Origin of the sequence: Erwinia typographi (genome assembly GCF_000773975.1) — a bacterium.
Taxonomy (GTDB): Bacteria; Pseudomonadota; Gammaproteobacteria; order Enterobacterales; family Enterobacteriaceae; genus Erwinia; species Erwinia typographi.
On sequence record NZ_JRUQ01000045.1, the window covers coordinates 1 to 56104 of the forward strand.

Below are 56104 nucleotides of genomic sequence, written 5' to 3' on the forward strand. Positions count from 1 at the left end.
GATTATTCAACCACTACAATGCGAACCAGTTTGTGCTTATGAGCGGGTCAGGAACAACACAATACTCACCATTTGCGGTTGTTAATGGGCAGGTGTTCATCAGCGATGCATTCATCCAGGATGGTACCATTACAAACGCCAAAATTGGGAGCTATATCCAATCCAACAACTATGTGGCAGGCTCCACTGGTTGGAAACTGGATAAAGGCGGCACGTTTGAAAACTACGGTTCTGATGGTGATGGTGCAATGAAGCAGACCAACACAACAATCAGCGTCAGGGACTCGGCGGGCGTTCTCCGGTTCCAGGCAGGTAAAATCACGGGGGTATTCTGATGGCGTGGGGGGTACAAACGTGGGATGCGGCAGGGAAGCCGAATAACTATGGGCTGGTGCCGGTGTCTCTTCTGGGGAATATTGAACTGGCTGCTGAGCAGGTATCAGGCTCCTGGTCATTTTCAGTGCCGTCAGGTTACCGGATTGACTACATTCATGTTGCCAAAACGATAACCTATACCGCCACCCGCAGATTAATTACGATAAGCGGCTCCACAATATCAATCAGTCAGGCCGGGGCAAGCGCATATGGTTTCGGCACGGAAATGGCATATAACGCGTTTCTTTGCGTATTTATCAGGAATGACTGACTATGGCCGATTATGGTGTATATCTCACCACTACGGACGGCAGACCGTTCATCACACCAGAAACAACTCCGGTTAGCCTGCTTGGCAAATATACGGCATCCGGAGATGGTGTTGCTACCGCCGTCATAACAATAGACCCATCCGTAATAAATATTCCCTTTGTGCTTTCTGATGCTCCCGCTGTTCATTCTGTCGGATATAGCGGAACGCAAATGACAGTGCGATCAAGCCGACAGGACAGCACAGGCGGAGCAGTGAACATGCAATTATACGTGTTCTCGATTAAAGCTCCGACGCTGCCCAAGTGGGGCGTGGCAATATGGAATGCTGCCGGGAAATGCATTCTGACAAACGAAACCCGCGTGCTGAGGGATATTGTAACGATAGGAACGAAGGGTGACCCCGGAACAAGCGGGACCAGCATAAATCAGACTCGGGCGGGAAAGTGGGCAATCATGCCTGAGCTGGCGGGGAATCTGGCCGGAGTAATCAACCAGTCGCCCTTCAGCATCCCGCAGATATTCTTCTCCAGGTATGACGGGGCCAACACGCAGATAAGTTCAGTATTGGCTACAACGCCACCCACTGGCGGCCAGGGAACCACGACCAGCGCACAGAGTAGTGTAAAAGCCATTGATGCATCCTTGTACGATTAGCTGATTCGATCATTTCGATCGATTTAGTGATTTGATTGATAATCACGCAAGGCATCTAATAAGTTCATATGCTATTTATGGATGAAATCATGAAACTTATTTTCCTTCTGGCGTCAGCTATTTTGTTATCTGCCTGTCAGAAATTGCCAGCACCAGTGTGTACAGGGACTGCTCTCGTCGGCGGGCAGGAAACGTCTGTTAATATTTACGACATTCGTAAAATTGCTAATCAGACAGAATACAAAGCAGGACCTCCATTTAACTGGCAGTGGGTGAGCAAAACAAACTTCACCCATACAACCTGCGATATGTAATTTAATTTAAAACAGACAGACCCGGCCACCGCGCCGGGTTTTTTATTGTCCGGAGAAAATCATGGCAGCAGGCACTATTGCATTAACTAACAACTCAACCGCCGTTACCGGAACAGGGACCGCGTTCACTACCGATCTGGCAGCAAATGACTTTATCGTTTCAGTGGTCGGTGGGGTTACCTATACGCTGGGCATAAAATCTATCGAATCTGATACTGCGCTAACGCTCATAACTGCCTATAACGGCCCGGCAGCTTCAGGGGCGGCATGGTCGGCCGTGGCTAACCAAACCCTGGTCGGTATTACTGCTCAGGTCGCTGCGGATGTCGCTAAGGCTATTCGCGGTCTCAACCTCGACAAAGCAAACTGGCAACAGGTGTTCACCGGCAGCGGAACCATTACGGTTAACCTTCCTGATGGCACCAGTTACAGCGGACCAGCCTGGAACAGCTTTACAACAGCACTTGACGGTAAGGCTGTCAAGGGAGCAAACGGCGATATAACTGCGCTGAGTGGGCTGACAACAGCACTCTCCATAGCGCAAGGAGGCACTGGCGCTAAGACAGCGACACTGGCTCGCACTGCGCTTGGCGTTGCATATGGCAATACTGCCGGGACTGTAGCGCAGGGTAATGACAGCAGGTTCAGCACGATCGATGGCATGTCAGGGGGTAATCTATCTAGTAGCGTCAACGTAAACCAGGCCGGAGGAAACGGGTTTTATGCGGCCACAAATGCGGTGGACGGATCAGGGCCAAACAGGGTGGCTACTGGGCTTCGCATACAGTCTTCAGACAGCGCATATGACGGATATTTGCAGTACTACCTTGTGTCGGGCAGCTACCATTGTATGCGTTTTGTTCAGAACGCAGTGGCTACTCTAACTATCAGATCTGGCACCGGAGGCTGCTATGCAGCGTCGTTTAACCCGACGTCTGACGGACGATTAAAATTCAATAAGGTACAAATTGCTGACGCGCTGGAAAAAGTAGAAACGCTAACCGGGTATACGTACGATCTGTTCGGCGAGCGTAGGACCGGACTTATCGCGCAAGACATTCGTGAAGTCCTGCCGGAGGTTATCTCGGAAACATTCGTTGATCACAAGCTGGAAGATGGCACAGTGGTAGAGAATGGGCTGGCCGTCGATTATGGCGCTATGTCCGGGATTATCGTAGAAGCAATCAAAGAGCTGAGTCAAAAGGTGACCGCACAGGATGCGGTAATTCAGGAATTGCAGGCGAGACTTAAAGCGCTTGATGGGCTGGATGCCTGATAATTTATGCTCCGCTTAGGGAGTCATAAGAATAAGCAAGCCTGAACCCCCTGTAGCCGTTATGGCAACGGAAGTGGTTATTATACATCAGATCCTATCAATTATAGGCGCTGCCCTTTACAGCATTAGCAAGCTCAGACTCAGAAGAGTCCGCATCATCGTAGACGGTTTTCATTGGTGGTGGGGTAACACCTGCCACCGCATCCTTCCTGAAGTTACCCTCTGCAAAATGCAACTCCCTCATTTCCCATAAATCTAAGTTTGATTCATTCATTTCAACAACCCTCTCCTTGATACCCTGTTAAGAAAAATCTTAAGTTAATGTAAGCCTGGCTGGTTACTTCTGCAACAGATATTCACTTTTAGTTACATCGCATTTCCTCCAAAAAAATTTCCCCTTGATAGCCTGCGTCGATCAATAATACTGTATTCGTGTACAGTGTTTTATGAGGTGAGCATGGGCGGTAAAGACAGGAACTACCAGGTGGTGTACCGGGGCGAGACTCTGGAAACGTTCAAAGAAGGCGGCTTGGTGTTCTTCCAGCGTAGCAAGGAGAGCGGGGGAGGCTACTGGTTCGGCCGCACCTATCCCGATTGCTTCTGGATCGAGTTTGAACGGCCAGTGTCGCTATCAGAAGGTATACAGTATCTGGTTGGGCTGGAGCGGGTTATGGCGGCATCGGATGAGTTTGACGACGATTTCATGCTGGAGTGATATTCACTTATTGCTTGCCGTGCAATATACACTTGTGAAGTGTAAGATATCCCTCCTTCAAAAGTCTTCTTTAAACAGACACTTTTGAATATGTGTACCAGGCTGTGTACCAAATTAACAAATGTGAGTTAATTTCAAGTGCTAAGTCGTTGACGTATAACCTTAATATTACTTTTGCATGTAACCTTGCGTGTGGGTTACCACTGCAATTAAGGATGTAAAATGCCCGTTATTACCCTTCCTGATGGAAGTCAGCGTTCTTATGACCACGCCGTTAGCGTGATGGATATTGCACTGGACATCGGTCCGGGCCTCGCGAAAGCCTGTATTGCCGGCCGCGTAAATGGTGAGTTGGTCGATGCGGTCGATCCCATCGCCGAAGATGCCAACGTTGCTATCATCACCGCTAAGGATGACGCAGGTCTGGAGATTATTCGCCACTCCTGTGCTCACCTGCTGGGACACGCGATTAAGCAGCTATGGCCAGACACCAAAATGGCGATAGGCCCGGTCATCGACAACGGCTTCTACTATGACGTTGATCTTGAGCGAACCCTGACCCAGGAAGACATTGAGCTGCTGGAAAAAAGGATGCACCAGCTGGCCGAAACGAATTACGACGTCATCAAAAAGAAAGTGAGCTGGCAGGAAGCGCGCGACGCGTTTGCCGCCCGTGGCGAAACTTACAAGATGACCATTCTTGATGAGAACATCAGCCATGACGACCGTCCTGGCCTGTATCATCATCAGGAATATGTTGATATGTGCCGTGGACCGCATGTGCCGAACATGCGCTTTTGCCACCACTTCAAGCTCCAGAAAATTTCTGGCGCTTACTGGCGCGGCGACAGCAGCAACAAAATGCTACAGCGCATTTATGGCACCGCCTGGGCCGATAAAAAACAGCTGGCGGCCTATTTGCTGCGTCTGGAAGAAGCGTCAAGGCGTGACCACCGTAAAATCGGCAAGCAGCTTGACCTTTACCACATGCAGGAAGAAGCGCCGGGCATGGTGTTCTGGCACAACGATGGCTGGACTATCTTCCGTGAGCTGGAAGTTTTTGTCCGCAGCAAGCTGACTGAGTATGACTATCAGGAAGTGAAGGGCCCATTGATGATGGACCGCGTGCTGTGGGAGAAAACAGGCCACTGGGAAAACTATAAAGAAGCGATGTTCACCACCTCTTCGGAGAACCGTGAATACTGCATCAAGCCAATGAATTGCCCAGGGCATGTGCAGATTTTCAATCAGGGTCTAAAATCATACCGCGACCTGCCGCTACGGATGGCCGAGTTTGGTAGCTGCCACCGTAACGAACCGTCAGGGGCGCTGCACGGTCTGATGCGCGTTCGCGGCTTTACCCAGGATGACGCCCATATCTTCTGTACAGAAGAGCAGGTGCGCGCCGAGGTTAACAGCTGCATCCGTATGGTGTATGACATGTACAGCACCTTCGGCTTTGAGAAAATCGCGGTGAAATTATCTACTCGTCCGGTGAAACGCATCGGCAGCGAGGAGCAGTGGGACCGTGCCGAGGCCGACCTGGCTGCCGCGCTGAAAGAGAACGAAATCCCGTTCGACTATCAGCCGGGAGAGGGCGCCTTCTACGGCCCTAAAATTGAATTTACCCTGCATGATTGCCTGGATCGCGCATGGCAGTGCGGCACCGTTCAGCTCGACTTTTCACTGCCGGGTCGTCTGAGTGCTTCTTATATAGGTGAAAATAATGAGCGCCAGGTCCCGGTGATGATTCACCGGGCAATCCTCGGCTCAGTGGAGCGCTTTATCGGTATTCTGACCGAAGAGTATGCCGGGTTCTTCCCAACCTGGCTGGCTCCAGTACAAGTTGTGGTGATGAATATCACCGATGGCCAGTCCGAATATGTTGCAGAATTGACCCGAAAACTGCAGAATGCGGGCATTCGTGCAAAAGCGGACTTGAGAAACGAGAAGATTGGCTTTAAAATCCGCGAGCACACTTTACGTCGTGTCCCGTATATGTTGGTCTGTGGTGATAAAGAAGTGGAATCAGGCAAGGTTGCCGTTCGCACTCGCCGTGGTAAAGACCTGGGCAGCATGGACGTAAACGAAGTGATCGCGAAACTGCATGATGAAATTCGCAGTCGCAATCTTCATCAATTGGAGGAATAAGGTATTAAAGGCGGAAAACGAGTTCAAACGGCGCGTCCTAATCGCATTAACAGAGAAATCCGCGCCACAGAAGTACGACTGACTGGCGTCGATGGCGAGCAGATTGGTATTGTCAGTCTGAATGAGGCTTTGGAAAAAGCTGAGGAAGCAGGGGTCGATTTAGTTGAAATTAGCCCTAACGCCGAGCCGCCCGTTTGCCGAATCATGGATTACGGCAAGTTCCTCTACGAAAAAAGCAAATCTTCTAAAGAACAGAAGAAAAAGCAAAAAGTTATCCAGGTTAAGGAAATTAAGTTCCGTCCTGGTACCGATGATGGCGACTACCAGGTAAAACTACGCAACCTGGTTCGCTTTCTCGAAGAGGGCGACAAAGCCAAAATCACGCTGCGGTTCCGTGGTCGTGAGATGGCGCACCAGCAGATCGGTATGGAAGTGCTTAACCGCGTCCGTAAAGATCTGTGTGACGATCTGGATTTGGCCATTGTCGAATCCTTCCCTTCAAAAATCGAAGGTCGTCAGATGATCATGGTGCTGGCTCCGAAGAAGAAGCAGTAGGCCATAAAGTAATCGAGGTTCGGGCTTCGGTCCGGGCTTTTATTCGCCTGTCTGGTTCATTTTATTAACAATGCGAAGTGGATGTTTTAAATGCCAAAGATTAAAACTGTACGTGGCGCGGCTAAGCGCTTTAAGAAGACCGCTTCTGGCGGCTTCAAGCGTAAACACGCTAACCTGCGTCATATTCTGACCAAAAAATCGACTAAGCGTAAACGTCATCTGCGCCCTAAAGGCCTGGTGTCTAAAGGCGATCTGGGTCTGGTTATTGCCTGCCTGCCGTACGCATAAGTCATTTTTTTTAAACAGAATATAAAACAGGAGAGCTAAATGGCTCGTGTAAAACGTGGTGTAGTTGCTCGCGCACGTCACAAAAAAATCTTAAAACAAGCTAAAGGCTATTACGGTGCACGTTCGCGTGTTTACCGCGTTGCCTTCCAGGCTGTTATCAAAGCTGGTCAGTATGCTTACCGTGACCGTCGTCAGCGGAAGCGTCAGTTCCGTCAGCTGTGGATCGCGCGTATCAACGCAGCGGCACGCACTAACGGTATCTCTTACAGCCGTTTCATTAATGGCCTGAAAAAGGCTTCTATTGAGATCGACCGTAAGATTCTGGCTGACATCGCCGTCTTCGATAAAGTGACCTTTACGGCACTGGTCGAAAAAGCGAAATCGGCTCTGGCGTAAGTCAGGTGAAAGAGGGAGCTGGTCTCCCTCTTTTATTTTCACTGTTTTAACCCGTACAAGGTAACGCAAGCGTGAATGCTGCTATTTTCCGTTTCTTTTTTTACTTTAGCACCGGTACGCCGGGGGCTTGAGCGCAAAGAGAAGAAACGAAAAATCGCGCTAAAAGCCTCCCAAGTGGAGGCTTTTTTGTTTCTGGCGTCGCTGATATCGGACGAACCTTCGTCCTCATAAAAAACAGACCGGCCACGGCGGCTGGAAGAAGAGGAAAGCATGTCACATCTCGCAGAACTGGTGGCGAACGCGAAAGCGGCCATTGCTGATGCCCACGATGTTGCCGCGTTAGACGCGGTACGCGTTGAATATCTGGGGAAAAAGGGACATCTGACGCTGCAGATGACAACATTGCGCGAGCTGCCGGCGGAAGAGCGTCCGGCGGCCGGTGCGGTTATTAATGAGGCCAAGCAGCAGGTTCAGGACGTGCTGAACGAACGCAAAGCGTCGCTGGAATCCGCTGCGCTGAACGCCCGGCTGGCTGAAGAGACTATTGACGTCTCGCTGCCCGGACGCCGTATTGAAAACGGCGGGCTGCATCCGGTAACCCGTACCATCGACCGCATTGAAACGTTCTTCGGCGAGCTGGGCTTTGCCGTGGCGACCGGACCGGAGATCGAAGATGACTACCACAACTTTGACGCGCTGAATATTCCTGGCCATCACCCGGCCCGCGCCGACCATGACACTTTCTGGTTTGACGCCACTCGCCTGCTGCGCACTCAGACATCCGGCGTGCAGATCCGCACCATGAAGAACCAGCAGCCGCCGATCCGCATTATCGCTCCCGGCCGCGTTTACCGTAACGACTACGACCAGACCCACACGCCGATGTTCCATCAGATGGAAGGGCTGATCGTGGACAAGAACATCAGCTTTACCAACCTGAAAGGCACGCTGCACGACTTCCTTAACAACTTCTTCGAAGAAGATTTGCAGGTTCGTTTCCGTCCTTCCTACTTCCCGTTCACCGAACCTTCCGCAGAAGTCGACGTGATGGGGAAAAACGGCCGGTGGCTGGAGGTGCTGGGCTGCGGCATGGTGCACCCTAACGTCCTGCGCAACGTCGGTATCGATCCTGAGGTCTACTCTGGCTTTGCCTTCGGCATGGGCATGGAGCGTCTGACCATGCTGCGCTATGGCGTGACCGATTTGCGCGCCTTCTTCGAAAATGATTTACGTTTCCTCAAACAGTTTAAATAAGGGCGGGTCAGACCAATGAAATTTAGCGAACTCTGGTTACGTGAGTGGGTTAACCCGGCTATTGATAGTGCAGCGCTGTCTGAACAGATAACCATGGCCGGTCTGGAAGTGGACGGCGTGGAGGCGGTGGCCGGTGCGTTTCACGGCGTGGTGGTGGGTGAAGTGGTGGAGTGCGGCCAGCACCCTAACGCAGACAAACTGCGCGTCACCAAAATTAATGTCGGTGGCGAACGCCTGCTGGATATCGTCTGCGGCGCGCCAAACTGCCGTCAGGGACTGAAAGTGGCGGTGGCGACCGTTGGGGCGGTCCTGCCGGGTGATTTTAAAATTAAGGCGGCAAAGCTGCGCGGTGAGCCTTCAGAAGGTATGCTGTGTTCCTTCTCCGAGCTGGGGATTTCCGACGATCACCAGGGCATTATCGAGCTGCCGCTGGAGGCGACCGTTGGCACCGATCTTCGTGACTTGCTCGGACTTAATGACAGCACCATTGAAATCAGCGTCACGCCTAACCGCGCAGACTGCCTGAGCATCATTGGCGTGGCTCGCGACGTGGCGGTACTGAACAAAATGGCGCTGACCGAGCCGGATATCGCCCCGGTTGCCGCCACCATCCAGGAGACTTTGCCGATCCAGGTGGATGCGGCAGAAGCCTGCCCGCGCTATCTTGGCCGCGTAGTCAAAGGCATTAACGTGCAGGCCGCCACGCCGCTGTGGATGAAAGAGAAGCTGCGCCGCTGCGGAATTCGTTCTATCGATCCGGTTGTCGACATCACTAACTTTGTGCTGCTGGAACTGGGTCAGCCGATGCACGCCTTCGACCTCGACCGCATTGACGGGGGCATCATTGTACGCCTGGCGGAAGAGGGCGAAACCCTGACGCTGCTGGACGGTAGCGAAGCCCGACTGAGCGCTGATACGCTGGTGATTGCCGATCGCCAGAAAGCGCTGGCGATGGCCGGGATCTTTGGAGGTGAGCACTCCGGCGTCAACGAAGAAACCCGCAGCGTGCTGCTCGAGAGCGCCTTCTTCAGCCCGCTGTCAATCGTCGGACGCGCGCGTCGCCACGGTCTGCATACCGATGCCTCTCATCGCTATGAACGCGGCGTCGATCCGCAGCTGCAGTACAAAGCGATGGAGCGAGCTACGCGCCTGCTGCTTGAAATCTGCGGCGGCGAGGCCGGTCCGGTTATTGATGTCAGCAACCAGGCGACCCTGCCGGTGCGAGCCACCATCACCCTGCGCCGTGAAAAGCTGGATCGCCTGATTGGTCATGTGATTGCCGACGCAGAGGTCAGCGACATTTTGCGTCGTCTGGGCTGCGAAGTGACCGAAGGTGACGGATTCTGGCAGGCGGTAGCGCCAGGCTGGCGTTTCGACATGGAAATTGAAGAAGATCTGGTCGAAGAAGTGGCCCGTCTGTACGGCTATGACAACATTCCGGACGTGCCTGTGCAGGCCGGTCTGGTGATGACGAAACATCGCGAGGCCAATCTGTCGCTGAAGCGCGTGAAGGCGATGCTGGTTGATAAAGGCTACCAGGAGGCGATCACTTACAGCTTCGTCGATCCTAAGCTGCAGGCGCTGCTGCATCCGGGTGAAGAGAACCTGGTGCTGCCAAGCCCGATCTCCGTTGAAATGTCGGCAATGCGGCTTTCTCTGTGGAGCGGCCTGCTGTCTGCGGTGGTATATAATCAAAATCGTCAGCAAAACCGCGTGCGTTTGTTCGAAAGCGGCCTGCGCTTTGTCCCTGATACTCAGGCAAACCTTGGCATCCGCCAGGACGTTATGCTGGCGGGCGTCATCAGCGGAACCCGCTATGAAGAGCATTGGGATCTGGCACGTCAGGCAGTTGACTTCTATGATTTAAAAGGCGATTTGGAGTCTGTCCTCGACCTGACCGGTAAATTTTCTGAAATCCAGTTCCGCGCTGAAGCACATCCTGCTCTGCATCCGGGACAGAGTGCCGCAATTTATTTACACGATGAGCGCATCGGTTTTCTGGGTGTGGTGCACCCGGAACTTGAAAGGAAACTGGATCTTAACGGTCGTACCGTGGTGTTCGAACTCCAGTGGGACAGGGTGTCAGACCGCGTCCTGCCTGACGCGAGCGGGATTTCTCGTTTCCCGGCAAACCGTCGTGATATCGCCGTTGTGGTGGCTGAAAACGTGCCTGCAGCAGATATCATCGCAGAGTGTAAGAAAGTTGGCGTAAATCAGGTAGTTGGCGTAAACTTGTTTGACGTGTACCGCGGTAAGGGCGTAAATGAAGGTTTTAAGAGCCTCGCTATCAGCCTGATTTTGCAAGATACCGGCCGGACACTCGAAGAAGAGGAGATTGCCGCTACCGTTGCAAAATGCGTAGAGGCACTAAAAGAGCGATTCCAAGCATCCTTGAGGGATTGAACCTATGGCGCTTACAAAAGCTGAGATGTCTGAATACCTGTTTGAGAAGCTGGGGCTGAGCAAACGGGATGCCAAAGAGCTGGTTGAGCTGTTTTTCGAAGAGGTACGCCGCGCTTTGGAAAATGGTGAACAGGTGAAACTGTCAGGATTTGGCAACTTCGACCTTCGCGACAAAAACCAACGTCCGGGTCGAAACCCCAAGACGGGTGAAGATATTCCAATCACGGCGCGGCGGGTGGTGACTTTCCGGCCCGGGCAGAAGTTGAAAAGCCGGGTTGAGAACGCGACACCGAAAGAAGACTGATTCTGTTAGCCAAAAGGCCGCGCAAGCGGCCTTTTCCTTTTTCCTTTGATAAACGCGCTGATGACCCCGCTTCTGCAACATATTACCCGCGCACGGCGTCACGATCGGCGCTGGCTGGCTGGCCTGCTACTTTTTAGCCTGCTGATGGCGATCCTCAGCCTGTCGGCTGGCGAGCGCTGGCTGATGCCCTCCGACTGGTTCAGTCCGGAAAATTCGCTGTATGTCTGGCAGCTACGCCTGCCAAGAACGCTGGCCGTGCTGCTGGTAGGCGCCTCGCTGGCGGTTGCCGGTGCGGTGATGCAGGCGCTGTTTGAAAATCCGCTGGCCGAGCCTGGCCTGCTGGGCGTGTCAAACGGCGCTGGCGTTGGGCTGGTGCTGAGCATTTTTGCCGGGGCGGCAGGGCTGTGGCAGACTGGACTGTGCGCCATCGTTGGCGCGCTGGTGGTGACCTTAATCCTGCTGCGTTTTTCCCGACAGCATCTTTCAAACAGCCGACTGCTGCTTGCCGGCGTGGCGATGGGGATCATTTGCAGCGCGGTGATGACCTGGGCCGTTTACTTTAGCTCGAGCCTGGATCTGCGCCAGCTGATGTACTGGATGATGGGCGGCTTCAGCGGCGTGGACTGGCGCTACCGTTGGCTGATGCTGGCGCTGGTGCCGGTGCTGGTCTGGCTGTGCTCGCTGTCGACAATCCTCAACCTGATCGCGCTGGGCGAGGTGTCGGCCAGACAGCTGGGGCTGCCGCTGTTGCTATGGCGAAATCTGCTGGTGCTGGCTATCGGCTGGCTGACCGGCGTCAGCGTGGCGCTGGCGGGGGCGATTGGTTTTGTCGGGCTGGTCATCCCGCACATCCTGCGCCTTAATGGCGTCAGCGATCATCGTATGCTGTTACCCGCCTGCGCGCTGGCAGGCGGGGGGATTTTGCTGGCTGCTGATGTGCTGGCGCGGGTGGCAATGTCTTCTGCAGAATTACCGATTGGGGTGGTGACGGCAACGCTGGGCGCCCCGGTCTTTATCTGGTTACTGTTACGCCATCGGGCATAATTGTCCGACCGTTGTTCTCTCACTACTGAAACAGGAAAAACCGATGACTATTTTTGACACAAAGCTGGAAATGCTGAACGGCGAGCAGACCTCGCTGGCGCAATGGCAGGGCGACGTGCTGCTGGTGGTTAACGTGGCGTCAAAATGCGGCCTTACTCCCCAGTATGAGCAGCTTGAAGCGTTACAAAAAGCCCAGCAGGACAACGGGTTTTCAGTGTTAGGCTTTCCCTGCAATGCGTTCCTGGGGCAGGAACCGGGCAGCGCGGAAGAGATCCAGACGTTTTGCAGCACCACCTATGGCGTCACTTTCCCAATGTTCAGCAAAATTGAGGTAAACGGTCCGGACAGGCACCCGCTCTATGTCCAGCTGGTTGCGGCGCAGCCTGAGGCCACCGTGCCGGAAAACAGTGGTTTTCTGGAGCGCATGAGCAGTAAAGGCCGCGCGCCGAAGGAGCCGGGCGACATTCTGTGGAATTTCGAAAAATTCCTGATTGGCCGTGACGGGACGGTGCTACAGCGCTTCTCCCCGGATATGGAGCCTTCCGACCCGGCCATCACCAGCGCCATCCAGCAGGCGCTGGCAAAGTAAATGTTGTTGCAGTGTGAAGGCGTTGCTCTGGCGCAGCGCCTTGCGCCGTTCAGCGCGGAAGTACAACGCGGGGAGTTAATCCATCTGCTGGGACCAAACGGCAGTGGGAAAAGTTCGCTGCTGGCCTGCCTTGCTGGTTTGCTGCCCGCAGAGGGAGCCATTCGTCTTGCCGGTATCCCGCTGGCGTTGTGGACTGGCCCGGCGCTGGCGCGCACGCGCGCCTGGCTGGCGCAGCAGCAACAGCCGGCTGGCAGTATGCCCGTCTGGCACTATCTTTCCCTGCATCAAGCCGGGAAAGAAGCGCTGAATGAGGAAGCGCTTATCACGCTTTGTCAGATCTTCCAGCTGGTGGATAAGCTGGCGAGGCCGGTAAATCAGCTCTCAGGCGGAGAATGGCAGCGCGTACGCCTGGCGGCGGTACTGTTTCAAGTCGCGCAGCCGCAGGGCCGTCTTCTGCTGCTTGATGAGCCGCTAACCGGGCTGGACCTTGCGCAGCAGGCTGCTTTTGATGGCTACCTCGCCGCCTGCGTCAGTAAAGGGTTAACGGCGATCGTCAGCGGGCACGACATCAACCATAGCCTGCACCACGCGCACCGGGTCTGGCTGATGAAAAATGGCGCGCTTGTTCAGCAGGGAAGCGTGGATGAAGTCCTGCAGCCCGAAAGGCTGAGTGAGGTCTTTGCGGTGCCTTTTAGACGACTGTGCGTGGAGGATCACCAAATCCTGACGACATTCCTCTGATAAACGCAGCCATCTTGTTGAAAAACGCAGTATGCTGGTAAAGTTACTTGTCACTTTTGAAGGGGCCTGGCTATGCGCTACTGGCTGTTGCTAATCGTAGTTATTCTTGCAGGCTGTAGCAGCCATGCGCCTCCTCCCAATGCGCGTCTTGCCGATTCGATCGCCGTTATTGCCCAGTTGAATGAGCAGTTAAGCCAGTGGCGTGGTACGCCATACCGTTACGGTGGCATGAATCAAAGCGGCGTCGACTGCTCCGGTTTTGTCTATCTTACCTTTCGCGATCGCTTTGATTTACAGCTGCCTCGCACCACCGTGGCCCAAACCGATATCGGCACGCGCATCGATAAGGATGAGCTGCTGCCGGGCGACCTGGTCTTTTTCAAAACCGGTAGTGGAGAAAATGGATTACACGTTGGGATTTATGATACCGACGACGAGTTTATTCATGCTTCGACCAGTCAGGGGGTTATCCGCTCCTCACTGAATAATGTCTACTGGAAAAAAGTGTTCTGGCAGGCAAGGCGAATATAACCGATGATATATTTAGATTACTAAACATTTAAGAAAATGCTCATATATTCAGCATTTGATTTATGGGATGATATTAAAGATTAACGCAGTATGCCTGGTGACAATAAATGGATTGCCCTTAAGTCTCATTTTACCTCAGGTTATGTCAAATTTTAGTCAAGAGACGCTGAAGTTATTGTCATACAGACGTTTTAAGGGAAGGGCTGACGTTAACTGTTAAGCACCTTTCATATCAATTGTGTGATAGTTTACGATTTTACAACGGGCCTCATCCTGTTTTTGCCATCATGCGATAAGTTCACTTTTAATGGCACGGTAACTCGCCGTTAAGCGGTGAGACAGGATGCACGAATTGCCACATTATCCTGGCTGAATAAAAATGAAAATCCATCTGGAAGCGGATTATAAAAGCTACGCAGCATTTTACCCTGTCTATAGTTTTGATGGCCTGCTGATTGCCGTCGAACTGCTCACGCACTTTTCTCATACTACCGCCAACGTTGCCATACCGCAGGAGATGCTGCTGCCGCAAATGGATAGTGAGCAGCGTATTCTATTGTTACAAAGTCAGATTAGCAGTATTGAAAAAAATCATGACTTTTTCCGCCAGCAGGGGGTTAAGGTCACGTTAAAAATTGATGAAGTGACGTCACAGGCCATTCTGGAAAGTGATTTTCTGGCCCGCAAGTTAGATGCGCTGGAATGGCTTGAGCTGGAAATTAACGAAAGTTTTCCTGATTTAAAGCTGGGTAAAGATCATCCGGGTTTAATGGCGCTGAGCGAAAGGTTTGACTTAAGCCTGGAGAACTATGGGGCAGGGAAAGCGCCGTCGAAGGCCGTTTACGACGATCTTTTTTACCGCATCAAGCTGGATAAGGGTTTTATTAAGCACAATATTAATCGACTCTCTTTTAAACCCTTCATTAGTACCGTTCTCGATCATATCAGGCCCCATTGTCAGCAGGTTATCGTTCAGGGAATTGATGATTTACCCGGTCTGGAAAAAATTAGTCACTTTGAATTTGATGGTATACAGAGCGCGCTGTTCTCGCCGGTGGGAGAGGAAGGGCTTGCCACGCTGATCCACCCACCGAAAGAATTACTCGGTCATCCGCATTAATAACCCCTGAATAAGTCCGTGTTAACCCCTTGTCCGGAGGTTTACACTAGGCGCTTGAGCGCCAGACCGTGGCCCGGCTGGCAAATCGCAGGGGGATGTCATGCAGTTTACTAACACCTGGTACCAGCAGCTGGCGGGTTTTTATACTGCCCTTCAGCCGACGCCGTTAAAAAATCCGCGTTTGCTGTTTCACAGCGCCGAGCTGGCCCGCGAGCTGGGGCTGGACGAGAGCTGGTTCGCGCCGGAAAAGGCGGGGATCTGGAGCGGAGATACGCTGCTGCCCGGTATGCAGCCGCTGGCGCAGGTTTACAGCGGCCATCAGTTTGGCGTCTGGGCCGGGCAGTTGGGTGACGGCCGGGGGCTATTGCTTGGTGAACAGCAGCTGCCCGACGGCCGTAAAATGGACTGGCACCTGAAGGGCGCAGGATTGACGCCATACTCCCGCATGGGCGATGGCCGCGCCGTGCTGCGCTCTTCGCTGCGTGAGTTTCTGGCCTCAGAAGCGATGCACCATCTGGGCATTCCCACTTCCCGCGCGCTTACTGTCGTCACCAGCGATGAGCCCGTCTACCGCGAAACCACCGAGCGGGGCGCCATGCTGTTGCGGGTGGCGGAGAGCCATCTGCGCTTCGGCCATTTCGAGCATTTCTTCTACGCGCAGCAGCCGGAAAAAGTGCGTCAGCTGGCGGACTACGCTATCGAGCATCACTGGCCAGCGCTGAAAAGCGAGCCGCAGCGCTATCTGCTGTGGTTCAGCGACGTGGTGAAGCGCACCGCGCGCCTGATTGCCCACTGGCAGAGCGTAGGCTTCGCCCACGGGGTGATGAATACTGACAATATGTCGATTCTGGGGCTGACGCTGGACTACGGCCCGTTTGGTTTCCTTGATGATTACCAGCCGGACTTTATCTGCAATCATTCTGACTATCAGGGACGCTACAGCTTTGACAACCAGCCGGTGGTGGGACTGTGGAACCTGAATCGTCTGGCGCACTCTCTGTCCGGACTGATGACCGCCGATCAGCTGAAACAGGCGCTGGCTGACTATGAGCCGGAGCTGATGCGCTGCTGGGGAGAACGGATGCGGGCGAAGCTGGGGTTAATGACGAAGGATCAGCACGATAACGATATTCTGACCGGCCTGCTGGCGCTGATGACCAAAGAGGGCAGCGATTACAGCTGGACCTTCCGTCAGCTCTCGCTGACCGAGCAGCAGCAGACTACCTCCCCGCTGCGGGATGAGTTTATCGATCGTGAGGCTTTCGACAGCTGGTACAACATCTGGCGGCAGCGTCTGTTAGAAGAAGATCGCAGCGACGCCGATCGTCAGCAGCAGATGAAGCAGGCAAACCCGGCCGTCGTATTGCGTAATTACCTGGCGCAGCAGGCGATCGAGCAGGCCGAAAAAGACGATATCAGCATGTTGAGCAGGCTGCATCAGGCGCTTAGCCAGCCGTTCGACGATGTGCCAGCCTTCGCGGATCTGACGCAGCGTGCGCCGGACTGGGGGAAGAAACTGGAGGTCAGCTGTTCAAGCTGACGCCAGCAGGTGCGAGCCTGGCGTCCCAGACCAGGCTCAGGGCGCGGTTCACCACCGCGCTATTGTTGCTCAGAACCGCGCATCAACCGCCGCAGCCAGCTGCGCCAGCACCTCTTCGCTGTCTTCCCAGCCGAGGCACGGATCGGTAATGGACTGACCGTAAACCAACGGCCTGCCGGGCTCCACCTTCTGCGTGCCTTCCTGCAGGAAGCTCTCAATCATCACTCCGGCAATGCACGCTGAGCCATCGCGGATCTGCTGGGCAACCGAGCTGGCTACGTCTTTTTGTCGACGGTGCTGCTTCAGGCAGTTGCCGTGGCTGAAGTCGATCACTAACTGCTCCGGCAGCTTAAACTCGCGCAGGCTGGCTGCCGCCGCGGCGATATCCTGCGGATGATAGTTAGGCTGCTTGCCGCCGCGCATAATGACATGCCCTGACGGATTGCCGCTGGTCTGATAAATAGTCATCTGGCCCAGCTTGTCCGGCGACAGGAACATATGGCTGGCTCTGGCGGCGCGAATGGCGTCGACGGCAATCTGAATGTTGCCATCCGTCCCATTCTTGAAGCCTACCGGGCAGGAGAGGGCCGATGCCATCTCGCGGTGGATCTGGCTTTCCGTGGTGCGTGCGCCAATCGCACCCCAGCTAATCAGATCAGAAATAAACTGCCCGATCACCATATCGAGAAACTCGGTAGCGGTAGGCATACCTAACGCGTTGATATCCAACAACACCTTGCGGGCAACGGCTAAACCGTGATTAACCCTGAAGCTACCGTCGAGATCCGGGTCGGAAATCAACCCCTTCCAGCCAACCACGGTACGCGGCTTTTCAAAATAGGTGCGCATGACGATTTCAAAGCGCGACTGATACTTCTCGCGCAGGGCGTTCAGGCGGCCAGCATATTCCACCGCGGCCAGCGGATCGTGGAGCGAGCAAGGGCCGATAACCACCAGCAGGCGGGGATCTTCACCAGAAAGAATACGGGCGATGCGCCTGCGGGAGTCGGTGACGTTGGCTGCGATGGCCGGGGTGATCGGATACCTTTTTGCCAGTTCATCAGGCGTAATCAGGCTATCGATGCGCGCGGTCCGCAGTTCATCTGTTTTGTTCATAACCATCTCTAAATTTTTTTTCTTCGCAGCGGCAGAAGTACCGGGAAGTGATGGCGATCACAATAAACCAACCAGCGCTGATTTCAACCGTAAAACGCCCGCTAATCGGGCGTAACGCGATAAATATCACTTTTTAATACATACGGCGGGTCAGCCCCATGATATCGAGGATCTTGGTGGCTATCTCTTCCACGGAATAGTTGGTGCTGTTGAGGTAGCGAATTTGGTTGGTGCGGAACAGGGCCTCCACTTCGCCAACCTCAAGCCGGCACTGCCGCATCGAGGCATAGCGGGTATTTTCCGCCCGCTCCTGACGAATGGCCGCCAGCCGCTCAGGATCGATAGTCAGGCCAAACAGCTTGTTCTGGAAGGGCTTCAGCGCCGGAGGAAGTTTCAGATTGTCCATATCGTCGGCGATAAACGGATAGTTAGCGGCGCGCACGCCGAACTGCATAGCCAGATAGAGGCTGGTGGGCGTTTTGCCGCAGCGCGACACCCCAAGCAAAATAACCTGCGCCTCTTCCAGCCCGCGCAGAGAAATCCCGTCATCGTGCGCCAGCGTATAGTCGATGGCGGCGATGCGGGCATCGTACTTGCCGAGATTGTTTGCCGTCAGCCCGTGAGTACGATTAGCCACCGGCGCCGGAGGGATGCCCAACTCCTGCTGTAGCGGGGCCACCAGCGACTGTACGATATCCTGACAGAACCCGTCGCTTTGCAGAATGATTTCGCGGACTTCCGGGGTAACAATCGAAATAAACACCAGCGGACGAACCCCGCTCTTGAGGTATAACGCGTTAATCTGAGCCTTGACGGCCTGCGCCCGCTGCACGTTTTCAACAAACGGCAGCGTCACGCTGGTTATGCCAACGGGAAACTGGGACAGCACCGCGTGCCCCAACACTTCTGCGGTGATTGCCGTGCCGTCTGAGATATAAAAAACACTTCGTTCGCTGTTCACGTCCATTTTCTCTCCAACACTGTGCATCCTTGCAGACTAAATTAATCTACTGGCGGAAAGCAAATAGTGATGCTTGCTGCAAAACAAAACAGATGCTCCATAAGTTAATTATATGAATTTTTTATTTTCGTAAAAGCGTGCGGCTACGAAATAAAACCGACATTTATGAAATGACGTTTCTTTTTATTATGCGTAAAAATAGCCCTTAGTTAAAAAAACATTCTAATTATTCATCAAGAACTGTTGCGCAAACCCTTTGCTTCAATAACGGCTGAAGAGTGAGCAGGCTGCTGAAAAACAGGGAATTATCTTATTTATCCCGTTGCGCAACCCGCCGAATTCGGGCGGAGTTTTCTTAAAATCGCATTTTTAATCCGCTTGATCGATTCAACAGTTTCTTTCCAGTACCGGAATGTGCCAGGCTCAAAAAGCACTATTCTGTTTACCTATTCATCATTAAATCTCAAAAGGATTGTTTCAATGTCCAATAAAGGCGAACGGCCGCTTGTGCTCTGGTATAACCAGCTTGGCATGAACGATGTTGATCGGGTGGGAGGCAAAAACGCCTCTCTGGGTGAAATGATTACTAATTTGTCCTCGCTGGGCGTTTCCGTTCCTAACGGTTTTGCGACGACCTCAGATGCATTCAATCAGTTCCTCGATCAAAGCGGCGTCAATCAGCGTATCTACGATCTGCTGGACAAGACCGATATTGATGATGTTGATGAGCTGGCGAAGGCGGGCAAGCAAATCCGCCAGTGGATTGTTGAGACGCCTTTCCAGCCTGAGCTGGAACAGGCCATTCGTCAGGCTTATGAGCAGCTCTCCGCTGACGACAAGGAAGCTTCGTTTGCCGTGCGCTCCTCGGCCACGGCGGAAGACATGCCGGATGCCTCCTTTGCCGGTCAACAGGAAACCTTCCTGAACGTGCAGGGTTTTGAGGCGGTGCTGATCGCGGTCAAGCATGTTTATGCCTCGTTGTTTAACGATCGTGCTATCTCCTATCGTGTGCATCAGGGCTACGACCATCGCGGCGTGGCGCTGTCTGCCGGCGTTCAGCGCATGGTACGCTCCGATCTGGGATCGGCAGGGGTGATGTTTACCATTGATACCGAGTCCGGTTTTGACCAGGTGGTATTTATCACCGCAGCGCTGGGACTGGGTGAAATGGTGGTGCAGGGCGCGGTTAACCCGGATGAATTTTATGTTCATAAGCCCACGCTTGCCGCCGGGCGTCCTGCCATTGTGCGGCGGAATCTGGGATCGAAAAAAATTCGCATGGTCTACGCCGACTCCCAGGAGCACGGCGAGCAGGTGCGCATTGAAGACGTCCCGGAAGAAGAGCGCGATCGTTTCTGCCTGAGTAGCGAAGAAGTGGAAGCGCTCGCTGCCCAGGCTGTACAGATTGAAAAACACTACCAGCGTCCGATGGACATTGAGTGGGCGAAAGATGGGCACACCGGCAAGCTGTTTATCGTGCAGGCCCGTCCGGAAACCGTCCGCTCCAACGGCCAGGTGATGGAGCGCTATACGCTCCAGGGCAAAGGAAAGGTTGTAGTGGAAGGACGCGCCATCGGCCACCGTATCGGCGCTGGCGAAGTCAAAGTGATTCACGACATCAGCGAAATGAACCGTATCCAGAAGGGCGACGTGCTGGTCACCGACATGACCGACCCGGATTGGGAACCGATCATGAAAAAGGCTTCGGCCATTGTGACTAACCGTGGCGGGCGTACCTGTCATGCGGCGATCATTGCGCGCGAGCTGGGCATTCCTGCGGTGGTCGGCTGCGGTAACGCGACCGATCTTCTCAAGGATGGGCACAAGGTGACCGTCTCCTGTGCCGAAGGGGATACCGGCTACGTCTATAACGACCTGCTTGATTTTGAAATTAAAAGCTCGCAGGTGGATGAGCTGCCTTCGCTGCCGCTGAAAATCATGATGAACGTCGGCAACCCGGATCGCGCGTTCGATTTTGCCTGCCTGCCGAACGAAGGCGTTGGCCTGGCGCGGCTGGAATTTATCATCAACCGCATGATCGGCGTGCATCCTAAGGCGCTTCTTGAGTTTGACCAACAGACGCCGGAGCTGCAACAGCAAATCCGTAGCCTGATGAAAGGTTTTGACGATCCGGTTGAGTTCTACATTGCCCGCCTGACCGAAGGGATTGCGACGCTGGGCGCGGCGTTTGCACCGAAACGGGTTATCGTCCGTTTGTCAGACTTTAAAACTAACGAATACGCCAACCTGGTGGGCGGTGAACGCTACGAACCGGAAGAAGAGAACCCGATGCTGGGCTTCCGTGGCGCGGGCCGCTATGTGGCGGACAGCTTCCGCGACTGCTTTGCTCTGGAGTGTGCGGCCGTTAAGCGCGTGCGTAACGAGATGGGCCTGACCAACGTGGAGATCATGGTGCCGTTCGTCCGTACGGTTGCGCAGGCGAAAGCGGTGGTTGAGGAGCTGGAGCGTCAGGGGCTGAAGCGCGGTGAAAACGGGCTGAAGCTGATTATGATGTGCGAAATTCCTTCCAACGCGCTGCTGGCCGGGCAGTTCCTGCAATACTTTGACGGTTTCTCGATCGGCTCGAACGATATGACTCAGCTCGCGCTGGGGCTGGACAGGGATTCCGGCGTGGTTTCCGAACTGTTCGACGAGCGGAATGACGCGGTGAAAGCTCTGCTTTCAATGGCGATTCGTGCGGCGAAAAAAGAAGGAAAATACGTCGGTATCTGCGGACAGGGCCCTTCCGACCATGAAGACTTCGCCGCCTGGCTGATGGATGAGGGAATCGACAGTTTGTCTCTTAACCCGGATACGGTGGTTCAGACCTGGCTGAGCCTGGCAGAAATCCCGGCAAAATAGCAGAGTTCGCTGTCATAACGACAATAAGGCCAGTTTATCTGGCCTTATTGCTTTTTTGCAGGCAAAAAAAAGCCCATCACATGGGATGGGCAAAGACTACACACAGCAATTCTTTAGTCACTCAGGGGAAAAAGGTTGTTTAGAAATCAGCGGTTTGATCATAAACATGGCATTCATACTATTCAGCCGGGCCTGGCGAGTCATTAAGAATCCTCTTATTAGTTTAAAACCCATAACCTTTTGTGACAGATTGCGGGTCACAACGGCTTTTAAACTGTATGTAACGTAATCAATTCCACGCTGTTACTTCCGGCATGGGCGAAAAAGACCTTTTTATGGTTAAGATAGCTAATCAAAGTGAATGAAGACGTGACGAAGATTTTTTCGTTCAGGCGGCCAGACCGGCTGGCCGCAGGGGAGGGAGGTTATTTTGTTGCCTGTTCCTGTTCTCTCTCTGCCAGCTCTTCCACCACCTCTTCCGGTGACTCTTCAGGCGCGGGAGCTTCATGGACCCAGACCGACACCAGGCGGTAAGAGACGGCCAGCACCACCGGGCCGATAAACAGACCAATCATGCCAAAGGCCACCAGTCCGCCAATTACGCCGGAAAGGATCAGGATCATCGGCAGATCCGCGCCCATACGAATAAGCATCGGGCGCAGCACGTTATCCAGCGTACCGACCACGCAGCTCCAGACCAGCAGCACGGTGCCCCAGGTGGTATCGCCGCTCCAGTACAGCCAGATAATGGCCGGGACCAGCACCACCAGCGGCCCCAATTGCACCAGGCAGGAGAGGATCATCAGCACGGTCAGCACGGTAGCATAAGGAATACCGGAGATAGCCAGTCCGATGCCGCCCAGCACCCCCTGCACCAGCGCGGTAACCACCACGCCGAGCGCTACGGCGCGGATCGCCTGGCTGGCCAGCAGCACGGCTGCATCGCCACGGCGGGAAGCGAGGCGGAAAGCAAAGTGGCGAATGCCGTGACCAACCTGCTCACCGCGCCAGTAAAGCAGCACGCTGAACAGCAGCATCAGCCCAAGATGCAGCATAAAGCGGCCAAAATGGCCCACCTGCGCGAACAGGAACACGCTGGTGCGACCGATATAAGGCTGCACTTTCGCCATCATCGCGCTGCCGCCGCCCTGCACCAGCGTATGATACGCTGAGTTAAGCTTTTTCCCGACAACAGGAAGGCTGTTCAGCCACTCCATCTCCGGCAGCTTGATATGGCCGGACGAGGCCCAGGCAATCACCGGCCCGCTGTTCTCAATCAGGCTGCTGACCAGCAGCGCCACGGGGAGAATAAAGAGCAGGATCAGCAGCAATGTCATGGCGATCACCGCCAGCGAGCGCCGCCCCCACAGCAGGCTCTGCAATTTGATCATCAAAGGCCAGGTGGCAATCACTACCATGCTGGCCCAGGCGAAGCCCAGCACAAACGGCTGCACTACCCAGAAACAGGCCACGATCAGTAAAATAATAAACAGCAGGGAGAAGACGATTTGCGGCATATCCCAGATTTTGGGCTCAGTCTTTATGGTTGGCACGGTAACCTCAGTAAAAATCCAATGCGGCGGTGCCGGAAAGACCCCTGCCTCTCCGGCTAACATCCTTAGCATGATGCATTAAACGCATTTTCGACAGAAACGGCACGTTATTCTTTTCCCTCGCATTTTGAAATCGCGACAGGTTATAAAAAAATATGATAAAAACGGAGTAAGCAGGACTTACGTTTATCCAACATTCTGGTCACCCGATAATGATCCCACAGATTTCCCAGGCGCCGGGCCTTGTACAACTGGTGCTGAATTTTTTGCAGGCGCTTGAACAGCAGGGTTTTACCGGCGATACCGCCACCAGCTATGCCGATCGTCTTACCATGTCTACCGACAACAGTATTTATCAGCTCCTTCCCGACGCCGTTCTGTTTCCCCGTTCCACGGCCGACGTGACCCTGATTGCCCGCCTGGCGGGAGAAGAGCGCTTTCGCAGCCTGGTCTTCACCCCCAGAGGCGGCGGCACCGGGACTAACGGCCAGTCGCTGAATCAGGGGATCGTGGTGGATATGTCGCGCTATATGAACCGCGTGATGGAGATTAATGTTGAACAGGGCTGGGTGAAGGTGGAAGCCGGGGTGATTAAAGACCAGCTTAACGCTTACCTGAAGCCCTTCGGCTATTTCTTCTCGCCGGAGCTCTCCACCAGCAACCGCGCCACGCTGGGCGGGATGATCAATACCGATGCGTCCGGCCAGGGATCGCTGGTGTACGGTAAAACCTCCGATCATGTGCTCGGGCTTCGGGCGGTGCTGCTGGGCGGCGATATTCTTGATACGCGTGCGATTCCCGTGGGGCTGGCCGAAGAGCTGGCGCAGGAGCAGAACCCGGAAGGGCGGATCTATCGCACCGTGCTTGAGCGCTGCCGCGACCGCCGCCAGGTGATTATCGATAAATTTCCGAAGCTGAACCGTTTTCTGACCGGTTACGATCTGCGCCATGTGGTCAGCGACGACCTTCAGCAGATCGACCTGACGCGCATTCTGTGCGGCGCGGAGGGAACGCTGGCGTTTATTACCGAAGCGCGTCTGGATATCACTCCGCTTCCTAAGGTCCGACGGCTGGTCAACATCAAGTACGACTCGTTTGATTCTGCGCTGCGCAGCGCGCCCTTTATGGTCGAAGCAAAAGCGCTGTCGGTGGAAACCGTCGACTCAAAGGTGCTGAACCTTGCCCGTGAGGACATTGTCTGGCACTCGGTCAGCGAGCTGATTACCGACGTGCCCGATCGGGAAATGCTGGGGCTGAACATCGTCGAGTTTGCCGGGGATGACAAAGCGCTGATTGACCAGCAAATGCGTTCGCTTTGCCAGCGGCTGGACCAGCTGATGGCCGCCAGAGACGCAGGGGTGATTGGCTATCAGCTGTGCGACGACCTCTCCGGCATTGAGCGCATCTACGCCATGCGCAAGAAGGCCGTTGGCCTGCTGGGCAACGCCAAAGGGCGTGCCAAGCCGATCCCTTTCGTCGAGGATACCTGCGTGCCGCCGCAGCATCTGGCGGATTATATCGTGGAGTTCCGCGCGCTGCTGGATGCGCACAACCTGAGCTACGGCATGTTCGGTCACGTTGACGCGGGCGTGCTGCATGTACGGCCTGCGCTGGATATGTGCGACCCGCATCAGGAGATGCTGATGAAGCAAATCTCCGACGAAGTGGTCACGCTGACGGCTCGCTATGGCGGTCTGCTGTGGGGGGAGCACGGGAAAGGTTTCCGCGCTGAATACAGCCCGGCGTTTTTTGGCGAGGAGTTGTTTAACGATTTGCGCCATATCAAGGCGGCTTTCGATCCGGCTAACCGGCTTAACCCCGGCAAAATCTGCGCACCGTTTGGCGTTGACGAGCCGATGATGAAGGTTGATGCGGTGAAGCGCGGTAGCTGGGATCGTCAGATCCCCATCAGCGTGCGTACCGACTGGCGCGGCGCGATGGAGTGCAACGGCAACGGTCTTTGCTTCAACTTTGACGTGCGCAGCCCGATGTGTCCTTCGATGAAGATTACCGGCAACCGCATTCATTCGCCAAAAGGCCGCGCCACGCTGACCCGTGAATGGCTGCGGCTGCTGGCCGAGCAGGGAGTCGATCCGCTTGAGCTGGAGAAAAAGCTGCCGGATGCCAAAGTGTCGCTGCGCGGGCTGATCGAACGTACCCGCAACAGCTGGTACGCGCGACGCGGCGAGTATGACTTCTCGCACGAAGTGAAAGAGGCGATGTCAGGCTGCCTGGCCTGCAAAGCCTGCTCAACCCAGTGCCCGATCAAAATTGACGTGCCGGGCTTCCGCTCGCGCTTCCTGCAGCTATATCACACCCGCTATCTGCGCCCGGCCAGTGACTATCTGGTGGGCAGCGTGGAGAGCTATGCGCCGCTGATGGCGAAGGCGCCGAAATTTTTCAACTTCTTCCTGCGCCAGCCGCTGGTGCGGGAAATGAGCCGACGGCACATCGGCATGGTCGATCTGCCTTTACTCTCCTCGCCGACCCTGAAAAAGCAGCTGGCGGGCAAGCCGGTTACCGGCACCACGCTGGAGCAGCTGGAGGCGATGAGTCCGACCCAGCGCGAACGCTATGTGCTGGTGGTGCAGGACCCGTTTACCAGCTATTACGAAGCGCAGCTGGTGGCTGATTTTGTCACGCTGGTGGAAAAACTGGGCTATCAGCCGGTGGTGCTGCCGTTCTCGCCGAATGGTAAAGCGCAGCACATTAAAGGTTTCCTGCAAAGCTTTGCGCGGACGGCGCAGAAAACCGCCGACTTCCTCAACCGGGTTGCGCAGCTTGAACTGCCGCTGGTCGGCGTCGATCCGGCGCTGGTGCTCTGCTACCGGGATGAGTACAAAGAGGTTCTGGCGGAAAAACGCGGGAAGTTCCACGTTCAGCTGGTGCATGAGTGGCTCCAGCAGGCGACAGACCGTCGTGAAGCGCGCCCCGAGCAGGGGGATGCGTGGTATCTGTTTGGCCACTGTACGGAGGTGACGGCGCTGCCGGCTTCCACCAGACAGTGGGAAGGCATATTTGCCCGCTTCGGCGCGAAGCTGGAAAACGTCAGCGTGGGCTGCTGCGGCATGGCCGGCACCTACGGCCACGAAAGCAAAAATCTTGAGAATTCGCTGGGCATTTATCAGCTGTCCTGGCACCAGGCGCTGCAAAAGCTGCCGCGCCAGCGCTGCCTTGCAACCGGCTACTCCTGCCGGAGCCAGGTGAAACGCGTCGAGGGGAACGGCCTGCGCCATCCTCTACAGGCCCTGTTGGAGATACTCTGATGGCAATCTGGAAACGTGAAGTGACACTGCAACAGCTCAATCAGCGCAGCCAGGGAACGCTGGTGGCGCACCTGGGCATTGTTTTTACCGCGATGGATGACCAGACGTTGACCGCTACGCTGCCGGTTGATCAGCGTACCCGTCAGCCGTTTGGCCTGCTGCACGGCGGCGCCTCTGCCGTACTGGCTGAAACGCTTGGCTCAATGGCCGGCTATCTCTGCACCGAGGGCGAGGACGCTATTGTGGGGGTGGAAATCAATGCCAATCACCTGCGCGCGGTGCGGGAAGGCGAGGTCAGGGGAGTTTGTCGCGCGCTGCATCTGGGACGGCGTCATCAGGTCTGGCAGATTGATCTTTATGACCCGCAGCAGCGTCTGTGCTGCACCTCCAGGCTGACCACGGCGGTGATGTCAGCCCAGACAAAATAGTGATATACTTTGCGGCCTTTAAAATCGCCCGTGGACGACTCACATTATCCAGGAGGCGTGCTTAACGAATTCGCTCTGTAGCCTGGTGGCTTTGTCCCACTCACCGTTCATCGCCAACTGATGGCACAGGCGGGTAAGCGAGTGGCGAGCCAGCTGCCAGGCTTGCATACGAAACAGCCTGTCGCGCTCGGTATTCGCCAGCTCCTGAACCAGGCGGTGGTGCAGTTTGCCGAGGGCGTGAAGGTAGCTATGGTCGTCACCGTTAAGCTGGCACAGCTCGGCCATATCAAGGCAGGTATCATTAAATTTGCGCAGTTGGTCGAGGGAGCATTCCGGTCGGTTAATTTTGGCCTGTGCCATGTAGTAATCGACGGTGATATCACGGACTGAAAATTTGTATTCGTCAATCTTGTGTTGCAGCCAGGCACTTATCGACAGATTCATTTTATGACTCACTCGCTAATGATAATCATTATCATAGAGGAACTGGCATATTATTCAATGCTGCCGTAAAAAATTTTTATCCATAAATGCTGCCTCTCAGACAAATTGGTAATAACGATAAGTGGTGACGCCGAAAGAGTTAAAATGAGTATTATTCCTGTTTAGCTTTTTCGCGTCTGGATTTACTGGCCTGTTTTCAAGGTGTTACCATTTCGTTAAATCGAGGCGTGACGCAGATCGCAATCCTCCCCGCAGGGACTAAACTGAATAAAGAGGGCTAAAAAACCCCGTTTGGCTATAAACCCTGCAAAACAAGAGGTTGAAGCGATATTCATTATCACTAACATAGAGGTATTAGCCCACAGGGCTATCGACTCACGAGGTAATGTTATGCCATCAGCAACTACGGCTTCTTTTTCTCCCGACGACTTTGTCTGGAAAGGGCTGACGCTCACTGACAGCGCCGCAAAACAAATTACTGCGCTGGCCGCTAATGACCCTCAGGTTAAGGGGCTGAAGCTGGGCGTGAAGACCTCCGGCTGCGCCGGTTTTGGCTACACCATGGACATGGTGAAAGAGCCAGCCGACGACGATTTGGTCTTTACCCATCAGGGCGCGCATCTCTATGTGCCCCTGCAGGCGATGCCCTTTATCGACGGTACGCAAGTGGATTACGTTCGTGAAGGCCTGAACCAGATTTTCAAATTTAATAATCCTAAAGCTCAACACGCCTGTGGCTGTGGTGAGAGCTTTGGCGTTGAGTAAAACTTATGTCCCGAAACACTGATACATCGGATGATGTGCAGGTCTGGGAAGGGAACCATCTGAAGTACAAAGAAGGTTTCTTTACCCAACTGCAAACCGAAGAGTTTGAACACGGCATCAGCGAAGAGGTGGTGCGTGCTATCTCGGCCAAGCGCAACGAGCCAGAGTGGATGCTTGAATTCCGCCTGAAGGCGTATGCGGCCTGGCTGGAGATGGAAGAGCCGCACTGGCTGAAGGCGAACTACAAATCGCTTGATTATCAGGATTACAGTTACTATTCAGCGCCTTCCTGCGGCAATTGCGATGACAGCTGCGCCTCTGAGCCTGGCGCTCAGCAGGGCTCTGGCGCGGCGCCGGCCAACTACCTGACCGAAGAAGTGGAAAATGCCTTCAAGCAGCTGGGCGTGCCGGTTCGTGAAGGTCAGGAAGTCGCGGTTGACGCTATTTTTGACTCGGTATCGGTTTCCACCACCTACCGCGGCAAGCTGGCAGAGCAGGGGATCATCTTCTGTTCCTTCGGCGAAGCCATCCACGATCATCCAGAGCTGGTAAAACAGTATCTGGGCACCGTGGTGCCAGCTAACGATAACTTTTTTGCCGCGCTCAACTCTGCGGTAGCTTCCGACGGGACTTTTGTCTACATCCCGAAAGGCGTGCGTTGCCCGATGGAGCTGTCGACCTATTTCCGCATCAACGCGGCGAAAACCGGTCAGTTTGAACGCACGATCCTGATTGCCGATGAAGGCAGCTATGTCAGCTACATTGAGGGCTGTTCCGCCCCGGTACGCGACAGCTATCAGCTGCACGCCGCGGTGGTGGAAGTGATCATTCATAAAGATGCTGAAGTGAAGTATTCCACCGTGCAGAACTGGTTCTCCGGCGGCGAATCCGAAGGCGGCATTCTTAACTTCGTCACCAAGCGCGCGCTGTGCGAAGGCGAAAACAGCAAGATGTCCTGGACCCAGTCAGAAACCGGCTCGGCGATTACCTGGAAATACCCCAGCGTGATCCTGCGCGGCGACAACTCGGTCGGTGAATTTTTCTCGGTAGCGCTGACCAGCGGTCATCAGCAGGCCGATACCGGCACCAAGATGATCCACATCGGCAAAAACACCAAGTCGACAATCATCTCGAAGGGGATCTCAGCAGGCAAGAGTCAGAACACCTATCGTGGGCTGGTGAAAATCATGCCGACCGCGACCAATGCCCGTAACTTCACCCAGTGCGACTCGATGCTGATTGGTGCCGACTGTGGTGCGCACACTTTCCCTTATGTGGAAGCGCGCAACAATACCGCTCAGCTGGAACACGAAGCGACAACCTCACGCATAGGGGAAGACCAGATGTTCTACTGCCTGCAGCGTGGGATCAGCGAAGACGACGCGATCTCAATGATTGTGAACGGCTTTTGTAAGGACGTCTTCTCCGAACTGCCGCTGGAGTTCGCGGTGGAAGCGCAAAAACTGCTGGCGATCAGCCTTGAACACAGCGTGGGCTAATCTCCGCGCTAACGGTCATTTAGCGCAGTGCCGGAGCGTACTGCCAGGAAAACACTATGTTAAGTATCAAAGATTTACAGGTTAGCATTGAAGATAAAGAGATCCTGCGCGGGCTGGACCTCGAGGTAAAAGCGGGCGAAGTTCACGCCATCATGGGGCCGAACGGATCGGGGAAAAGTACGCTGTCAGCCACGCTGGCGGGCCGCGAAGAGTATGAAGTCACGGGTGGGTCGGTCAGCTTTAAGGGCAAAGACCTTCTGGAGCTTTCTCCCGAAGATCGCGCCGGTGAAGGTATCTTCATGGCATTTCAGTATCCGGTTGAAATTCCTGGCGTCAGCAACCAGTTCTTCCTGCAAACGGCCGTTAACTCGGTCCGTAAATACCGCGAGCAGGACGCGTTAGATCGTTTTGATTTTCAGGACTTTATCGAAGACAAAATTCAGCTGCTGAAAATGCCTGAAGATCTGCTGACCCGCTCGGTCAACGTCGGCTTCTCCGGCGGTGAGAAAAAGCGTAACGACATTCTACAGATGGCGGCGCTTGAGCCTGAGCTGTGCATTCTGGATGAGACCGACTCCGGTCTGGATATCGATGCCCTGAAAACCGTTGCCCACGGCGTGAACACGCTGCGTGACGGCAAACGCGCCTTCATTATTGTGACCCACTATCAGCGCATTCTGGACTACATCAAGCCGGACTTCGTTCACGTACTGTATCAGGGCAAAATTGTGAAATCCGGTGACTTCTCACTGGTTAAACAGTTGGAGGAGCAAGGCTATGGCTGGCTTACCGACCAGGAATAGTGACAATGCCCTGCAGCAGTGGCATCACATGTTTGAAACCCAGGGCGAAAACCGTTCCCTCCAGGCACAGCAGCACTGGCAGCAGGTGCTGCGCTTAGGGCTGCCGACTCGTAAGCAGGAAAACTGGAAATATACGCCGCTGGAAGGGCTGTTTGGACAGCAGTTCGCCGCGCCGCAGGCGCCGGTTCTGAGCGCTGAACAGGTTAAGGCGCTGGCGCTGGATATTGACGCGGTCAAACTGGTTTTCGTTGACGGACACTTCAACGCTGAGCTGAGCGACAGCTCGTTCGATCTTTTTGCTATTCAGATCACTTCTGCTTCGCAGCGTCGCGAAACCAGCGCGCCGGTTCAGCCGGAAGTCTTTCTGCATCTGACCGAAAGCCTCGCGGACGAGGCGGTCAGCATCCACCTGGCCAGGGGAAAATCGGCCGCCCGCGCCCTTTATATGCTGCACATCAGCAGCAGCGCGCAGGCAGAGATGAATACTTCGCATTACCGTCATCATTTGCAGCTGGACGAAGGCGCAGAAGCGACGGTGATCGAGCACTACGTCAGCCTGAATGAAGGCAGCCACTTTACCGGCGCCCGCTTCACGGCAAATGTCGCCAGCAACGCGCAGCTGAAGCACTACAAGCTGGCGTTTGAGCACCAAAGCAGCTATCACTTCTCGCACAACGATCTGGTGATTGAGCGCGATGCCAACGTTAAAAGCCACAGCTTCCTGCTCGGTGCCGGACTGACCCGTCACAACACCAGCGTGCAGCTTAACGGTGAAGGCACCGATCTGGGCATTAATAGCCTGATGCTGCCGGTTGAGAAAGAAGTCTGCGACAGCCGCACCTACCTTGAGCATAACAAAGGTTACTGCCAGAGCCGCCAGCTGCATAAAACCATCGTGCGTGATAAAGCCCGCGCGGTGTTTAACGGCATGATCAAAGTGGCTAAGCACGCGCTGAAAACCGACGGACAGATGACCAACAACAACCTGTTGCTGGGCCGACTGGCCGAGGTGGATACCAAGCCTCAGCTGGAAATCTATGCGGATGACGTGAAGTGCAGCCACGGCGCGACCATTGGCCGCATTGACGACGAGCAGATGTTCTACCTTCGCGCCCGCGGCATCAGCGAAGAATCGGCCCAGAGGATGATTATCTACGCCTTTGCTGCTGAACTGACTGAAGCGATCACGGATGAAGTGCTGAAGGAAGCTGTGATGCAGCGAATCGCTCAGCGTTTCCCCGGAGGCATTAAATGAGTTTTGACCTGGCACGCGTAAGGGCTGAATTCCCCGTTCTGGCGCGAGAAGTAAACGGCCAGCCGCTGGCCTATCTTGACAGCGCGGCCAGTGCCCAGAAACCGCAGGGCGTGATCGACGCGGAAAGCCATTTTTATCAGCACGGTTATGCTGCCGTACACCGGGGTATTCATACCCTGAGTGCCGAAGCGACCACCGAAATGGAAAACGTCCGCACTCAGGCGGCCGCTTTCCTTAACGCCGCCTCGCCGGAAGAAATTGTTTTCGTTAAAGGCACCACTGAGGCGATCAACCTGGTTGCCAGCAGCTGGGGCGGAAGCCAGCTTCAGGCCGGTGATAACATCATCATCACCGAGATGGAGCACCATGCCAATATTGTTCCGTGGCAAATGGTGGCTGAACGCGTCGGGGCGGAAGTGCGTTTTATCCCGCTGACCGAAACCGGCGAGCTGGACCTGTCGGCGCTGCCTGGCCTGATCGACAGCCGTACCCGTATGCTGGCGGTCACTCAGGTCTCCAACGTGTTGGGTACGGTTAACCCGGTGAAAGAGATCGTCGCGCAGGCCAAAGCGGCTGGCGTGGCGACGCTGGTTGACGGCGCGCAGGCGGTAATGCACCAGCAGGTTGACGTGCAGGATCTGGGCTGTGATTTCTACGCCTTCTCCGGGCATAAAATTTACGGTCCTTCGGGCATCGGTATTCTGTACGGGCGTAAAGCCATGTTGGATAAGATGCCGCCGTGGGAAGGGGGCGGCTCAATGATCGCCACCGTCAGCCTGACGGAAGGCACGACTTACGCGGCCGCGCCGTGGCGCTTTGAGGCGGGTTCGCCGAACACCGGCGGCATTATGGGGCTGGGCGCCGCGCTTGCGTGGGTGACAGAGCAGGGGCTGGACGTTATTCATCAGCGTGAACAGACGCTGATGCGTTATGCCCTCGACAAGCTGGCCTCGGTGCCGGACTTAACCATCTATGGCCCGCAAGCGCGCGCGGGCGTTATCGCCTTCAATCTTGGGCAGCATCACGCCTACGATGTGGGCAGCTTCCTCGATCAGTATGGGATTGCCATTCGCACCGGCCACCACTGCGCTATGCCGTTAATGCATCATTACGGCGTGCCGGCGATGTGCCGCGCCTCTTTCGTTCTGTATAATAGCGAAGAAGAGGCCGACCGCCTTGCGGCCGGTCTGACCCGTATACACCGCCTGCTGGGCTGATTTAGCCCGGCGATAACGGAGGAACGAATGGCAACCTTGCCAGAGAAAGAAAAGCTGGTTCGCAACTTTAGTCGTTGTGCGAACTGGGAAGAGAAGTACCTGTACGTGATTGAATTAGGCGCGATGCTGCCAGAATTGTCTGAATCCCTGCACCAGCCGGAAAACACTATTTCCGGCTGCCAGAGCCAGGTATGGATACTGATGGAGACGGATGAGAGCGGTCGCGTGGTGCTGCGTGGGGATAGCGATGCCGCTATCGTTAAGGGGCTGATTGCCATCGTATTTATTCTCTATCAGCGGATGACGCCCGGCGAAATTCTGGCGTTTGACGTCCGTCCCTGGTTCGGACAGCTTGCCCTGACCCAGCACCTGACGCCTTCCCGTTCTCAGGGGCTGGAAGCGATGATCCGTGCTATCCGTCACAAAGCTCAGGCCATTTCCCCGGCCTGAGTTGCTACACTTCCCGGAAGGCTTCCCGCTTCGCTGCGGGAAGTTTCTTTATCCTAACCGGGAATTCCGCATGAAATCTTTGTTTCCACCAGGCGCTCTGTTCCTTGCGCTCATCGCCATCACGCAGCACGCCAGCGCTACTGAGTACCCGCTGCCTGCTGACAACAGCCGCCTGATTGGCGAGAACACGACCTATGTGGTGCCGAACGATGGCCGTCCTCTGGAAGCTATCGCGGCGAAGTATAAAATTGGGCTGCTGGGGATGCTGGAAGCCAACCCAGGCACCGATCCCTGGCTGCCGAAGGCCAATACCCAACTGACTATTCCAGGCCAGATGCTGCTGCCGGATACCAAAAGGGAAGGCATCGTGGTTAACCTTGCTGAGCTTCGCCTCTATTACTACCCCAGGGGCGAGAACAAGGTGGTAGTGTACCCGATCGGCATCGGCCAGCTGGGCGCTAATACGCCGCCGATGGTCACCAGCATCAGTCAGAAAATCCCCAATCCTACCTGGACTCCCACCCCGAATATCCGCAAGCGCTACGCGGCGGAGGGCAAAACGCTGCCGGGCACGGTGCCCGCCGGGCCAGATAACCCGATGGGGCTGTACGCCATGCGGCTGGCCTGGGGCAAAGGCCACTATTTGATCCATGGGACTAACGCCGATTTCGGCATTGGTATGCGCGTCAGCTCCGGCTGTATCCGCCTGCGTCCCGATGATATTGAGGCGCTGTTTAGCAGCGTGCCGGTGGGAACCCGGGTGCAGATCGTCAACCAGCCGGTCAAGTATGCGGTAGAGCCGGACGGCAAACGCTATCTTGAGGTTCACCAGCCGCTTTCACACAGCGATAAGGACGATCCGCAGACCATGCCTGTTGCGCTCACCGCCAGCGGCAAAAAGTTCGTTAAAAGCGAGCACAGCGACGCTGAGATGATTAAAGAGGCGATGACGCGGCGTTCCGGCATGCCGGTGCTGGTAAACCAGGGTGAGGCGGTGACCGACGCCACGCCGATGCCTGCTATCGTCCAGCAGAGCGATGCTGACAGCCTTAGCGCGCCGCAGGCAACCGTGGACCAGGCAAAGGGAGAAAGCCCGCAGAATTGAGCCTGACGCGTTTTGCTGAGTTCTGAGAAAGCAGGGGTGAAGAGGGAAGAAGTAAGATACGGCGGGAGCGAGGAAATCAGCACAAAAAAAATGGCGCACAGTGTGCGCCATTTTCAAACCAGAACTCTTACTTACGGTAAGAGTGAGCCTGGTTGTCCAGACGCTGGTTAGCGCGAGCTGCGTCATCTTTAGCAGCCTGAACGTCAGAACGGATTGCGTTCACGTCGTTGCTCAGCTGGTCAACTTTAGCGTTCAGAGTCTGAACGTCGGTAGACAGCTGATCGATTTTAGCGTTGCTTGAGCAACCAGCCAGCATAGTTGAAGCCAGGATTACCGCGCCCAGTACCAGTTTAGTACGATTCATTATTAATACCCTCTAGATTGAGTTAATCTCCATGTAGCGTTACAAGTATTACACAAAGTTTTTTCTAATGAGAATAAATTTTTAATAAGAACACGCTTAAATTTGATCGTTCGCTCAAAGATGCACCGTCTTTCCAGTTTGGTGCAAAAAAATTAGCGAAAACAGGCCCGTTTAATCGGACTAATCATCAGTTATTCGGAAATTGAATAGTTAATTTCGATTGGAAATTTTATGAAAAGCCATTAAACAAGTTGTAAAAAAAGCGCCACTCAGGACGCTTTTTATCTTCAAGCCGTAATCTTTTATTACAGTACGTGCACTGAGGCGGTATTTGTGGTTCCGCTTGGCACTAATGCACCAGAAACCATAACAACTACGTCACCTTTTTGACCATATCCGCTGGTGAGGGCGGCTTCTTTGCCCAGGCGGTAGAAATCATCGGTAGAAGCGATCTCTTTCACCACCGACGTGATGATGCCTTTGCTCAGCAGCAGCTGACGTGCGGTCTGCTCGTTAGTGGTCAGCGCAAGGATGGTGGCGTGAGGGAAGTATTTACGCACGGACTTGGCTGATTTACCGCCTTCGGTTGCGACCACGATCAGCGGCGCTTCCAGGTTCTCTGCGGTTTCAACGGCGCCACGGCATACCGCTTCGGTAATGCGCATTTTGCGGTTGTCGTGCTGAGAGTCGATGCGGCTTTTCATCACCCGATCGGTACGCTCGCAGATGGTGGCCATAATGGTCACCGACTCCAGCGGGTATTTCCCCTTGGCGCTTTCGCCAGAGAGCATCACGGCGTCAGTGCCGTCCAGAATGGCGTTGGCGACGTCGCCAGCTTCCGCACGGGTAGGGCGCGGGTTCTTGATCATCGAGTCCAGCATCTGGGTGGCGGTGATCACCACTTTGCGCGCGCGGTTGCACTTCTTAATCATCATCTTCTGCGCGAAGATCACTTCTTCAACCGGGATCTCAACGCCGAGGTCGCCGCGAGCGACCATGATGCCGTCTGAAGCATCAAGGATTTCGTCGAAGTTGTTCAGGCCTTCCTGGTTTTCAATTTTGGAGATGATCTGGATATGTTCGCCGCCGTGCTGCTTGAGGTGCTCACGAATTTCCAGCACGTCTGAGCGCTTGCGGATAAACGAGGCCGCCACAAAGTCGACCCCTTGTTCGCAGCCGAAAATCAGATCGCGTTTGTCTTTCTCTGCCAGAGCGGGCAGCTGGATGGAAACGCCAGGCAGGTTAACGCCTTTGTTTTCGCCCAGGTCGCCGTTGTTGAGGACTTTGCAGACCACGGTATTTTCGGTGACTTCGGTCACTTCCATACCGATCAGGCCATCATCAACCAGTACGGTATTGCCGATTTTCAGGTCAGCGGTGAAGCCAGCATAGGTCACGGCGACGCGCTCGGTATTACCAATTACCGACTGATCGGTGGTGAAGGTAAAGGTCTGACCGGCTTTCAGCGACGCGTCGCTGCCGCCTTCCAGCTTCATGGTACGGATTTCAGGGCCTTTGGTATCCAGCAGGATAGCCGCCTGATGTCCGCTTTTACTCATCACGGCACGCAGATTCGAGATACGTTTACCGTGCTCTTCGTAGTCGCCGTGGGAGAAGTTAAGGCGCATTACGTTCATGCCTGCATCGAGCAGGTTGGTCAACATTTCTTCGGATTCGGTTTTTGGACCGATAGTACAAACAATCTTGGTCTTTTTCATGACGAGTTATCTATTAAGTTGTGATGGATGAGAAAAGCGAGATCCCGGTAACGAGTGAACAGCGCCGGATAAGAATTCGTGCCTGACAGGCGAACTGCGATACAGATTTAAGAATAGGTGACAGTGCTAAAGCGTGCAGAGGAAGTTGAGACGCGGTTTCAGCGCGCGCACAAGAAGGCGATGCGCAACAGGCTATCGTTTTTGCTAAAGGGTCAACCATACGCTGAAACCATTCAAGTGAAACAACGTTCCGTATTATAGTCGTTAAGCAGAGGAAAACCAATTAAAAAGCTTGAGGGCCGGGGGCAAAGCTTGCGTTAGATCAGCTTGTTGCGCAATAGGAGACGCGAGTCACTTTTAGGATTTAACGCAGGATGAATCCGCAGGAAGGGCAGGATGGTGCGTTCTAGAGGACTCGAACCTCCGACCCCCACCATGTCAAGGTGGTGCTCTAACCAACTGAGCTAAGAACGCTTTAGCTTTGGTGCGTCCGAGTGGACTCGAACCACCGACCCCCACCATGTCAAGGTGGTGCTCTAACCAACTGAGCTACGGACGCACTGTGGTGCGTTCTAGAGGACTCGAACCTCCGACCCCCACCATGTCAAGGTGGTGCTCTAACCAACTGAGCTAAGAACGCACTGACGCTGTCTTGGTAACAGCGGGGACGAATATTAACGACAGCCTCAACGCCTGGCAAGCGGAAATCCGCTTTTTTCTTTGTGACTGCTGCGCAACTGTGCGAAGCGCAGCAATTTTGAACATCGAAGCGCGAAAATCGCCGAAAAATTAATGTGCTGCGCGCGCCAGAATCACCGCTGAGGGCTGCTGCTGTAGCCGTCGCATCCGCCAGACCATCATCACCGCCGCCGAGGTCAGGCCGATAATAAACCCGGTCCAGAAGCCCGCAGGCCCCATATGCGGCACTACCCAGTCGGTTAACGCCAGGATGTAGCCGCTGGGCAGGCCCAGCAGCCAGTAGGCGACAAAGGTAATAAAGAAGATCGAGCGGGTATCTTTATAGCCGCGGAGAATGCCGCTGCCGATGACCTGCACCGAGTCAGAAAACTGGTAAATGGCGGCCAGCAGCATCAGCTGCGCGGCGAGGGCGATCACTTCCGGGTTATCGGTGTAGAGATGCGCGATATGCTCGCGGAAGGTGACCGTGAAGAGCGCGGTGATTAGCGCCAGCGAGACGCCAACCGCCTGAGCCGTCCAGGCGGAAACCCTGGCGGCCTCCGTTGAACCCTGACCGAGGCGGAAGCCGACGCGGATGGTCGTGGCCACGCCCAGCGACAGCGGCAAAACGAACATCAGTGAGCTGAAGTTCAGCGCTATCTGATGACCAGCGACCTTGACGATGCCCATCGGCGACACCAGCAGGGCAACCACGGCAAACAGCGTCACCTCAAAAAACAGCGCCAGCGCGACCGGCAGGCCGAGCTTAAACAGACGCCAGAGCACGGCGGTATCAGGGCGGCTGAAGCGTTCGGTCAGGCGAATGTCGCGCATTGAGCCGGCGCGGCCAACCCAGTATTTCATGGCGATAAACATCACCCAATAGACCGAAGCGGTGGCCACGCCGCAGCCCACGCCGCCCAGCGCAGGCATGCCGAAATGCCCATAAATAAAGACATAGTTAACCGGGATGTTGACCAGCAGGCCGATAAATCCCATCACCATACCCGGTTTGGTTTTTGACAACCCTTCGCACTGGTTACGCGCAACCTGGAAGAACAGATAGCCCGGTGCGCCCCACAGCAGCGCATGAAGGTAGCCGACGGCGATGTCAGCCATCCGGGGATCAATGTTTTTCATTGAGTGGATCAGGAATCCGGCGTTATACAGCACGATCATGATCGCCACGGACACCGTAGCCGCCAGCCAGTAAGCCTGGCGGACTTGCCAGGCCACGCGTTCGCGTCGGCCTGAGCCGTTAAGTTGCGCAACAACCGGCGTCAGTGACAGCAACAGGCCATGTCCGAAGAGGATCGTAGGCAGCCAGATCGAGGTGCCCACCGCCACGGCAGCCATATCCGTGGCGCTGACGGCGCCGGCCATAATGGTATCAACAAAACCCATAGCGGTTTGCGCAACCTGCGCAAGGATCACCGGGATTGCCAGCGCTAATAATTGACGCGCTTCTGTCAGGTACTTCTGCACACGTACACCTATTATTTTATCTGTAGGGGAGGCACTGCGAAGGCAAAAAACGCGGTTTTTGGCCAACAATCAGCAGGGCAGGCCGCACAGTGTAATGTTCGCAGAGTAAATAGCCAATCACTGGCTATCAAGAATAGCACCCGGCGTCACCTGAATCTGAGAGCGGATATTTGGTTTTCTCTTTGCGCCAGGGCAAACTAGCAGGAGAATTTACTTATTGAGGCTATAGCTATGTTTACCGGTATTGTGCAGGGCACCGCTGAGGTGTTGGCCATTGAGGAGAAACCAAATTTTCGCACGCATGTCGTCAGATTACCCGCTGAGATGCTGCCTGGTCTGGCGTTAGGCGCGTCAGTTTCCCACAACGGCTGCTGCCTGACGGTAACGGAAGTGCAGGGCGACCGGGTGAGTTTCGACCTGGTGAAAGAGACGCTGCGAATTACTAATCTTGGCGATCTTAACGTAGGCGATATTATTAACGTTGAGCGTGCGGCGAAATTCAGTGATGAAATCGGCGGCCATTTAATGTCCGGTCACATTATGACCACTGCGGAAATCAGCAAAATAGTGACCTCAGAGAATAACCGCGAAATTTGGTTCAGGCCGCAGGATGCGCTACAGATGAACTATATTCTGCATAAAGGGTTTATTGGCATTGACGGCATTAGCCTGACCGTGGGCGAAGTGACGAAAACCAAATTCTGCGTGCATCTTATTCCAGAGACGCTGGCGCGCACCACGCTGGGCACGAAGCGCATTGGCGACAGGGTGAATATTGAGATCGACCCCCATACGCAGGCGATTGTGGACACCGTGGAGCGGGTTCTGGCTCAGCGTGAAGCCGCGCTGCTGGCTGCTGCCAACGCTCAGTAACCCCCAAAAAAAAGGGCCAACAGCATTAGCCATCGGCCCTTTTTTTAAGAATACACTCTTAGTGTGGTACGCGCAGGCCGCCTTCCACTCCGTGAGTAAACACCACCTGCCACAGCTGAATATCGCGTGAGCGGAAGGCCCCCGCGCAGGCATTCAGATAGTAGACAAACATGCGCTTGAAGCGCTCGCCGTATTTCTCCGCCAGCTGAGGCCAGGCCGCCAGAAAACGTTGATGCCACGCCATCAGCGTGGTGTCATAATCCTGACCAAAATTATGCCAGTCTTCCATCACGAAGTGCGGTTCCTGGGCTTCAGCAATGTGATGAATTGAAGGCAGACGTCCGTTGGGGAAAATATACTTATTAATCCACGGATCGACGTTGTCGTTAGTGACGTTGGCGCCAATGGTGTGCAGCAGGAAAATCCCGTCAGTTTTCAGATTGCGGTTCACCACCTCGAAATAGGTGGCGTAATTTTTCGGGCCGACGTGTTCAAACATGCCGACCGAAACAATCCGGTCAAACTGCTGATTCAAATCCCGGTAATCTTGCAGCAAAATAGTCACGTCCAGGCCTTCACAGCGCTGCTGAGCCAGCTTCTGCTGTTCGGCGGAAATGGTGACGCCAAAGACGCTGACGCCGTAGTTGCGCGCGGCATATTCCGCCAGTCCGCCCCAGCCGCAGCCAATATCCAGCAGCGACATCCCCGGCGCCAGTTTCAGCTTCTCGCAGATCATCTTTAACTTAGCATTCTGTGCCTGTTCGAGCGTTTCCGCTTCTTTCCAGTAGCCACAGGAATATTGCATATGATCATCAAGCATCAGCGAGAAAAGATCGTTGCCAAGATCGTAGTGCTCTTTCCCCACAATCCAGGCGCGCTTACGGGACTGCAAGTTGGTCAGTCTGGCGGCAGCGACTCTCAGCGTATCCTTGAAGTGGTGGGGCATCTGCTGGTCCAGTTTGGCCCGCAGAATACGGTGAAATAAGATATCCAGCCGTTCGCATTCCCACCATCCATCCATATAACTTTCGCCCAGCCCCAGCGATCCTTCCTGCATCACGCGCTTGAAGAAGTCAGGGTTGTTAATATGAATATCCCAGGGACGAGTACCGTTAATTTCAATATCTGCGCTGTGTAGCATTTCCTGGAGGATTCGGTACCACTGGTTTTCTCCCAGGTTCACTTCTTCTATACACGATGAACTCATAGCTTCTCCATCACCCTACGTGATTGAAACCTGAGAAATAGAATAGACAATTTCTACAGGGTTTGAGAATACGCGCGGCAAAACCGCACGCCTGATATCCGGCGTTACAGAGGATTGATATGAACTGTGCCTGCAGAGTAGCGCAACGAGTGCCGCGCGGGATAACACCTTGACGACCCTGTCAGGACTATAAAAAAATGCTTCAAACTTGTTATTTTATGTTGCCTGAAATGAGTATATGCTCACCCCAGGCAATATTCAATTGTTTATTGTTAGGGTGCTAATCAATTGGAATCAAGATCTTAACGTCCGCGCTGAGCGTCAGCCAGAACCAGCCCGTGTGAGTTCACCCGTTGTAAAATATAGCCGATTCCCGCCAGAACAACAGTCGAGATCATTACCAGCGACGTCGTCAGCAGCGAGGTGGTAATGAACGTCGAGACAATCAGGCTCGCGGCGCAGCACAAGCCCAGCTGTAGCGTGTTTTGCAGCGCGGCTGCCTTGCCGCTAGCCTGCGGAAAAAGCATTAAGGCGTTCGCTACCACTAGCGGATAAATCGCACCGTTTGCTAAAGCCATGCCGCAGAAAGGCAGCAGCAGAGCATAAACAGACGGCGCTGCCATCTGAGCCGCAATAAAAAAGGCGACAATACTTAGCGTGTAGATCGCCAGTAGCCAGGGCAGCAGGGAGCGACTTTCGGCGCGTTTGAGCAGCGTGCGGCAGCCGTAGCCGCCAATCAAAAATGCCAGCGTCTGGGGAACGTAGCTCAGGCCTATATCTCCCGGCGACATGCCGAGGGCGCCAAGAATGAACGGCGAACCGGTCAGCCAGGCAAAGAAGCTGGCCGAACAGGCGGAGTAGATCAGCACGTTGCCGCTGTACACCGGCGATTTTAGCAGGCTGAAAAAACCTGTTTTCACAACGCCCTCTGTCGTCGGCTCTTTTTTCGCCGCGGGCAGGAACAGGGTGGCGATCAGCAACGCTAGCGCGATCGTCAGCAGCGCGATAAAAATGGCGCGCCAGCTGAAGTGGTTCAACAGCCACGCCCCCAGCAGCGGCGCCAGCGCAGGGGACAGGGCGACCAGCGGCATAATGGTGGCAAACACGCGATTCGCCTGCGCGGCCGGATAACGATCGACCACCAGCGCCTGCCAGCTAACGGCGGCGGCGCAAATTCCCACGGCCTGCAGGAAGCGCAGAATCAACAGCAGCGGCGCGGACTCAACCCACCACATAGCGCCGCAGCTGGCGGCAAACAGGCTCAGGCCAGTCAGCAGAACCGGCTTGCGGCCGATGCGGTCCGACAGCGGTCCCCAGAACAGCTGGGCGCTGGCAAAGCCGGCCAGAAACAGGCTCAGGCTGGCGCTGATGACCCCGGCACTGGTCTGCAAATCTTGCTGCATAGCGCCAAAGGCCGGCAGGTACATATCGGTAGCGAGGAAACCTGCAACGCTCAGCAGGGCAAGGTAAATAATAAATCTTTTCGACGGCATTCTTTTGCTCTTTATTAATCAGTCAGACAGGGAGGAAAACGCTGCAAAGTGTAAACGCGTGCTATCCGCCTTGTGAAACGCTAATATTTGCAGGTTGCGTTCAAAAATATTGCAGGCAGATTATGTGGTCAGAACATTCCCTCGAAGTGATTGATGCAGTGGCGCGCAGCGGGAGCTTTACCGCCGCCGCCGCCGACCTGCATCGCGTGCCTTCAGCAATCAGCTACACCGTTCGCCAGCTTGAAGAGTGGCTGGCCGTTCCGCTGTTTGAACGCCGTCATCGCGACGTAATACTGACCGATGCGGGACGGGTATTTATTCAGGAAGGGCGGAGTGTCATCAAAAAAATGCTCGCCACGCGCCGTCAGTGTCAGCAGGTGGCTAACGGCTGGCGTGGGCAGATCAGCATTGCCGTCGACCGGATAGTCAAACCTCAGCGCACCCGGCAGCTGGTGGTCGATTTTTATCGCCACTTCCCGGACATGGAGCTGCACCTGTCCCCGGAGGTTTTCAACGGCGTCTGGGATGCGCTGGCGGATGGCAGGGTAGACGTGGCGATCGGGGCTACGCAGGCCATTCCCGTCGGCGGGCGGTTCGCCTTTCGCGATATGGGGATGCTGAACTGGCGCTGCGTGGTGCGGGCCGATCATCCGCTGGCACTTGCGCGGCAGCAGACCAGCGAAGAGGCGATCCGCGAATGGCCCTCGCTGGTACTGGAGGATACCGCCAGAGCGTTGCCTAAACGAACCACCTGGACGCTGGATAATCAGCGGCGGCTGGTGGTGCCGGATTGGGAGAGCGCGTTTGATTGCCTGCTGGCCGGGCTTTGCGTCGGCATGGTGCCGGGGCATTTTGCCCAGCCGCTGTTGCAGAGTGGCGCGCTGCACGAGCTAAAGCTGGAGCGGGGATTTCCCGACAGCCCCTGCTGCGTGAGCTGGTCAGAACAGCACGCCTCCCCGGCGCTGGGTTGGCTGCTGGAGTACCTGGGCGAAAGCGACACCCTGAACAGCGAATGGCTGCGTGAGGCGCCCGAGGGCAACGTTCACTCAGGGTAGTTCCTGGCGACGGTAATCCAGGAAGGGACCGTTGCCAACCGAGCGGCGTTCAATCAGCGTCGGATGTACCTCAATGGTCTGCGGCTCTTCACGCTTGCTGGTAATACGATCCAGCAGCATCTCGAAAGCCGTTTCGCCAAGCTGCTGCTTCGGCTGGTGTACCGTGGTCAGCGCCGGGGTGAAATAGCGCGCGTTGCGCACGTTGTCATAGCCGATCACCGAAATATCCTGCGGAACGCGCAGCCCCATTTCATCAGCGGCGCAAATCGCGCCCATCGCCATCACATCGCCACCGCAAAAGACCGCTGTCGGGCGCTGCTTCTGCGCTAAAATTTGCTGCATGGCGCGGTAGCCGGATTCCGGCTCGAAGTCGCCCTGAACCAGCCACTCTTCGCGCAGCGTAATGCCAGCCTCAGACAGCGCCTTCAGGAAACCGGCGTGGCGTCCGCCGCCGGTATTGCGTTCCATCTGGCCGGGGATGACGCCGATATCGCGGTGTCCGCGATCTATCAGGTAGCGTCCGGCGAGATAGCCGCCCTCGAAAGCGTTATCCAGCACCGTATCGGTAAAGTCTCCGCGTGATTTACCCCAGTCCATCACCACCATCGGAATGTTGCGGTTCTCTTCCAGCATTTGAATCAGCGGTTCAGGGTACTCGGAACACATCACCAGCAGGCCGTCCACGCGCTTTTGCGCCATCATCGACAGGTAGGCCTGCTGTTTTTTCAGGTCGTTATGCGAGTTGCCGAGGATCAGCGTATAGCCTTTATCGAAGCAGCTATTTTCTATTGCTTCAATAATTTCCGCAAAATAGGGCGCTTCGCTGGAGGTGGCTAACAGGCCAACGGTTTTGGTGTGATTGACCTTCAGGCTACGCGCCACCGCGCTGGGAGAATAGTGCAGGGCTTTAATCGCGGCCCAGACGGCTTCCCGCGTCTCTTCTGCGACAAAGCGGGTTTTATTAATGACGTGGGATACCGTGGTGGTCGACACCCCGGCTTGTTTCGCCACATCTTTTATTGTTGCCATGAAATAGCTACTCCTGCACTTATCTTAAAGGGTTGATAAGTATCTTGTTAATCGATTGCCTGTTAAGCACAAAAGCCTGACGTCTGAGGGCGCGTTGGGTCGTTACTGTCCGGATACGTCAGGGAGGAAAAGGGCGCTGGTGACCAGCTTCATTACCGCGTTTGCTGAGGGTCGTTGCGCAACAAACGGGAATTCTAACAAGGCTGAGCAGAGAAAACGAGATTTTTACCGGCAGGTGTGGGAAAATCGATGGCATCATTAACTGTAGGGCTATTTAAGGGCGTATATGGATACCGATCTGAAGTTCTCGTTGCTGACCACGGTTGCTGCTTTACTGGTCATTATCGCTTTCAGCTTCACTGCTGCCATGCACTAAGCGTTTGCACGGCCGGTCTGACGATCGGCCGTTTACGGCGTCAGCGGATGGTTTTCGGCGTCATCATCCGCCGGGCGCCAATATAGTGACGCTGCCAGTAATCCTCGCTCAGGGCGCTAACCTGAATGTCCTTGCCGGTGCGCGGGGACTGAATAAATTTGCCGTCGCCCAGATATACGCCAACGTGGTCCGCAGCGCCGCGACCGTTGATGCGGAAGAACACCAAATCGCCTTTCTCCAGTTCACCGCGCTTGATAGACGCGGCATCGCGCAGGTGATACATCTCGTTAGCCGTGCGCGGTATTTTAAATTTCACTAAATCTTTATAGGCGTACCAGACGAGGCCGCTACAGTCGAAGCCCGTTTTGGGTGAGGTGCCGCCCCACTGATAAGGCTTGCCAAGCTGGCCCATCAGTTTGGTCATCGCGGTTTCACGCGCTTTCTGGTAACGGGCCCGGTGCGCTTTACTCTGCTTCAGCGGAGCAGAGGCTGCCTCAAAGCTCAATGCTTCATCCGTCTCTACAGATTTTCCACGATGACGCCCATAGCGTTTTTTTCCCGCGTTAAGCGCGCTTTTCTTTTTATATTTGCTGGTGGCGACGGCGGCGGTTTTTTGCGGGGCTTTCTTTTTGAGCCTGGATTTCTGTACTGAGACCAGACGGGACTTCTTCGTGGCGGACTCTTTCACTTTTTTGGTGGCGTTGGCTTTGATCGGGCGACGTTTACGCCGCTCATCCTCACGGGCAGCAGTGGTGGTGTCCGCCTTGTGATGATTTGCATTAATAGGGGCATGTGGCGATGCGTGCGCCATATTAAAAAACAGCTGGGCCAGGGCCAGCATCAAGAGCGTGATCAGTAAACGCATCGTTACCATTAAACAGTTTGTGCTTTAGCCCAGCGGGCCTCTGCGTGCCAAAACAGGGGAATCTGCTTTTCAGCAGGGTCTTTATGCAATTCTAATCTAACTCATTAGCAAAAGGTAAGGCCTTTTTTGTTTCAATGATACACAACGGGTAAATCCTGTAAAATTAGCCGAATCAGCCGCTTATCTGTACTGAGGTTGTGCTTTTCTTACGCATTAGCACCGCGTCATCATCAGGGAAACGCTATTTTTAGCTATTGACCTGCCGTCCAGCGGCTTTGCCAGGCAGTATCCTTGCTGAAAATGTCGTTTTCAACGTGGGGACAGAGTCGCTACAATAAATAGACACGAAGTCTCCGATTAAGGAAGCCATTTATGAGTACCGTTGAGAAAATTGAGCGCCAGATAGCAGAAAACCCGATTTTGCTGTACATGAAAGGTTCACCAAAACTGCCAAGCTGCGGCTTCTCCGCGCAGGCCGTGCAGGCACTTTCCGCCTGCGGCGAGCGTTTCGCCTATGTGGATATTCTGCAGAACCCGGAAATTCGTGCCGAGCTGCCGAAGTATGCTAACTGGCCAACTTTCCCGCAGCTGTGGGTTGACGGTGAGCTGGTCGGCGGCTGCGATATCATCATTCAGATGTATCAGCAGGGTGAGCTCCAGCAGCTGATCAAAGAAACCGCGCAGAAGTACCCTTCCGACGCCGCACAATAAGCTGGCCCGGTAATGAAAAAGGCAGAAGTCCCGGACTTCTGCCTTTTTTTATGCTTAAACCGGCAAGCCTTCTCAGGCTAGCTTTCTTCGGCTACCGGCAGCGGCCAGCCGCCCAGGCGTTTCCAGCGGTTCACCAGTTCGCAGAACAGGTCGGCAGTTTGTACGGTATCGTACAGGGCTGAGTGCGCCTGAGTGTTGTCGAAGGCCATACCGGCCGCGGCGCAGGCTTTAGCCAGCACCGTTTGTCCCAGCACCAGCCCGCTCAAGGCGGCAGTATCAAAGGTGACAAAAGGATGGAAAGGGTTACGCTTCAGCCCGGCCCGTTCAGCGGCGGCGTTGGTGAAATTCAGATCGAAGGTCGCATTGTGCGCCACCATAATGGCGCGATTGCAGTCGTTGTCCTTAATCCCCTTGCGCACCAGCTTGAAAATAGCATGCAGGGCGTCGTATTCACTCACCGCGCCGCGCAGCGGGTCAGACGGGTCGATACCGTTAAATGCCAATGCTTCGGGTTGCAGAACGGAACCTTCAAACGGCTCAACGTGGAAATGGAGCGTCTCGTCTTTCTCCAGCCAGCCGTGCTCATCCATTTTCAGGGTGACGGCGGCGATTTCCAGCAATGCGTTGGTCTTCGCATCAAACCCGGCGGTTTCCACATCGATAACCACCGGATAAAAACCGCGAAAACGGCTGCTGAGGGCGTTCAGTTCGTTCGATTCAGACATCAGGATCTCATTGGCGAAAAAATGCAGCGCGTATTATGGCAAATTTCACCACGAGATGCAGCAGGGGAAAGGGAAGTGAAGGGTGCCAAAGGGCACCCCGGAGCATTAATTACCCAGGCCGTGGCCCGCGTGCTTGTTCTCAATCAGCTCAATTTTATAGCCGTCGGGATCTTCAACGAAGGCAATAATAGTGGTGCCGCCCTTAACCGGGCCAGCTTCGCGAGTCACGTTGCCGCCATCCTTACGGATACGATCGCAGGTAGCCGCCACGTCATCCACGCCCAGCGCGATATGTCCGTAAGCGTCGCCGAGATTATAGCTGTCTACACCCCAGTTGTAGGTCAGCTCAATAACGGCGCCTTCGCTCTCTTCGGTGTAGCCCACGAACGCCAGGGAGTATTTATATTCGGTGTTTTCGCTGGTGCGCAGCAGGCGCATTCCCAGGACTTTAGTATAAAAATCAATGGAACGCTGTAAATCGCCAACGCGAAGCATAGTGTGAAGTAAGCGCATAACATCCTCTATATGAAAAGCGTCATCATCCGACAACGGGTAAAAATAAAGTATAGCGGCGATTTCTCCGCAGGGTAATCAGAAGGCTCTGTCTGGTGCGAGAATCGCCGCTTTGGAAACGCGAAAGCACGGGCCGAGCCGGGCGCGGCCCGTTGCCCGATCGGTTGTTAGCCCGCCAGCGTTGGGTAATCCGTGTAACCTTCAGCGCCGCCGCCGTAGAACAATTCCGGGCGCGTTTCGTTCAGCGGCGCGCCTTCACGCAGGCGCTCAACCAGATCCGGGTTAGCGATATAGACGCGGCCAAAGGCAACCGCATCGATCAGCCCTTTCTCAATCAGCTCTTCGGCCTTCTCCGCAGTATAACCGCCAGCGCCGACGATCACGCCCGGATAAGCGGCGCGAATCGCCTTGCGGAAAGCCTCGGTATACGGCTTGCCGCCTGCCCAGTCCGGCTCGGAAATGTGCAGGTAGGCGAGGTTACGCTTCGCCAGCTCAGCGATGTAATAGAGCGCGGCGGCTTCCTGATCTTCACCGTTATCCAGGCCGTTGAACGGGCCCAGCGGCGAAATACGGATGCCGATCCGATCTGCGCTCCAACCGTCAATGGCGGCATCCACCACCTCCAGCGCAAAGCGGGTGCGGTTCTCAACGCTCCCGCCATAAATATCGCTACGCTGATTAGAAGCCGGTGACAGGAACTGATGGATCAGATAGCCGTGGGCAGAGTGCAGTTCAACCAGGTCGAAATCGGCCTCGCGGGCGTTTTTTACCGCCTGGCGGAAGTCCGCTATCACTCCGGGAATTTCGTCAAGCTCCAGCGCGCGCGGCGTTGAGGTCGCTTCACGAACCGGCTGACCCTGAGCGTCGCGCAGGGAAGTGCGCGTTTCAGCGTTAATGGCGGAAGAGGATACCGGGGCCTTGCCATCAGGCTGAACGCTGGTGTGGGAGATACGGCCGGTGTGCCAGAGCTGCACGGCGCTGTGGCCGCCCTGCTGGTGGATACCGGCGTTAATGTCTTTCCACACGGCGATTTGTTCGGCGGAGTGTAGCCCCGGCGCGCCAGCATAGCCTTTAGCCTGAGCGGAAATTTGCGTGGCTTCGGTAATAATCAGCCCGGCGCTGGCGCGCTGGCGGTAGTACTGGCCCATCAGCGGCGTTGGAACATCCCCCGGCTCAATGCTGCGCAGGCGAGTCAGCGGTGCCATAAACACGCGGTTCGGAACGGTGATCGCACCCGTTTTGAGAGGGGTAAACAGTTTCTTCAATTCCATGACTTGCTCCTGGTAGACCGGTCGACTAGTGACGGTGTTTTTTTTTAACGTGGCTCTGGCAGCATCCGCGCAATCTCCTGCCATGCGTTCCTCAATGGCGAACTCTCGCGAGAGATTTTGCTTTGCAGACTGGCGCCCAGCCACAGCATATAAAGATTCTGCGCGCAGGCATCAGGGGTGTTGTTCAGCGTGACGGTACCTTGCTGCACGGCCCGTTCAAGCGCCTGTTTCAGCGTGGCGATCAGCGCTTTAGAACCGGCATCCAGCGCGATGCGCATCTGCTCTGACAAATCGCACACTTCAGCCGACAGTTTGACCGACAAACAGCCCTCGAAGGAGCTTTCCTGACAGAAACTGTCCAGCGATTGCTGGTAATAGTCAAGGATGCGCTGCCGCTGATTGCCCTGATGATCCTCAAGATATTCCCTGAGCCGCTGATGATAAACGGCAAAATAACGTTCGAGCATCGCGACGCCGAACGCTTCCTTAGAGGGGAAATAGTGATAGAACGACCCTTTCGGCACCTCGGCCACCTTCAGCAGCTCGATCAATCCCATCCCGTTGAAGCCGCGCTGTCCGCACAGCTGCTCTCCGGTAAGCAGGATATGTTCTCTGGTGTCAAATCGGGTCGTTTTCATAGGACATAGCGTAACAGACCGATCGGTCTGATTCAAATCCTTGCCTCAGGCCCGGCACGATTTGACCATGTCGAGCGTCGGCTGGTACTCCCTGGTTTGCACGTTCATCATCCCCAGCAGCGTATGGAAAATATTGTCCTGAGAGACCGCCTCGGTTTTAGCCGCCTGAAGCAGGCACTGCTGGTTGATGCCGTAGGTGCTGGCATAATCGGCTGACAGCCACAGCAGGAAGGGGATATGCGTTTGCTGAGACGGAGCAAACAGGTAAGGCGTGCCGTGCAGGTAGATGCCGTGTTCCCCTAACGATTCGCCGTGATCGGACAGATAGACCAGCGCCACGTTAAACCGGCTGCTGTAGGATTTCAGCAGGCTGATGGTGCTGTCGACCATCGAATCGGTATACAGAACCGAGTTGTCATAAGTGTTAACCAGCGCCTGACTGTCGCAGTCCTGAATCTGGTTACTGTCGCAGGTCGGGGTGAATTTGCGCATCTCAGCCGGGTAACGCAGATGGTACGCCGGACCGTGGCTCCCCATCTGATGGAGCACAATCAGCGTGTCGTCTTTTACGCTATCAATGTAGTTATTCAGCCGGTGTAACAGCACCTCATCAAGGCAGTAGTCGCGCTGGCAGAGTTCGCTAACCTGCCATTTAGTCATATCCGTATGCGGAACGCGATCGCAAGCGCCTTTACAGCCGCCGTCGTTTTCACGCCACAGAACGTTAACCCCGGCGTGAGCCATCACGTCAAGCACGCCCTCCTGATGACTGGCGAGCGTCGCGTTGTAGTGAGCGCGCGGCATGTTGGAGAACATACAGGGAACGGAGATCGCCGTTTCCGTTCCGCAGGAGCTGGCATTGGGATAGTAAATGACGTTGTCCTGCTTGAGTTTGGGATTGGTTTCGCGCCCGTAGCCACCCAGCGAGAAATTCTCCGCTCGTGCGGTTTCGCCCAGCACGAAGATCACCAGCGTCTTCTTCGTTTCTGCGGCGATCAGCGGCCCTTTTTGCGCATCCTGACCGATTTTCACCAGCGTCCGATCGCCCGCCAGCCAGCGATTATCCGCGTAATGGCCGACGCCGCTGACCACGTTGGCTGGCGTAATCATCTTCACCAGCCCTTTGTTATTGCGCACCAGAGAGGCGTAATCTTTATAAAAAAGTGCGGCAATCAGCAAAATCACCACCACAGAGGCCAGCGCTAACACCGCGCGCCAGGCAATGTTCATCCACCAGGGACGGTTGTTGCTAATCTTAACTGCGGCAACCAGCACCGCAGGAACTGCGCCAATTAACGTCATCCACAACAGGTAGCGCAGGCTAAAAAGGGCAGTGGCTTCCTGCGCATCCGTTTCGAAAACGTTCTGGATCATATTGGTGTCAATGACCGTTCCGAAGCTGTAGATAAAGTAGTTGGCTGCCGCACTGGAGAGCAACAGAATGATTAGCAGCGGTTTACGTAGCCAGGGCACGGCAACCACGCTAAACAGAAACAGGAAGGCGCTGAACAGCACCACCGGAATGGTGGCGGCAAAAATATAGTCGTGCAGAGAAGTATAGGGAATGGTTTCCCATGTCCTGCCGAGGAACACCGCGTTCAGAATAAAAGTAAAGAAAAGCGCGAGGTAGAGCGTAAAACTGTTTTCGTTACACTGTAACTTAGGCAGAGCGTTCATGACTATCCATCAGCAAATATTACTGCGCAGAGGATAGCGTTGTAACCTTAGTGAAACCTTAACCAGCGTTAAGCAATAGCTGATGACGCGGTGCTGTCCAGCTTTCGCTGGCACGCTGCCATAATAGTCTCCCGCAGCCAGCGGTGCTCAGGATTGGCGTGCAGGCGGGGATGCCAGATGGCCGAAATTTTGATCGGCGGTGTCACCACCGGCAGCTCAAAACAGGCCACCCCGGCTTGTTCCGGATTGCCGGGGAAACAGCCTGATGCCGATAAAGGGACCAGCCCGATAAGATCTGAATGGCGTACGATATTGATAGCATTGGCGAAGCCGGGGACAACCATAATGATCCGGCGCTGTAATCCCTGTCGTGCCAGTGCGGTGTCCACGGGGCCATACAGTTTATTTTTGCGCGAAACCACCACATGTGCATAGCTGACGTAGCGTTCGGCCGTTACGCCGGGATCTTGTAGCAAAGGATGATTGCTGCGGCAGATACCGACAAAGTGGTCGCTAAACAATGTTCGGGTCTTAAGCTCAGGGGCACTGGTACCGAGTACGCCAATTTCCAGGTCAATAGTCCCGTCGCGCAAAGGCTGGGCGTCCTTATCATATTTAGCCACAAAACTCAGGCGCACGCCGGGGGCCTTATTTTGCAATTCGACAGCCAGCGCCGTAGCGGTCAGATCAATGAAGCCCTCACTCGCCCGGAGGGTAAAGTTGTGCTTAAGCGTGGCAAGGTTTAACGCTTTTTGGGCGGGTTGCAGCAGGGCATAGGCGTTACGGGTAGTCTCGCGTACGCGTTCGGTCAGCTCAAGCGCATAAGGCGTCGGCACTAACTGGCGGCCAGCCTGTACCAGCAGTGGGTCATGAGTGGCCTTGCGCAGACGCGTCAGGTTACGGCTCATGGCCGATATGCTCAGACCCATGCGCTGTGCCGCCCCGGTAACGCTTCGCTCGGCCAGTAAAGCATCCAGCGCCTTGAGTAAATTCATATCGATATCAGGCATAGTCAGACAGCTCAGTGGTTTGCGTTCAGTGCAATCTATTATTGCATGTCGCGCGTCTGGTGCAATCTTATGCCTGCCTGTAAGCTCACAATTCGTACATTTTCACTGGAGTTAGCACTATGGCTGAATCAACTATAAAGTCTGCGGCACCCCGTATATTGCTGATTGGCGCATCCCGAGGTATCGGTCTGGCGATGGCTGAAGAGTTACTCAGGCGTCACTGGCAGGTTACTGCTACCGTTCGTGGCTCCGGGCACACTGCGCTACACGATTTGTCTGCAAGGTATCCGCAGGAGCTGACCATTGAGCACCTGGACATGACGGAGACGGCCCAGCTTACGGCTCTCCATCAGCGGCTTACGGGCCAGCGTTTTGATGTCCTGTTCATCAATGCCGGGACCTCCAACCGGAATCCGGATGAAACGATTGCCGAGGTCAGCACCGAAGAATTTGTCTATCTGATGATCACTAATGCGCTATCACCCATGCGAACCGTTGAGACTCTGCAAGAGCTGGTAGAGGCAGACGGTCTGATTGGCATCATGTCTTCCGGTCAGGGAAGTATTGGCAATAACACCAAAGGCGGGAAAGAGCTCTATCGCGGTACCAAAGCCGCGCTGAACCAGTACATGCGCAGCTATGCCGTCCGGGAAGCTGAAAGGCACCCCGCACGTTCTTTGCTGCTTCTTGCCCCCGGCTGGATTCGTACTGACCTGGGAGGAAGCGACGCCGCTTTTAGTTTGCAGGAGACCATTCCTGACATTATCAGTACCATAGAGGCCAGACGCGGCAAACCGGGCCTGCAATATTCAGACCGTTTTGGCAAGGTAGTCCCATGGTAAATTGCAACGTTCGTCTGCCTTTGAGTGCGTTGAAGAGCATTTACTGACGGAGGAAGTGCTACAGGTAAAGCATGATGCAAAGCGATGCCCTAAATAAAAAAAAATGTCCTGAGACTTGCGAACGGAGAATAACCGATCTTCAATAAAGGGTTATCTTATCAGCCGGTCAGGAGGGGCGGTGGCAGAGCAACTTGAGTTTTTCCCGGTTCCAAGCCCCTGTCGGGGAATATGCCAGTCCGACGACCGCGGCTACTGTCGTGGCTGCCTGCGCAGCCGCGAAGAGCGCTTCGGCTGGATGAAATTCACCGATGCGCAAAAGCGGGACGTTCTGCGGCTTTGCCGCCAGCGCTTGCTGCGCCAGCAGCGTGCGGGGAAGGTGGATGCCCCCGACCGACCGGATCAGCCGGAGCTGTTTTGAGGCGTCTACTGCCCCTGTTGTGGCGCTATGCCGACCGGGCCTCTTCGGGCAGCGCCTGCTGAAGCTGTGACAGCGAACAGTACAAACGCCAGATAATGCCCGCCAGTTCGGTTTCCCTCGCGCCGCCTGCGGCGGCCAGCGTGGTGACCATATCCTGCAACTCCTCAAGCGTAGCCGTCAGCGAACTATGATGAACCCCCCGTTCGCTAATGATGCGGTGCAAATCCCTTAACGTGGCGTCACGCATTGCCGCCAGCGTCTCAGCGTCGGTGTGCCAGTCGCGCAGCTGCCAGACAATATGCGAGCAGTTAAGCAGCACCACGCCCCAGCGCAACAGCCAGAGGCGGGCCTGATCGTCGCGGCTGCTGTTCAACTGGTCGACACGATGGTAGATCAGCGACTCAAAGCTGCTCTGGCTGAGATGAGGGCGGCGGCTGAGCTGGTCAAGAAACTCCCGCCGCAGCGCACGGATATGCCGACGGCTGCGGCGTTTGTCCGAGCTGGGGCGCAGGATCTGGAAAGCCAGCCACGCCAGCATCACGCCGATCACCTTGGCAAGATTGTCGTTCAAAAACGACTGGTAATCGTAAGTGGGTGGGTTGGTCACCGCCAGAAACGACCCGCCAAAAACGATCAGCTGGGCCCAAAGGCTGGCGCGCTTCTTCTGCTGTAGCTTAAACAGTTGCAGAGTAATCAGCAGCGGAAAAAGGAAAATCAAAAATTGCCACAGTACGGTGATCTGCACCATCAGGCCAAATTTGATAATGAAGCTGAAAACGGAGAGCAGCAGCAGCGTTTTAAGCAGCAGCGATACGCTGTTGCTGGGAGAGGGAACCGAGGAGTAGAGCACGCAGGCGATCGCCGCCAGCGTAATGGCGGCATCCCCGGCATCCCACTGCGTGGTAAGGGTAAAGGCGCAGCCCAGCATGATCACCGTGAAGGTGCGCAGGGCGCTCCAGCTGGCCTCTGCGCTGTCGGTATGGCGGGCAAGGGCCGGCACCGCAGGGGGAGAGAGGCTGCTATCCGCATCCGCCCGCTCAAACTGCCGTAGCCAGCGGCTGATGTTGAGGTACATCCAGCAGAAATAACGCAGGCGTTGCAGGAAGGCCAGATGGCGATAATCATCTTTATCCGTGGGTGCCGCGGCGCTGAGAATTTGCGCCAGTCGATATTTATTACAGTCGCTTTTCGCCAGCTCCTTCAGCAGTTCCTGTAGCGCGCTGAACAGTGCCTCCGGCGGGTCCTGCCAGTTCAGCAACATGCGCCGCAGGCTGGAGATCACGCTGGTCATTCGCAGCTGCTGGTGCAGAACATAGTTAAGCACGTTGTTTTGGCGGCGAAAGCGGTAGTGGCTCCAGAATGCCTGAATGCGCAGCAGATTCATGGTGAGGATTTGGGCGATCACGCTTTCATGTGCGCTGCGAACGTTGTCGGTAGTCTCCTTTTGTAGCAGCAGCCCGGCATGTTCAAGCAGTTTGTTGTGCATCTCTTTCAGGGAATTGATCAACGTATCGCCGTCCGAGGTGCTGGGCAGGATCATCATCATCAGGCCGCCGCACAGGATGCCGGAGATCACTTCGCAGACCCTTGCCTGGGTAATATCCCACAGATCGTTAATGTCGGTGATATTGACCGTGGTGAAAGCGATGATCGCGGCGGTATAGCCCGCAAGCGAGAAGGCGTAGGCGACGTTGTTTTGATAATGGTTGGCAACCCAGGTACAAAGCGCCAGCCAGGCGGACATGGCCAGCGCAAACAGCCAGGGTTCGTTAAGCGTATGCCCGGCAATCAGCAGCGCGGCGCCGGCGCCCAGCAGGCTGCCGGCAATACGCCCCAGGCTTTTGCTGATCGCGCCGCCGACGGTGGGGAAGCTCACCACCGCCGCCGAGGTCATCGCCCAGTAGGGTTCGTCCAGCTGGAGCCCATAGGCGATGCTCAGGGCAAGGCACATGGCGATAGCGTTGCGCAGGGCATAGCGCCACTGGCCCGCCGTGGCCTTTATCCACGGCAGATTCTGCCACTCAAGCCAGCTCAGGTTCATGGCTGGACGGAGACGGTGCAGGTTGTGCCAGCGATCAGCGGCAGATCCTCAGGGATCGCCGTCAGGCGGATGCGTACCGGCACGCGCTGGGCCAGTTGTACCCAGGGAACGTTAGGTTTGATATCCGGCAGCAGTCCGCTGTCGGTTTCCACGCTCTGATCGTAGATCGCCCGCCCGATGCTTTCGACTTCGCCCTGCAGCTCCCGACTGTCACTGTAGAGGCGGATCGAGGCTTTATAGCCCGGACGGATGTGGCGCAGCTTGGTCTCTTCAAAGTAGCCCATCACGTAGAACGAATGGCTGTCAACCAGCGCAAAGACCGGCGTGCCGCTGGTGGCATAGTTGCCGGGACGCACCGCCAGATTGCTTATCCAGCCGTCGGTTGGCGCGGTAATTTCCGTCTGCGACAGATTCCAGTTTGCCTGGTCCAGCTCGGCCTGCGCGGCTTTAGCCGCCGCGTCCATCGCTTTGGCGCTGAGGTTGGCGGCATCCAGATCTTCGGCGGATATCACATTGCGCGGCAGACTCTGGCGACGGCGCGCCTCGTGCTGAGCTTTGAGCAGGTCCGACTGCGCTTTTGCCAGCTGCGACTGGGCGTTCAGCACCGCGATACGGTAGGGTTCCTTATCGAGTACCATCAGCGTGGCGCCCTTGCTGACAAACTGATTGTCTTTAATCGGCAACTGCTCAATACGACCTGAAACCTGCGGCGTCACGTTAACCATCTCGGCTCGCACCTTGCCGTCTCTGGTCCACGGCGACTGCATATAGTAATTCCACAGCCACCAGGCGGCACACAGGGCGGCCGCAAAGAAAATCACCGTAGTGAAATATTTTAAGGTACTGAATTTCATCTAATCACCAGGAA

57 protein-coding genes, 3 tRNA genes, 1 other RNA gene and 1 other annotated feature (1 of these 62 cut by a window edge) are annotated in these 56104 nt (G+C 55.2%); of the genes, 35 read left to right on the plus strand and 26 right to left on the minus strand.

Annotation, left to right across the window (positions count from 1 at the left end; all coding sequences use genetic code 11):
• Together NG99_RS16010 and NG99_RS16015 are read left to right on the plus strand one after the other, a co-directional pair.
• Nucleotides 1-335, plus strand: a 335-nt coding sequence (locus NG99_RS16010; protein WP_034895103.1) for a phage tail tip fiber protein, incomplete at its 5' end; no start/stop codon positions are given.
• Nucleotides 335-646: a hypothetical protein gene (locus NG99_RS16015; RefSeq protein WP_034895106.1), complete on the plus strand. Its 312-nt coding sequence runs from the start codon at nucleotides 335-337 to the stop codon at nucleotides 644-646. The genes NG99_RS16010 and NG99_RS16015, both read left to right, overlap by 1 nt.
• A gap of 427 nt (nucleotides 647-1073) precedes the next feature.
• Here the strand turns inward: NG99_RS16015 and NG99_RS29285 are convergent, their stop codons facing one another.
• Nucleotides 1074-1280, minus strand: a complete 207-nt coding sequence (locus NG99_RS29285) for a hypothetical protein (RefSeq protein WP_157032636.1) — start codon at nucleotides 1278-1280, stop codon at nucleotides 1074-1076.
• 111 nt (nucleotides 1281-1391) lie between these two features.
• Here NG99_RS29285 and cor point away from each other — a divergent pair, with 111 nt between their 5' ends.
• Nucleotides 1392-1616 carry a phage exclusion lipoprotein Cor gene (gene cor / locus NG99_RS16025; protein ID WP_408606411.1) on the plus strand — a complete coding sequence of 75 codons (225 nt, stop codon included), beginning with the start codon at nucleotides 1392-1394 and terminating at the stop codon, nucleotides 1614-1616.
• Nucleotides 1617-1677: 61 nt separating this feature from the next.
• Nucleotides 1678-2892, plus strand: coding sequence for a tail fiber domain-containing protein (locus NG99_RS27640; protein ID WP_052130744.1), 1215 nt, complete (start codon nucleotides 1678-1680; stop codon nucleotides 2890-2892).
• A 97-nt stretch (nucleotides 2893-2989) separates the two neighbouring features.
• On the opposite strand, the gene NG99_RS29290 is transcribed toward NG99_RS27640, so the two are convergent.
• Entirely contained in the window at nucleotides 2990-3166 is a 177-nt protein-coding gene (locus tag NG99_RS29290) for a hypothetical protein (protein ID WP_157032637.1), read from the minus strand.
• 183 nt (nucleotides 3167-3349) lie between these two features.
• Here NG99_RS29290 and NG99_RS16035 point away from each other — a divergent pair, with 183 nt between their 5' ends.
• The 15 genes from NG99_RS16035 (at nucleotide 3350) to NG99_RS16105 (ending at nucleotide 16523) form a co-directional block, all read left to right on the plus strand.
• Nucleotides 3350-3607, plus strand: coding sequence for a hypothetical protein (locus tag NG99_RS16035; protein ID WP_034895112.1), 258 nt, complete (start codon nucleotides 3350-3352; stop codon nucleotides 3605-3607).
• Between the two features lie 222 nt (nucleotides 3608-3829).
• Nucleotides 3830-5758, plus strand: coding sequence for a threonine--tRNA ligase (thrS, locus tag NG99_RS16040; RefSeq protein ID WP_034895115.1), 1929 nt, complete (start codon nucleotides 3830-3832; stop codon nucleotides 5756-5758).
• A gap of 3 nt (nucleotides 5759-5761) precedes the next feature.
• Complete coding sequence (gene infC, locus NG99_RS16045; protein ID WP_072017607.1) at nucleotides 5762-6313, plus strand: translation initiation factor IF-3; 552 nt, start codon at nucleotides 5762-5764, stop codon at nucleotides 6311-6313.
• 90 nt (nucleotides 6314-6403) lie between these two features.
• Complete coding sequence (gene rpmI / locus NG99_RS16050; RefSeq protein WP_010275699.1) at nucleotides 6404-6601, plus strand: 50S ribosomal protein L35; 198 nt, start codon at nucleotides 6404-6406, stop codon at nucleotides 6599-6601.
• 39 nt (nucleotides 6602-6640) lie between these two features.
• Nucleotides 6641-6997, plus strand: a complete 357-nt coding sequence (gene rplT, locus NG99_RS16055; RefSeq protein WP_034895128.1) for a 50S ribosomal protein L20 — start codon at nucleotides 6641-6643, stop codon at nucleotides 6995-6997.
• Nucleotides 6998-7063: 66 nt separating this feature from the next.
• Nucleotides 7064-7188, plus strand: a sequence feature (Phe leader region).
• Nucleotides 7069-7128 (plus strand): pheST operon leader peptide PheM, encoded by a 60-nt coding sequence (gene pheM, locus NG99_RS29295; RefSeq protein ID WP_157032643.1) that lies wholly within the window; start codon nucleotides 7069-7071, stop codon nucleotides 7126-7128. Its footprint overlaps the feature before it by 60 nt.
• Nucleotides 7189-7267: 79 nt before the next feature.
• Nucleotides 7268-8251: a phenylalanine--tRNA ligase subunit alpha gene (pheS, locus tag NG99_RS16065; RefSeq protein WP_034895133.1), complete on the plus strand. Its 984-nt coding sequence runs from the start codon at nucleotides 7268-7270 to the stop codon at nucleotides 8249-8251.
• A 15-nt stretch (nucleotides 8252-8266) separates the two neighbouring features.
• Nucleotides 8267-10654: a phenylalanine--tRNA ligase subunit beta gene (gene pheT, locus NG99_RS16070; RefSeq protein ID WP_034895135.1), complete on the plus strand. Its 2388-nt coding sequence runs from the start codon at nucleotides 8267-8269 to the stop codon at nucleotides 10652-10654.
• A 4-nt stretch (nucleotides 10655-10658) separates the two neighbouring features.
• Complete coding sequence (gene ihfA, locus NG99_RS16075; RefSeq protein ID WP_004157378.1) at nucleotides 10659-10958, plus strand: integration host factor subunit alpha; 300 nt, start codon at nucleotides 10659-10661, stop codon at nucleotides 10956-10958.
• Nucleotides 10959-11018: 60 nt separating this feature from the next.
• On the plus strand, nucleotides 11019-12002 hold the full coding sequence (gene btuC / locus NG99_RS16080; protein ID WP_034895413.1) for a vitamin B12 ABC transporter permease BtuC: 984 nt from the start codon (nucleotides 11019-11021) through the stop codon (nucleotides 12000-12002).
• 43 nt (nucleotides 12003-12045) lie between these two features.
• Nucleotides 12046-12591: a glutathione peroxidase gene (locus NG99_RS16085; RefSeq protein WP_034895139.1), complete on the plus strand. Its 546-nt coding sequence runs from the start codon at nucleotides 12046-12048 to the stop codon at nucleotides 12589-12591.
• Nucleotides 12592-13332, plus strand: coding sequence for a vitamin B12 ABC transporter ATP-binding protein BtuD (btuD, locus tag NG99_RS16090; RefSeq protein WP_034895142.1), 741 nt, complete (start codon nucleotides 12592-12594; stop codon nucleotides 13330-13332).
• 72 nt (nucleotides 13333-13404) lie between these two features.
• Nucleotides 13405-13863, plus strand: coding sequence for an NlpC/P60 family protein (locus NG99_RS16095; RefSeq protein ID WP_034895145.1), 459 nt, complete (start codon nucleotides 13405-13407; stop codon nucleotides 13861-13863).
• Nucleotides 13864-14242: 379 nt separating this feature from the next.
• A complete protein-coding gene (locus tag NG99_RS16100) occupies nucleotides 14243-14983 on the plus strand; it encodes an EAL domain-containing protein (RefSeq protein WP_034895148.1) in 741 nt (246 codons plus the stop codon).
• A 100-nt stretch (nucleotides 14984-15083) separates the two neighbouring features.
• Nucleotides 15084-16523, plus strand: a complete 1440-nt coding sequence (locus NG99_RS16105; protein ID WP_034895151.1) for a protein adenylyltransferase SelO — start codon at nucleotides 15084-15086, stop codon at nucleotides 16521-16523.
• Nucleotides 16524-16592: 69 nt separating this feature from the next.
• On the opposite strand, the gene NG99_RS16110 is transcribed toward NG99_RS16105, so the two are convergent.
• A complete protein-coding gene (locus NG99_RS16110) occupies nucleotides 16593-17639 on the minus strand; it encodes a 3-deoxy-7-phosphoheptulonate synthase (protein ID WP_034895415.1) in 1047 nt (348 codons plus the stop codon).
• Between the two features lie 133 nt (nucleotides 17640-17772).
• The gene (gene ppsR, locus NG99_RS16115) at nucleotides 17773-18606 is read right to left on the minus strand and encodes a posphoenolpyruvate synthetase regulatory kinase/phosphorylase PpsR (protein WP_034895153.1); all 834 of its coding nucleotides are present in this window, start codon (nucleotides 18604-18606) and stop codon (nucleotides 17773-17775) included.
• A gap of 474 nt (nucleotides 18607-19080) precedes the next feature.
• Between ppsR and ppsA the strand changes: the two genes are divergently transcribed.
• The gene (gene ppsA, locus NG99_RS16120) at nucleotides 19081-21462 is read left to right on the plus strand and encodes a phosphoenolpyruvate synthase (protein WP_034895155.1); all 2382 of its coding nucleotides are present in this window, start codon (nucleotides 19081-19083) and stop codon (nucleotides 21460-21462) included.
• Between the two features lie 61 nt (nucleotides 21463-21523).
• On the opposite strand, the gene rprA is transcribed toward ppsA, so the two are convergent.
• Both rprA and ydiK read right to left on the minus strand, forming a co-directional pair.
• An RNA gene (gene rprA / locus NG99_RS28325) (antisense sRNA RprA) lies at nucleotides 21524-21630 on the minus strand.
• 257 nt (nucleotides 21631-21887) lie between these two features.
• On the minus strand, nucleotides 21888-23015 hold the full coding sequence (gene ydiK, locus NG99_RS16125; protein WP_408606412.1) for an AI-2E family transporter YdiK: 1128 nt from the start codon (nucleotides 23013-23015) through the stop codon (nucleotides 21888-21890).
• 212 nt (nucleotides 23016-23227) lie between these two features.
• Here ydiK and ydiJ point away from each other — a divergent pair, with 212 nt between their 5' ends.
• Together ydiJ and NG99_RS16135 are read left to right on the plus strand one after the other, a co-directional pair.
• A complete protein-coding gene (gene ydiJ, locus NG99_RS16130) occupies nucleotides 23228-26281 on the plus strand; it encodes a D-2-hydroxyglutarate dehydrogenase YdiJ (protein ID WP_034895156.1) in 3054 nt (1017 codons plus the stop codon).
• On the plus strand, nucleotides 26281-26709 hold the full coding sequence (locus NG99_RS16135) for a hotdog fold thioesterase (protein WP_034895158.1): 429 nt from the start codon (nucleotides 26281-26283) through the stop codon (nucleotides 26707-26709). The genes ydiJ and NG99_RS16135 overlap by 1 nt, the downstream gene beginning before the upstream one ends.
• A gap of 39 nt (nucleotides 26710-26748) precedes the next feature.
• On the opposite strand, the gene NG99_RS16140 is transcribed toward NG99_RS16135, so the two are convergent.
• Nucleotides 26749-27153, minus strand: coding sequence for a hypothetical protein (locus NG99_RS16140; protein ID WP_034895160.1), 405 nt, complete (start codon nucleotides 27151-27153; stop codon nucleotides 26749-26751).
• 390 nt (nucleotides 27154-27543) lie between these two features.
• Between NG99_RS16140 and sufA the strand changes: the two genes are divergently transcribed.
• From sufA to NG99_RS16175, 7 genes are all read left to right on the plus strand, one after another.
• A complete protein-coding gene (gene sufA, locus NG99_RS16145; RefSeq protein WP_034895162.1) occupies nucleotides 27544-27918 on the plus strand; it encodes a Fe-S cluster assembly scaffold SufA in 375 nt (124 codons plus the stop codon).
• Nucleotides 27919-27923: 5 nt separating this feature from the next.
• Nucleotides 27924-29417: a Fe-S cluster assembly protein SufB gene (sufB, locus tag NG99_RS16150; RefSeq protein WP_034895164.1), complete on the plus strand. Its 1494-nt coding sequence runs from the start codon at nucleotides 27924-27926 to the stop codon at nucleotides 29415-29417.
• A 56-nt stretch (nucleotides 29418-29473) separates the two neighbouring features.
• Nucleotides 29474-30220, plus strand: a complete 747-nt coding sequence (sufC, locus tag NG99_RS16155; protein WP_034895167.1) for a Fe-S cluster assembly ATPase SufC — start codon at nucleotides 29474-29476, stop codon at nucleotides 30218-30220.
• Complete coding sequence (gene sufD / locus NG99_RS16160) at nucleotides 30195-31475, plus strand: Fe-S cluster assembly protein SufD (RefSeq protein WP_034895170.1); 1281 nt, start codon at nucleotides 30195-30197, stop codon at nucleotides 31473-31475. Before sufC ends, sufD begins: the two co-directional genes overlap by 26 nt.
• A complete protein-coding gene (sufS, locus tag NG99_RS16165; protein ID WP_034895173.1) occupies nucleotides 31472-32692 on the plus strand; it encodes a cysteine desulfurase SufS in 1221 nt (406 codons plus the stop codon). The genes sufD and sufS overlap by 4 nt, the downstream gene beginning before the upstream one ends.
• Nucleotides 32693-32719: 27 nt before the next feature.
• A complete protein-coding gene (gene sufE, locus NG99_RS16170; protein WP_034895174.1) occupies nucleotides 32720-33142 on the plus strand; it encodes a cysteine desulfuration protein SufE in 423 nt (140 codons plus the stop codon).
• Between the two features lie 70 nt (nucleotides 33143-33212).
• Nucleotides 33213-34247 carry a L,D-transpeptidase family protein gene (locus tag NG99_RS16175; RefSeq protein WP_034895176.1) on the plus strand — a complete coding sequence of 345 codons (1035 nt, stop codon included), beginning with the start codon at nucleotides 33213-33215 and terminating at the stop codon, nucleotides 34245-34247.
• A gap of 127 nt (nucleotides 34248-34374) precedes the next feature.
• Here NG99_RS16175 and NG99_RS16180 read toward each other — a convergent pair whose 3' ends face one another.
• The 6 genes from NG99_RS16180 to NG99_RS16205 all read right to left on the minus strand — a co-directional run bounded on the left by NG99_RS16180 (nucleotide 34375) and on the right by NG99_RS16205 (nucleotide 38492).
• Nucleotides 34375-34611: a major outer membrane lipoprotein gene (locus NG99_RS16180; RefSeq protein WP_034895178.1), complete on the minus strand. Its 237-nt coding sequence runs from the start codon at nucleotides 34609-34611 to the stop codon at nucleotides 34375-34377.
• A 305-nt stretch (nucleotides 34612-34916) separates the two neighbouring features.
• Nucleotides 34917-36329: a pyruvate kinase PykF gene (pykF, locus tag NG99_RS16185; RefSeq protein WP_034895180.1), complete on the minus strand. Its 1413-nt coding sequence runs from the start codon at nucleotides 36327-36329 to the stop codon at nucleotides 34917-34919.
• 397 nt (nucleotides 36330-36726) lie between these two features.
• Nucleotides 36727-36803 (minus strand) — tRNA-Val (locus NG99_RS16190).
• A gap of 8 nt (nucleotides 36804-36811) precedes the next feature.
• Nucleotides 36812-36888, minus strand: a tRNA-Val gene (locus NG99_RS16195).
• Between the two features lie 4 nt (nucleotides 36889-36892).
• A tRNA-Val gene (locus NG99_RS16200) sits at nucleotides 36893-36969 on the minus strand.
• Between the two features lie 149 nt (nucleotides 36970-37118).
• Nucleotides 37119-38492, minus strand: coding sequence for an MATE family efflux transporter (locus NG99_RS16205; RefSeq protein WP_034895182.1), 1374 nt, complete (start codon nucleotides 38490-38492; stop codon nucleotides 37119-37121).
• 231 nt (nucleotides 38493-38723) lie between these two features.
• Here NG99_RS16205 and NG99_RS16210 point away from each other — a divergent pair, with 231 nt between their 5' ends.
• On the plus strand, nucleotides 38724-39365 hold the full coding sequence (locus NG99_RS16210) for a riboflavin synthase (protein WP_034895184.1): 642 nt from the start codon (nucleotides 38724-38726) through the stop codon (nucleotides 39363-39365).
• A 58-nt stretch (nucleotides 39366-39423) separates the two neighbouring features.
• Here NG99_RS16210 and cfa read toward each other — a convergent pair whose 3' ends face one another.
• Nucleotides 39424-40572, minus strand: coding sequence for a cyclopropane fatty acyl phospholipid synthase (gene cfa / locus NG99_RS16215; protein WP_034895186.1), 1149 nt, complete (start codon nucleotides 40570-40572; stop codon nucleotides 39424-39426).
• Nucleotides 40573-40874: 302 nt separating this feature from the next.
• Nucleotides 40875-42065 (minus strand): purine nucleoside transporter PunC, encoded by a 1191-nt coding sequence (gene punC / locus NG99_RS16220; protein WP_034895188.1) that lies wholly within the window; start codon nucleotides 42063-42065, stop codon nucleotides 40875-40877.
• Nucleotides 42066-42187: 122 nt separating this feature from the next.
• On the opposite strand from punC, the gene punR reads away from it, so the two are divergent.
• Nucleotides 42188-43120, plus strand: coding sequence for a DNA-binding transcriptional activator PunR (gene punR, locus NG99_RS16225; RefSeq protein WP_034895190.1), 933 nt, complete (start codon nucleotides 42188-42190; stop codon nucleotides 43118-43120).
• Here the strand turns inward: punR and purR are convergent.
• Nucleotides 43112-44149, minus strand: a complete 1038-nt coding sequence (purR, locus tag NG99_RS16230; protein WP_034895192.1) for an HTH-type transcriptional repressor PurR — start codon at nucleotides 44147-44149, stop codon at nucleotides 43112-43114. The two genes, punR and purR, sit on opposite strands and share 9 nt — an antisense overlap.
• 286 nt (nucleotides 44150-44435) lie before the next feature.
• On the opposite strand from purR, the gene cydH reads away from it, so the two are divergent.
• On the plus strand, nucleotides 44436-44525 hold the full coding sequence (gene cydH / locus NG99_RS30375; protein WP_157032638.1) for a cytochrome bd-I oxidase subunit CydH: 90 nt from the start codon (nucleotides 44436-44438) through the stop codon (nucleotides 44523-44525).
• 40 nt (nucleotides 44526-44565) lie between these two features.
• On the opposite strand, the gene NG99_RS16235 is transcribed toward cydH, so the two are convergent.
• On the minus strand, nucleotides 44566-45390 hold the full coding sequence (locus NG99_RS16235; protein WP_034895419.1) for a C40 family peptidase: 825 nt from the start codon (nucleotides 45388-45390) through the stop codon (nucleotides 44566-44568).
• 372 nt (nucleotides 45391-45762) lie between these two features.
• Between NG99_RS16235 and NG99_RS16240 the strand changes: the two genes are divergently transcribed.
• Nucleotides 45763-46101: a Grx4 family monothiol glutaredoxin gene (locus NG99_RS16240; RefSeq protein ID WP_034895194.1), complete on the plus strand. Its 339-nt coding sequence runs from the start codon at nucleotides 45763-45765 to the stop codon at nucleotides 46099-46101.
• 77 nt (nucleotides 46102-46178) lie between these two features.
• Here NG99_RS16240 and rnt read toward each other — a convergent pair whose 3' ends face one another.
• From rnt to NG99_RS16270, 6 genes are all read right to left on the minus strand, one after another.
• Nucleotides 46179-46826 carry a ribonuclease T gene (rnt, locus tag NG99_RS16245; protein ID WP_034895196.1) on the minus strand — a complete coding sequence of 216 codons (648 nt, stop codon included), beginning with the start codon at nucleotides 46824-46826 and terminating at the stop codon, nucleotides 46179-46181.
• A gap of 105 nt (nucleotides 46827-46931) precedes the next feature.
• On the minus strand, nucleotides 46932-47339 hold the full coding sequence (gloA, locus tag NG99_RS16250; protein WP_034895197.1) for a lactoylglutathione lyase: 408 nt from the start codon (nucleotides 47337-47339) through the stop codon (nucleotides 46932-46934).
• A 167-nt stretch (nucleotides 47340-47506) separates the two neighbouring features.
• Nucleotides 47507-48610, minus strand: coding sequence for an alkene reductase (gene nemA, locus NG99_RS16255; RefSeq protein ID WP_034895199.1), 1104 nt, complete (start codon nucleotides 48608-48610; stop codon nucleotides 47507-47509).
• A gap of 44 nt (nucleotides 48611-48654) precedes the next feature.
• Nucleotides 48655-49248: a TetR/AcrR family transcriptional regulator gene (locus NG99_RS16260; protein WP_034895201.1), complete on the minus strand. Its 594-nt coding sequence runs from the start codon at nucleotides 49246-49248 to the stop codon at nucleotides 48655-48657.
• Nucleotides 49249-49293: 45 nt separating this feature from the next.
• Nucleotides 49294-50925, minus strand: a complete 1632-nt coding sequence (gene eptA / locus NG99_RS16265; protein WP_034895203.1) for a phosphoethanolamine transferase EptA — start codon at nucleotides 50923-50925, stop codon at nucleotides 49294-49296.
• A 68-nt stretch (nucleotides 50926-50993) separates the two neighbouring features.
• Entirely contained in the window at nucleotides 50994-51935 is a 942-nt protein-coding gene (locus NG99_RS16270) for a LysR family transcriptional regulator (RefSeq protein ID WP_034895205.1), read from the minus strand.
• 119 nt (nucleotides 51936-52054) lie between these two features.
• Here NG99_RS16270 and NG99_RS16275 point away from each other — a divergent pair, with 119 nt between their 5' ends.
• Nucleotides 52055-52777 (plus strand): SDR family oxidoreductase, encoded by a 723-nt coding sequence (locus NG99_RS16275; RefSeq protein WP_034895207.1) that lies wholly within the window; start codon nucleotides 52055-52057, stop codon nucleotides 52775-52777.
• Between the two features lie 178 nt (nucleotides 52778-52955).
• Nucleotides 52956-53195 carry a DUF1289 domain-containing protein gene (locus NG99_RS16280; RefSeq protein WP_034895209.1) on the plus strand — a complete coding sequence of 80 codons (240 nt, stop codon included), beginning with the start codon at nucleotides 52956-52958 and terminating at the stop codon, nucleotides 53193-53195.
• A gap of 25 nt (nucleotides 53196-53220) precedes the next feature.
• On the opposite strand, the gene NG99_RS16285 is transcribed toward NG99_RS16280, so the two are convergent.
• The 3 genes in view from NG99_RS16285 to NG99_RS16295 are tightly spaced (at most 4 nt apart) and all read right to left on the minus strand, a layout consistent with a single transcriptional unit that may run on beyond the window.
• Nucleotides 53221-55236: an FUSC family protein gene (locus NG99_RS16285; protein ID WP_034895211.1), complete on the minus strand. Its 2016-nt coding sequence runs from the start codon at nucleotides 55234-55236 to the stop codon at nucleotides 53221-53223.
• Complete coding sequence (locus tag NG99_RS16290; RefSeq protein WP_034895213.1) at nucleotides 55233-56090, minus strand: efflux RND transporter periplasmic adaptor subunit; 858 nt, start codon at nucleotides 56088-56090, stop codon at nucleotides 55233-55235. The genes NG99_RS16285 and NG99_RS16290 overlap by 4 nt, the downstream gene beginning before the upstream one ends.
• 4 nt (nucleotides 56091-56094) lie before the next feature.
• Nucleotides 56095-56104 carry the final stretch of a DUF1656 domain-containing protein gene (locus NG99_RS16295; RefSeq protein ID WP_034895215.1) on the minus strand. It continues 227 nt past the right edge of the window, so 10 of the gene's 237 nt are visible here — the last part of the coding sequence; the start codon falls outside the window, past its right edge; its stop codon occupies nucleotides 56095-56097.

Bases quoted from the DNA above. Each gene is read 5' to 3' on its own strand.
- NG99_RS16015 (WP_034895106.1), top strand. From the start codon at position 335: ATGGCGTGGGGGGTACAAACGTGGGATGCGGCAGGGAAGCCGAATAAC.
- NG99_RS29285 (WP_157032636.1), bottom strand. From the start codon at position 1,280: ATGGCTTTTACACTACTCTGTGCGCTGGTCGTGGTTCCCTGGCCGCCA.
- cor (WP_408606411.1), top strand. From the start codon at position 1,392: ATGAAACTTATTTTCCTTCTGGCGTCAGCTATTTTGTTATCTGCCTGT.
- NG99_RS27640 (WP_052130744.1), top strand. From the start codon at position 1,678: ATGGCAGCAGGCACTATTGCATTAACTAACAACTCAACCGCCGTTACC.
- NG99_RS29290 (WP_157032637.1), bottom strand. From the start codon at position 3,166: ATGAATGAATCAAACTTAGATTTATGGGAAATGAGGGAGTTGCATTTT.
- NG99_RS16035 (WP_034895112.1), top strand. From the start codon at position 3,350: ATGGGCGGTAAAGACAGGAACTACCAGGTGGTGTACCGGGGCGAGACT.
- thrS (WP_034895115.1), top strand. From the start codon at position 3,830: ATGCCCGTTATTACCCTTCCTGATGGAAGTCAGCGTTCTTATGACCAC.
- rpmI (WP_010275699.1), top strand. From the start codon at position 6,404: ATGCCAAAGATTAAAACTGTACGTGGCGCGGCTAAGCGCTTTAAGAAG.
- rplT (WP_034895128.1), top strand. From the start codon at position 6,641: ATGGCTCGTGTAAAACGTGGTGTAGTTGCTCGCGCACGTCACAAAAAA.
- pheS (WP_034895133.1), top strand. From the start codon at position 7,268: ATGTCACATCTCGCAGAACTGGTGGCGAACGCGAAAGCGGCCATTGCT.
- pheT (WP_034895135.1), top strand. From the start codon at position 8,267: ATGAAATTTAGCGAACTCTGGTTACGTGAGTGGGTTAACCCGGCTATT.
- ihfA (WP_004157378.1), top strand. From the start codon at position 10,659: ATGGCGCTTACAAAAGCTGAGATGTCTGAATACCTGTTTGAGAAGCTG.
- btuC (WP_034895413.1), top strand. From the start codon at position 11,019: ATGACCCCGCTTCTGCAACATATTACCCGCGCACGGCGTCACGATCGG.
- NG99_RS16085 (WP_034895139.1), top strand. From the start codon at position 12,046: ATGACTATTTTTGACACAAAGCTGGAAATGCTGAACGGCGAGCAGACC.
- btuD (WP_034895142.1), top strand. From the start codon at position 12,592: ATGTTGTTGCAGTGTGAAGGCGTTGCTCTGGCGCAGCGCCTTGCGCCG.
- NG99_RS16095 (WP_034895145.1), top strand. From the start codon at position 13,405: ATGCGCTACTGGCTGTTGCTAATCGTAGTTATTCTTGCAGGCTGTAGC.
- NG99_RS16100 (WP_034895148.1), top strand. From the start codon at position 14,243: ATGAAAATCCATCTGGAAGCGGATTATAAAAGCTACGCAGCATTTTAC.
- NG99_RS16105 (WP_034895151.1), top strand. From the start codon at position 15,084: ATGCAGTTTACTAACACCTGGTACCAGCAGCTGGCGGGTTTTTATACT.
- NG99_RS16110 (WP_034895415.1), bottom strand. From the start codon at position 17,639: ATGAACAAAACAGATGAACTGCGGACCGCGCGCATCGATAGCCTGATT.
- ppsR (WP_034895153.1), bottom strand. From the start codon at position 18,606: ATGGACGTGAACAGCGAACGAAGTGTTTTTTATATCTCAGACGGCACG.
- ppsA (WP_034895155.1), top strand. From the start codon at position 19,081: ATGTCCAATAAAGGCGAACGGCCGCTTGTGCTCTGGTATAACCAGCTT.
- ydiJ (WP_034895156.1), top strand. From the start codon at position 23,228: ATGATCCCACAGATTTCCCAGGCGCCGGGCCTTGTACAACTGGTGCTG.
- NG99_RS16135 (WP_034895158.1), top strand. From the start codon at position 26,281: ATGGCAATCTGGAAACGTGAAGTGACACTGCAACAGCTCAATCAGCGC.
- NG99_RS16140 (WP_034895160.1), bottom strand. From the start codon at position 27,153: ATGAATCTGTCGATAAGTGCCTGGCTGCAACACAAGATTGACGAATAC.
- sufA (WP_034895162.1), top strand. From the start codon at position 27,544: ATGCCATCAGCAACTACGGCTTCTTTTTCTCCCGACGACTTTGTCTGG.
- sufB (WP_034895164.1), top strand. From the start codon at position 27,924: ATGTCCCGAAACACTGATACATCGGATGATGTGCAGGTCTGGGAAGGG.
- sufC (WP_034895167.1), top strand. From the start codon at position 29,474: ATGTTAAGTATCAAAGATTTACAGGTTAGCATTGAAGATAAAGAGATC.
- sufD (WP_034895170.1), top strand. From the start codon at position 30,195: ATGGCTGGCTTACCGACCAGGAATAGTGACAATGCCCTGCAGCAGTGG.
- sufS (WP_034895173.1), top strand. From the start codon at position 31,472: ATGAGTTTTGACCTGGCACGCGTAAGGGCTGAATTCCCCGTTCTGGCG.
- sufE (WP_034895174.1), top strand. From the start codon at position 32,720: ATGGCAACCTTGCCAGAGAAAGAAAAGCTGGTTCGCAACTTTAGTCGT.
- NG99_RS16175 (WP_034895176.1), top strand. From the start codon at position 33,213: ATGAAATCTTTGTTTCCACCAGGCGCTCTGTTCCTTGCGCTCATCGCC.
- NG99_RS16180 (WP_034895178.1), bottom strand. From the start codon at position 34,611: ATGAATCGTACTAAACTGGTACTGGGCGCGGTAATCCTGGCTTCAACT.
- pykF (WP_034895180.1), bottom strand. From the start codon at position 36,329: ATGAAAAAGACCAAGATTGTTTGTACTATCGGTCCAAAAACCGAATCC.
- NG99_RS16210 (WP_034895184.1), top strand. From the start codon at position 38,724: ATGTTTACCGGTATTGTGCAGGGCACCGCTGAGGTGTTGGCCATTGAG.
- cfa (WP_034895186.1), bottom strand. From the start codon at position 40,572: ATGAGTTCATCGTGTATAGAAGAAGTGAACCTGGGAGAAAACCAGTGG.
- punC (WP_034895188.1), bottom strand. From the start codon at position 42,065: ATGCCGTCGAAAAGATTTATTATTTACCTTGCCCTGCTGAGCGTTGCA.
- punR (WP_034895190.1), top strand. From the start codon at position 42,188: ATGTGGTCAGAACATTCCCTCGAAGTGATTGATGCAGTGGCGCGCAGC.
- purR (WP_034895192.1), bottom strand. From the start codon at position 44,149: ATGGCAACAATAAAAGATGTGGCGAAACAAGCCGGGGTGTCGACCACC.
- cydH (WP_157032638.1), top strand. From the start codon at position 44,436: ATGGATACCGATCTGAAGTTCTCGTTGCTGACCACGGTTGCTGCTTTA.
- NG99_RS16235 (WP_034895419.1), bottom strand. From the start codon at position 45,390: ATGCGTTTACTGATCACGCTCTTGATGCTGGCCCTGGCCCAGCTGTTT.
- NG99_RS16240 (WP_034895194.1), top strand. From the start codon at position 45,763: ATGAGTACCGTTGAGAAAATTGAGCGCCAGATAGCAGAAAACCCGATT.
- rnt (WP_034895196.1), bottom strand. From the start codon at position 46,826: ATGTCTGAATCGAACGAACTGAACGCCCTCAGCAGCCGTTTTCGCGGT.
- gloA (WP_034895197.1), bottom strand. From the start codon at position 47,339: ATGCGCTTACTTCACACTATGCTTCGCGTTGGCGATTTACAGCGTTCC.
- nemA (WP_034895199.1), bottom strand. From the start codon at position 48,610: ATGGAATTGAAGAAACTGTTTACCCCTCTCAAAACGGGTGCGATCACC.
- NG99_RS16260 (WP_034895201.1), bottom strand. From the start codon at position 49,248: ATGAAAACGACCCGATTTGACACCAGAGAACATATCCTGCTTACCGGA.
- eptA (WP_034895203.1), bottom strand. From the start codon at position 50,925: ATGAACGCTCTGCCTAAGTTACAGTGTAACGAAAACAGTTTTACGCTC.
- NG99_RS16270 (WP_034895205.1), bottom strand. From the start codon at position 51,935: ATGCCTGATATCGATATGAATTTACTCAAGGCGCTGGATGCTTTACTG.
- NG99_RS16275 (WP_034895207.1), top strand. From the start codon at position 52,055: ATGGCTGAATCAACTATAAAGTCTGCGGCACCCCGTATATTGCTGATT.
- NG99_RS16285 (WP_034895211.1), bottom strand. From the start codon at position 55,236: ATGAACCTGAGCTGGCTTGAGTGGCAGAATCTGCCGTGGATAAAGGCC.
- NG99_RS16290 (WP_034895213.1), bottom strand. From the start codon at position 56,090: ATGAAATTCAGTACCTTAAAATATTTCACTACGGTGATTTTCTTTGCG.